Source organism: Neisseria sp. P0001.S007 (assembly GCF_051963655.1).
GTDB lineage: Bacteria > Pseudomonadota > Gammaproteobacteria > Burkholderiales > Neisseriaceae > Neisseria > Neisseria subflava_A.
This window is the reverse complement of sequence record NZ_JBQCUB010000001.1, coordinates 418,109-475,779: the sequence shown is the minus strand read 5'-3', so window position 1 is coordinate 475,779 and position 57,671 is coordinate 418,109. Positions and strand designations below refer to the sequence as shown.

The window sequence follows — 57,671 nt, the reverse complement described above, 5'->3', positions numbered from 1 at the left end:
GCGCCGGTAAACGTCATTGTCATGTTGTTGCGGTCAATGCCGAGCAGAATCAGGTTACCCAAGCCGCCTGCGCCAATTAGCGCCGCCAGAGTTGCCGTGCCGACAATCAGCACTGCCGCCGTGCGAATGCCCGAAATCATGGCAGGCAAAGCCATCGGCAGTTCAATCCGCCACAATGATTGCCAGCGCGATAGTCCGAATGCGGTGTACGCATCTTGAATCGATTGGTCAATTTGGGTCAGCCCCAAATAGGTATTTTGAAAAATAGGCAACAACGCGTATAGCGTGAGCGCAATCAAGACGGGCGGCGAACCGATACCGACAAACGGAATCAGCAAACCCAGCAACGCCAAAGACGGAATGGTTTGCAATATATTGGTAAACTGCAATACCGCTTCCGCTGCCCGCTGTCTGCGCGCAAACAACACGGCCGCAGGCACTGCAATCGCCACTGCCGCAAGCAAAGCCAGGCCGGAAAGCCATAAATGCGTAAGCAGCATTTGCCAGAGTTCTGCTGGGGTAACGTTTAGGGATGAGAACATAGTTTTAAATTTTATGTTTAGTACGTTGAATAATAGATGTTTATGTTTGCTTTACAGCAAGGTATTAGCGCCTTGAAAGAGGTTTCAGACGGCCTTCACCATCATAACACTGCCCTTCTCACAGCTTCCTGTCCCTGTTTATCCAACCGTAAGAATTGGTGGATGATGCGTTCGGCATCGGGTGCATCGGCGGTGGAAAACAGCGATTGCACATAATCATTTGCCGGCTGCTTTTTGATTTCTTCAGGTGTGCCGATTTGTACCAGTTTGCCATTATGCATTACACCGATACGGCAAGCGAGTTTGGCGGCTTCCTGCATATCATGGGTAACGAAAACGATAGTGGTGCCAAATTTTTGGTGAATCATAGCAATTTGGTCTTGCAGTACGGTGCGTACCAGCGGGTCAAGTGCTGAAAACGGTTCGTCCATCAGCAGAACTTGGGGCTTGGCTGCAATGGCTCGCAAAATACCGATGCGCTGCTGTTCACCGCCGGAAAGTTCATGCGGATAGCGGTCGCGGTAGTGCGCAGGGTCAAGTTCCACCAACTCCAATAATTCATTCACACGCGTTTTGCGTTCGGCTTTCGGCCAGCCCAGTACGTCAGGCATGAGTTCGATATTTTCCGCGACGGTCATGGTGGGAAAAAGCGCGATTTGCTGCAATACGTAACCAATTTGGTGGCGGAGCTGGCGGATGTCGTAGTCTTTAATCCGTTTGCCGTGCAGATAAACGTTGCCATCGGTCGGTTCAATTAGCGCGTTAATCATGCGTAAAGTGGTGGATTTGCCGCTACCCGAGCCACCCACCAACACGAAAAATTCACCCTGATAAATGGTCAAATCCAAATCGTGCACAGCATATTTGCCGTCATAATGCTTGCCTGTGCCACGAAACTCGATAAATGGGACAAGATTATTTTGCATATTGCGCCTTTACTACGTCTTCAAAATTAAGCGGCTCACGTCCCAACAACTGTGACAGGTCGTCTGAAACGGTAGCAAGCTCGCCTTTGGCAATGGCAGTGTAGGTAGAAACCCAGGCTTCAATCTGCCAATCGGGCGTGTCAGGATACTCAGCTTTGCGGCTGGCGAAGGCTTCTTCCACAGTTTCATTGTGGTAGCAGTGCGGTTTGCCGGTGATTTCGGTTAAGACGGCGGCTATTTCAACAAAACTTAATGATTGGGAACCGGTCAGTGTGTAGGTCTGATTATCGTAGTGGTGATTGTCGCAAGCGATGTCGGCGATGATGTTTGCCGTTGCTTGGGCGACATCGCGCTGCGAAACGCAAGCAACGCGCCCGTCGTCGGCTGGGCCTGCGATGATGCCGTCTGCATTAGCAATTGTTGCCATCATCTCACTGTAAAAAGTGTCGCGCAGAAAGATGTAGCGCATATTTGTTTGCCGGATTGCATTTTCGGTAACCGCATGAGTGCGCGCCAGCGTGAAGGTGCTGTCCAACGCCGCTTGAGCAAAAGAGAGATAGACAATACGCTTCACGCCCGCTTCCGAAGCAGCCTGCACCAAAGTCAAATGCTCCTGTTCGCGCATTGGACTTTCGGCGGCGGACACTATAAACAGCACGTCCACCCCATTTAAAGCCTGCTTGGCAAGCTCTAAATCACCATAGGCAAACCGTCGCACCTCGCAGTTCGGCAAATCGGTCGCTTTGGCAGGGTTGCGCAGCGGCAGAATAAGCGGCAGACCGCGTGTGCTCAGATGACGGGCGACCATACCGCCGATGTTGCCGCTGGAGCCAGTGATGGCTAGATTCATGTTGTTTTCCTTATGCGTTTTCTAAAGAGATAGCTTTGCTGTTTACAGGGTTTCTGTAAAACCATGTGCATGCTGCTTTTTGAGTTTCAGGTAGACTGAATAGATTCAAGGGATGGTTTATTGATGGTTATTATTGTAGCAGTTTTCCTACATACGATAAGCCGCGAAAGACTTACTTGATTATTAAGCTGAATAATACCGCAGGGCGATTTTTCAGGTATATTACGACCAAGCAGGTAATGGAAAACAGGCAGACCCCGACTATATGCGCTGGCAGCCTGTTGCAGTATGGGATGCCTACCTGCGCTACAAAATCGGCAAAAACCTGACTGCCGAGCTGGTGGGCAGCGACCTGACCAACCGCTACTATCTCGACCCGATGAGCCGCTCCTATCTGCCTGCACCAGGTAGGACAATCCGTATTGGGATAACTGGAAAATGGTAATGACCAATTAATCATTTTGAGAGTAAAAAGCCGTCTGAACATTGGATTTCAGACGGCTTTTTACATGATGGCTTAGTTATGCCCTACTCTTTCATGTTATATGAAAGTTGAAGCTAACCTGCATAATTTTTATATCTTCTGCTTTGGAATTAAAAAAGCTGTTTGAAAATGAAACGTCTATATTTCAGACGGCCTTTGCTTTATAGCAAACTCAAAATTTAAGCCACGAAATCCAACCCTATGTCCAACGAACGGCTGCTGTGGGTCAGATAGCCGAGGGCGATGCCGTCCACGCCGGTTTGTGCCACACGCTTCAGGCGGTTGAAGCCGATGCCGCCCGATGCTTCGCAATAGATAGTGTGTGTGTGGCAACGGTTTGCCGCTTCTTTCAAGGTTTCATCGTCCATGTTGTCCAGCAAAATCCGTTCCGCGCCCGCCGCGATGGCTTCGTCCAGTTGCGCCAATGTGTCCACTTCGATTTCCACGCAGGTCAACGGTCCGACCGCCTGTTTTGCCTGCTGCACAGCTTGGGCGATGCTGTCACAATAGGCAAGATGGTTGTCTTTGATGAGGATGGCGTCGTCCAAGCCCATGCGGTGGTTCACACCCCCACCTGCTCTGACGGCGTATTTTTGCAGGACGCGCAGCAGGGGGATGGTTTTGCGGCTGCACACGATGTCCACATTGTAACCGGCAACTTCGGCTACTGCGCGAGCGGTAGCGGTGGCGATGCCGCTTAAGTGCGTGAGGTAGTTGAGCGCGGTGCGTTCGGCGGCGAGCAGCGCGCGGGCGTTGCCTTCGACGGCGGCCAGCGTCTGACCTGCGCGGACGGCTTGTCCGTCTCGGATTTCGGCTTGGAAGCGGACGGACGGATCCATCGTCTGAAAGGCGAGGCGCGCCAAGTCCATGCCGGCGATAACGCCGTCTTCGCGGCTGACGAGGGAGAGTTTGGCGGTTTTATCGGGGGCGATAACGGCGGCGGACGTAATGTCGCTACGCCTACCCAAATCTTCGCTCAAGGCTTGTTCCACCATGGGGCGCAACAGGGTGTCGGGCAGGGGGAAGAGGGTGTTTTCAGACGACATGGGGTTTCCTTTGTTGAAAAAGATGGATGTTGCACCGATGGGGTAAAACTTCATTTTATAGTGGATTAACAAAAACCAGTACGGCGTTGCCTCGCCTTAGCTCAAAGAGAACAATTCTCTCCGGCGTCATCTGATTATTTTGAAATTGCCATTTCAATGACTTGCTCAACATAGTTGTTTTCCAAATCAATTACGTCTCCTTTTCTTTGTTTTGATATTTTTAATTCGTCATACGCGTAAAAAATAGCAATTTTTTTCCCTTCACAAAATAAATGTCTGTCGGATTTATTCATCATATACATACTTTCATTCCTTACGATGCCTTCACCATCTATAAAACTAAAACTATTCGGTATGTTTCTTCTTTCCATTCCTGCCTCATATATTGACGATATTACTCCGGAAACGCTTCTGGTGATAATCTGTCCGGAATCAATATTACTCCACCATTCCTCTGATGCAAATAAGCCTTTGTCTTTTTTGATGCCAAAGATACTTTCGTCATTTAATGATAATAATCTTGTCTTTTCAATAAATTCTTTTTCTCTTTTCATGACTTTTTTAAAATCATAGATTAAATACATATCATCATCCAAAATCAAATAACTCATTTTACGTCTCCAATTTTTTCAAAATAAATAATCTGTTTCTCAAAAGTTTCTTTACCGCCAGATTTCCCCAGCCCTGTATTGACTACCCCTTTTCCTTTATTCACATGTGGTTTTCCTTGGCCTTCAAGCTTGAATTGCACTTGTGTTTTTTCAGTCCATCCCTTATTTGTGCGAGGTAAATCTGGAAAAAGTTTGCCTGTGGCTGAGTTGCCTGTGGTGCCAATCTTTTTTAAAACTTCCATAGTTCCTGGTAAGGTGTTCAAGCACCAAGTGAATCGGTTCCGTACTATCTGTACTGTCTGCGGCTTCGTCGCCTTGTCCTGATTTTTGTTAATCCACTATAGGTCGTCTGAAAACGGGCTAACGGCTACCCAGCGGCAGTCCGATATCAGAAATCAGCTGATCGGGCAGGACATCGTCGCGGAATCGGTAAAGCTGTGCGGGACGGCCTTTACTGCCTGATACGCCGGTATCCGACGGCTCGATGAGGTTTTGCTGCTGAATCTGGCGGCGGAAGTTTTGCTTATGCAACAATCTGCCGCTGATGGCTTCGACGCTGTTTTGCAGTTGCAGCAGCGTGAATTCGGGCGGCATCAGTTCGAAAATCACGGGGCGGTATTTGATTTTGGCGCGCAGGCGGGACAGGGCGGTCGCCAGCACGCGGCGGTGGTCGTGGCGCATGGGCTGCCCCGTGAGCGCGAAGTCGAAGTTTGCCTGCGGCTCGGCGGCTTCCGCTATCAGGCCGCTTTCATACAACATTTCATAGCGTTGCAAAACGTATTCTTCCGACCAGTTTTCCGGTTCGACCCCCCAACACAAATGAATGCGCTTGAGCCGCTTTTGGCGGACTTCCTCCGTGTCCGCCGAGTTTGCCCAAATACGCAGGCGGCTGACAATGGTATCGCGCTGTCCGCCTTCGGTACGCAAATCTTCCCACGGAAAATAGCAGTAGCAGTCCTGCCATTTCGCATCGGGATGCAGGATGTTGTCGGCCACCTCGCGCACCAGTCCTAAATAGCTGACGTATAAGACAGGCAGGCCTTGTTCATTTTGGCGGCTCGTATCCACAAACGTGTAAAGCTGTTCTACATAGCCCATAGGCTGTGATGTCTGTTTGGCAACCCACATCCTGACCCCTGCTTGCAGGGAGTGGCGAAGCGGTGCAAGCAAGCCATTGGGTAATAGCTCTCCCTGGGCAACTGTCAAAACCCTCAAGCTGCCGTTTGTAATGGCGATTAGTACAGGAACAAGCTCGACGATACTTTGCGGATTGACCGCTGTTTCAGGATAGGCATCCATGCGTGGCTTTCATTCAAGAGAAAACCTTATTGTAAACCAAAGCGGTTTTCAGACGACCTTGCATATTATACTCAATTTGAGCATAATATAAAACTATTTCAAAATATAAACGGCAAACCTTTATGCCGTCTGAAAACCAGCTACAAGGAAACATCATGCAAACCGCCGCCCGCCGCTCGTTCGATTACGATATGCCACTCATCCAGACGCCGACTTCCGCCTGCCAAATCCGTCAGGCGTGGGCGAAGGTTGCCGACACACCCGACCGCGAGACGGCAGGCCGTCTGAAAGACGAAATCAAGGCTTTGCTGAAGGAAAAAAACGCGGTCTTGGTGGCGCATTATTATGTTGATCCGCTGATTCAGGATTTGGCTTTGGAGACGGGCGGATGCGTGGGCGATTCGTTGGAGATGGCACGCTTCGGCGCAGAACACGAAGCCGGTACATTGGTAGTGGCTGGCGTGCGCTTTATGGGCGAGAGCGCGAAAATCCTCTGCCCTGAAAAAACGGTGCTGATGCCTGATTTGGAAGCGGAATGTTCTTTGGATTTGGGTTGTCCCGAAGAAGCGTTTTCAGCGTTTTGCGACCAACACCCCGACCGCACGGTGGTAGTGTACGCCAACACTTCCGCCGCCGTGAAAGCGCGTGCCGATTGGGTGGTAACGTCTTCGGTGGCGTTGGAAATCGTGTCGTATCTGAAATCGCGCGGCGAGAAACTGATTTGGGGGCCCGACCGCCACCTCGGCGACTATATCCGCCGCGAAACGGGCGCGGATATGCTGTTGTGGCAGGGTTCGTGCATCGTCCATAACGAATTCAAAGGGCAGGAACTGGCGGCGTTGAAGGCGGAGCATCCCGACGCGGTGGTGCTGGTTCATCCTGAATCGCCGCAAAGCGTCATCGAACTGGGCGACGTGGTCGGCTCGACCAGCAAACTGCTCAAGGCCGCCGTATCGCGTCCTGAAAAAAAATTCATCGTGGCAACCGATTTAGGCATCCTGCACGAAATGCAAAAGCAGGCGCCCGACAAAGAATTTATTGCCGCACCGACGGCGGGCAACGGCGGAAGCTGCAAAAGCTGCGCGTTCTGCCCGTGGATGGCGATGAATTCGCTGGGCGGCATCAAACACGCCCTGACAAGTGGACACAACGAAATCCTGTTGGACAGAAAGCTGGGCGAAGCCGCCAAACTGCCTTTGCAGCGTATGCTCGACTTCGCGGCAGGACTCAAACGCGGGGATGTGTTCAACGGCATGGGCCCCGCCTGATTTGCCGTCAATATTGCTGTTTCAGACGACCTCTCAAACAAGGACAACACCATGCAAACCAATTGCGACGTATTGATTGCCGGAAACGGGCTGGCGGCACTGACGCTCGCCCTGTCGCTGCCTGAGTCGTTCCGCATCGTTATTTTGTGCAAAAACTGGCTGGACGACACTGCCAGCCGTCATGCCCAAGGTGGGATTGCGGCGGCGTGGTCGGGAGAGGACGATATCGAAAAACATGTTGCCGATACTTTGGAAGCGGGAGCAGGTTTGTGCAACGAAGCCGCCGTCCGCACCATCCTGTCGCAGGGCAAACCGGCAATCGAATGGCTGCTGGCGCAAGGCGTGGCGTTCGACCGGAATCATAACGACCTGCACCTGACGCGCGAAGGCGGGCATACCTGCCGCCGAATCGCCCACGTCGCCGACTACACGGGCAAGGCCGTCATGCAGAGCCTGATTGCCCAAATACGCCGCCGCCCGAACATCCGCGTTTGCGAGCGGCAGATGGCGTTGGACATCCAAACCGAATCAGGCGCGGCGTGCGGACTGACCGTCCTCAACCGCCAAACGCAAGAAATCTACCGCATCCGCGCCCGTCATACCGTACTCGCAGGCGGCGGCCTCGGGCAGATTTACGCCACCACCACTACACCGCCCGAATGCACGGGCGACGCCATCGCCATGGCGATACGCGCAGGCTGCGCAGTTGAAAACCTCGAATTTATCCAATTCCACCCCACAGGTTTGGCAAGGTCGTCTGAAAACGGACGCACCTTCCTGATTTCCGAAGCCGTGCGCGGCGAAGGCGGCATTCTGACCAACCAATCGGGCGAACGGTTTATGCCGCATTACGACCGCCGCGCTGAACTCGCGCCGCGCGACATCGTTGCCCGCGCCATCGCTGCCGAAATCGTCAAACAAACGCAAGACTTCGTCTCACTCGATATCAGCCATCAACCCGCAGAGTTCGTCCGTCAGCATTTCCCGTCCATCCATCGGCACTGCCTGTCCCAATGCGGCCTGGACATCACGCGCCAAGCTATCCCCGTCCGCCCCGTGCAGCACTACACCTGCGGCGGCATCCAAACCGACCCCAGCGGCAGAACCTCCCTGCCGCAGCTCTACGCCTTAGGCGAAACCGCCTGTACCGGACTGCACGGAGCCAACCGCCTCGCCAGCAACTCCCTGCTCGAATGCGTCGTGACAGCCAGGCTTGCCGCCCAAACCATCGCGGACGGACAAGCGTTCCAAACCGAACCATTCCAAAAGCCGTCTGAAAGCCTCTCCGCCGAAACAGACATCTTTTCAGAAGGCCTCCAAAACGCATTCAGCCGCCCCACCCTGCAAGCTTTCAACCAACGCCATCTGGGCATCATACGCAACGATACCGACCTGCGCCATGCTATCGCCCAACTTCGGCTTTGGAAGCAAAACCAAGCCGAGCCATACACCGCGTCCGAATACGAAAACCGCAACCTACTCGAATGCAGCCTCGCCGTCGCCCAAGCCGCATACGCTAGAAGGCAAAATATTGGCGCGCATTTTAATAGTGATTGTTAAGGCTGATAGAGACCTTTGCAAAATACCCCTCTTCCTTATTTCCCCCATATGGGAAAAACCACCCATCATCATTTTCTCGTACATGGGATTCAACTATTGACAATGAAATTCCCATTTCTTGCTCTATTTGACTGAAAAAAGATACTGCGATTTTCTTTGCTTCTTGATAATTAATTATCATGGCAATACTCCAAATTGAAAATGTTTGAAGGTAGTAAAATTGACTTCGCCTCCTTTTTGTATTTGCCTATTAATATACCTTTTTGGACAACTGCGCTTTATAGCCCGCGCAAGATCGGCACATTAAATAAAGGCCGTCTGAAACGGTTTTTCTGTTTTCAGACGGCCTCTTGGCTCAAACCGTGAGAACCGCATACGTGCGTTCCGCACACATCCTACTTGTTGAGTTTAGGTTTCATATGGGCCACGGCTTGCTTTCCAAATATGCTTTTATTTCATAAATTAGATTATTTATATTAGGGGAAACTACATTTCCTGTTTTTTGGATTACAAGTAGACAATTATATTTTATTGCCCAATCAATGGTTTTCTGAATAAATTTAGTATAATCAAATCTTAAATCAAGTTCACACTCTATATCATCTGGCCAAACGGTAAGACTATTACCAAAATTATCACAAAACATGATTGCGTCTTTATCCCAAGACTCTTTCAATTTAAGCTGTTTTTTTGCTTCATTTATTATTGATAATAATATAACATCATTATCAATAAAGTAATTTTCAAAACTTTTATTCTCATTAAAATTCTGAAAACCATTAGATCGATACTCATCAAGTATGATATCTTTATTTGCATTAAATTTATTTCTGATAGCAGCTGATGGGATAAGGTAGTACCGATAATTCCAAATTGCCATTTTTATTTACTCCTATACGAGGTCTATTAACATTACCTGATTCATTCAAGACATCAATAGAATTTTTCCAATTAGTATTAGGAACGGGAAAGTCAACTTTTTTAAATTTTAATTCACGTATCCTTCCAAGCAAGCCGTAGCCCGCATTAAACCTATGCAGGTAAGGTGTGTGCGGTACGCACGCTGGCCTTGAGTGTGATAAAAAAGATCGTCTGAAAAAAGTTTCCGGCTTTCAGACGACCTTTTGTAATATTATCGGCAGCGGCTCAATGCCAACCTTAAACCTGCTCCGATTTCTTCAGGACTGTTATCCAATGATAAAATTACATCGTCTGCATCAATGGCATCCCACGCTTCCAGCTTGACATGGCGGCTCGGGCTGATTTTCAGGCAGCCGTTGTGCAGCCAAATATCCACGCTCATCATGTTTTTAAATAGGGCGCGTCTGGTTTTATAGCCCAAGTTCCCGCATAGGTTGGCAACCCAATCCTCATAACGTGGTTTAAAACTTTCCTGTTTTAAAAAATCAATACGTTCAGCTTCGTTGTCTAACGTCCTGCTGTTCGCCAACGCTTGCAAGACCGTCGTGCCTAAAGTTTCATTGTCGGTATCCAATGGCAGGATATGGGGGGGATATAGGTGGTCTATTGCCGTTAACCCCAAACCTGAACATGTTTGAACAATCAGAGCTTCTTCATTAGCATAAAAAACTGCCCAATAATTTTGATCCTGTTTAAAAATCATTATTTGATCTCCGTAATTTTGACTGTAATGTTTCGATTTTTGCCATACTCTACCACACGTTGCAACTGCAATCTTTGCTCCTTATTAGTTTGTGCGGGTATGGCCAGATGGATTTCGCGCTGTTTGATCATGTCGGCCCCTAATGTCATACCCGAAAGGCTATGATGTTCAAAATTTGCCGTCTTAGAGTTGTGTCTACACCGCTTCGGATAATGGTTTTGCTAGCCGTGCTGCCGACATGGGTGTGGCGGTGGACTGCTTTTGTCTGATTGCTGTGGCGGCTTGTTGAAAGAAAGGCCGTCTGAAACCGTAGTTATTGTTTCAGACGGCCTCTTAGCTCAAACCCTGAGAACCGCATGCGTGCGTTCTGCACACATCCTTTTGTCAAGTAATATTAAGTGATAAAGCACATATGCCCAACCAGTCTTGTCAAGAGCTTCCGAAAAGTTGCTTGCGCAGAATGACAAGCTACGGCTCGTTTAATTGAAACTCTCCTGATCTAAGAATTCTAACTCTATTTCCCGGCAAACTATATCTATGCTAAAACCGGTCGGAAGATCATACCTACCGCCTATCAATTCCAGCGTACCTCCATAATCCCAGATTTCATCATCCTGCTTTAATTCTCCAAGCTCCAAGGTATTATCGATATTTATATCTTGGTTCTCCGTAGCGTATCCATAGATAAATTTCAGATAGCTGAACTGCTTGAATTTAATTTTTACCCAGTCTGTGTAATTTGGTGTAGGAATCTCTTGAGGAAAGTCCGGATAATCCACATCCTTAACGATGATATGGAATTCATCATTTTTCAAAGTATAGTTTAATAGAGACCCTTCAATTATATGCAGAGATTGATAATATTTTCTTGGAATAGTATAAGTTGTCATATTATTTTACCTTCAAAAGTCTGCTTGCGTAGCATGAAAGCTACGGCTCTGAAACTCTCCTGATCTAAGAATTCTAACTCTATTTCCCGGCAAACTATATCTATGATAAAACCGGTCGGAAGATCATACCTACCGCCTATCAATTCCAGCGTACCTCCATAATCCCAGATTTCATCATCCTGCTTTAATTTGCCAAGCTCCAATACATTTTTGATCTTTTTATCTTGGTTCTTCGTAGCGTATTCATATCTAAATTTTAGATAGCTGAACTGCTTGAATTTAATTTTTACCCAGTCTGAATAATTGGGCATAGGGATCTCTTGAGGAAAGTCCGGATAATCCACACAATTGACGATAATATGAAATTCATCGTTTTTCAAAGTATAGTTTAATAGAGTGCCCTCATATATATACAGAAATTGATAATCTTTTCTTGGAATAGTATAAGTTGTCATATTATTTTACCTTTTCAAAAACAATGGTTTTAAGGACTGTTGAGTTCAAGTCGCTTCCATCACTCTTCTGAAATTTCAGTTGTTTAAACTCCTCCTTTAACGGACCATTATATTTTAACCTTAATCCCATTCGGGCCAGTTCTGTTTCATTTGGAATTCCTCTTAGATATTTATTGGTTACTGTGCCATTAATCACAATTTCTCCCCCCTTTTTTGTAATACGTGCTGCTTCAGGAAGATAATCCATTATTGTAAATTTCCCTGCTGGTTTAGGGATATAAGGATTATTTGCGATAACTCTCGCCTGACTGCCTGTCGGTATATTGGGCATAAAGCGTGCATCTCTTGCAACAGCCATCGGATCTGATGGGCTAACTCCTACTGCTCCAGGTATTTGTACCCCTTTGCTGTCTGTAAACAGCTCTACTGTACCATTAGGTCTTATCTTCGGTACAGAGCTATCGGGCTTAGGCAACGCTTTTTGTTCGGTTACTCCGGCATATCTAACAGTTTTTCCATCCGGAAAAGTTGCTACTACACCGTTCTTATCTAATTTCGCAATTGTTCCTACAGGTAATATTTTTCCATTGGACAATACTTGCTGCTGCGTTAATTCGACTTTCTGATTGTTTATAAGAACGCTGCTTTTGAACGAGACCTCTTGACTAAGATCGTTAATCTGTTTGATACGTGGATTTTCTGGTGTGCTCGGATTGGTAATCTTTCCCAATTTGCGTGTAATCAGCGTTTCCAATCCCCATATAGCTAGATTTTTCGCATCAGATACTAACGGCGATTCGTATTCTATTGGTGTACCCAAAGATAGGACAACTTTTTTACCAAAATCGGACTGATAGGTTTCAAACAATTGCCGGCTTCCTTCTGAGGCCTGCGTATAACCACCGGTCATACCTGTCGCCGCAATAAGTCCACCGCCAACACAGCCAAGCCCGGTACTGCACAGACCTACGCCTGCAGCACCCGAACCGACAACAGTCGTTGCACCCAATCCCATATTGCCCGCCCCCTTAATTTTGGTGGCAGCCCGGTCGTAACTGCTGCGTATATCGTTCAGTCTATTCCAGTTTCCATATTCAAATGCACCCGTCCGCATCAATATATTTTTTTCCGCCACAAACTGTTTACCGGCATCTTGGAGGTTTTTCAGTCCCTTATAAAGAGGGTCGAAGTCAGGTACGCCTTCCGCGCACTGGGTTAATGCACATGCAGCGGCTTTTAGGCGGTACTGTTCTTCAGCCGATTTACCTTTTGACAGTTTGTTAAGGATTTGTGTTTCTTTCGGATGCAGCTGCCTATTGTTCCAATCGATATTCGCCCCTACTGCCGCCGTACCGATATTTCCGCCCGCCGCATAGCCGATTGCCGCCCCGCCCAGTGCGTTGACCGCCGCTTTGCCCGCCGGGCCGAGGTTTTCCGCCGCTTTGTCCAAATACGGTGCGGCAAGGGAAGTGCCGCCGCCGGCCAGTATGCCGCCGAGGTTGCCCGTCGTCAGTCCGCCTGCCGCTCCGTGCAGGATACTCCTGCCTATGCCGCCTTCTTTCCAGGTGTCGTAGCGGCTTTGGTTTTCGGCAAGGTAGGCGTTTACTTGACCGAGGGATGTGCGGATAGCGGCTTTTTCGGCTTCGCTGTCCGTATTTTGCAGTTTGGCCTCCAGCAGGGTTTTGGCTGCCTGATACCGTTCGTAACTTTGGGTATTGCCGAGTTTGTCGGAAACGGCTGCTGTGGTTTGGGCGGCGTTTTTGCCGAACTCCTGTGTTACTTCCCTTTGCAGGTTGATTTCTTTGGCCACCGCGTCTTTGTCGAAGCTGTTTTTCAGACGGCCTGAGTGTTGATCCGCAGTTTCGGTGTCGATGCCGGTGTAGATACGCGCTTCGGTTTCTTTGGTAGTCCTGCCTGTTCGGGCAAGTTGTCCCGCTTTGTCGGTGATGTGTATGTTGCGGGTGTTGATGCCGCTGCGGGTGGTGCTGTTTTTGCTGTCTCCGTCGCTGCCGTAGCCTACTGATGAACTTGCGCCGTTTTTATCGGCTACGCTTGTCAGGTGTTTGTCTTGAGGCTTATTTTGTGCGCTCTGCCCCAGTGTTTTGCCGCTTACGGCAACGTTGGCACCCAATCCAAAACTTTCGCCTTCGTATCGGCTGTAGTTTTGAATGTCGCTATGGGTGAGGGTGGCCGTCTGAAAGCGGTTTTTGCCTTCGTCTTCTGCGCTTTGGCCAGACGTGATGATGCCGCCTGTTAGCCGGGTGTGCCCGCCTACTTGCACATCAAAGCCATCATCACCCGCAAACAATCCGCTTTGTTCGCTCACGCTGCGGTGTTCGGCGTTGATTTTGCTTTGGCTGTAATCGCCTGAGGCGGATGCGCCATAGCCTACGGTTACTTGGGCGCTGATGTTTTGTTGGCGGCTGCGGTAGTCGGCGGTGTCTTGTAGGCTTTCTATATTGAAGTTGGTGGCGCGTACGGTGATGCCTTTGCCTGTTACTTGTGCGCCTTTGATGTTGGTGTCGCCACCGCTCACAATAACGGTGGGACTGCCTGCGCTGCCGACATGGCTGTGGCGGTAGGTGGTTTGTTCGGCACAGGTTAAAACCATATCGGCAGATTATTTCAGGCTGCGTAAACTGCTGGATAGACGCATTTATGAGCTATGTGCCAAACATTGCGGGAAGCAAAATGAATGGCACATTTCTCTGGAAATACTGCATAGAAAATCGGGCAGCATGGCAACGCTGCGCCGTTTTAGGCAGGCGATTAAGGAGTTGGTAGCCAGTAATGATTTGCCCGATTACCGACTGACTTATGATGATAAGAAAGATATGTTGAAAGTGCGAAATCGGGATTTGTCTAAATTTCTCAAAAAATCACCATAGGCAGCCTGAAAGCATAAATTAAGGTTTTTCAAGCTGCCTAAATGTGTTTTTAAAGCACCTATTTTTTATGGGTTGTAAATAATGCTGCACGTCCTTTATAAAAATCCAAGTTAAACAAATCAATATTAAAATGTTTGCAATATTCAGCAACCATATCAACCGTTAATCGCTCCTTTTTGATTCTTTTTTCATAACTAGCTAAGTTCTCAAATTCAAAAGGTTTTCCGCTTTGTTCAAAAGTTGTTTTACTGGTTTCTTTATGCACCATAATTGTTCTACTTTCTACTGCATATTCTGAAATTTTATTTGCACCATTTCGCCAATGAAACATTACCGCACCAAATTCATCTTTCTTAAAATCTGGAGAAAGATATAAGCTGATATTCTGAACTCCCAAAGTTTTGGATAGATAACTAGGTTGGCTAAATACGTCTGTACCACGATATCCATTTTCCATATATAAGCACCATTCAGAAGCAGTCTCTAAAATAATATATTTATTGGGGTATCTTTGCGCAAAAGGTTCCAACATTTTAATTTTATCTGACAAACTTAATTCATCAGATACTTTTTGATGATGTACTGTCCACTCCCATATTAGACCAAGCTCTTGCAATCTTTGCTCAAAATGTAACACCATTTCATTAAATGGTATTTTTAAAAAGCTCAAACGGGTGGTATGGGGTTTATGATCTTGTAAAAAAAACTGTGGGTTATTCATAATCAATCTAACGTCCTTAAAATAACAATAGCATCTTTATCATTACTGAATATTCGATCTGCATGTGGCATTCCGCGCGATGAAGTGCTTCGATCGTATTCAATATACACTCTTTTACCTGATGGAAGCGTTGCTTGCAAGTCTGGGCGGCATATTCCTACGCGACAAAAATTTCCATACTACTAATCTACGTCAGCCCCAAAAACAAAGATTTGTTTTTTTCATTCAACATATCTATCCTAAATATACCATCGCTCCATTTAAATCCATCTTCAAAAATCCATTCTAAATATACTCTTAAATTAGAACGTGCATTATCACTTTTGCATAATGGAAATAAACCATACAAAAAATCAAATGCCTCATTACATGATTTAATTGAAAAATATTGCGATTCATCCGAAAGCATGGAAACAAAAGATTCGCTTTCATATTCGACAATCATAATTTTTACTAGAGTAAAAAAATCATTCTTACTTATTATGTTATTAATAGAACAGATCCAATAATAATCGGTTAATGTTAAATCTAAATCCTCATAAGGATGTTCCCCAAAAGAACTGGTTTTTTGAAATTCGGCATATTTAAACCTGTTATATTCAACAATTTTTTCTCTATCAATTTCAATATCATAAGGAAAAACGAATATAAGCTCGGCAATGTAGCTGGTCATTTCTTCAATATCATTCATTGTGATCACTTGCTATCTCTCCTCCTGATTGCATCATTCAAAGCTGGCTCAATGTTTTGTCGGAATTGATTTATTCTATTTAATAACGCTTGCTTATCGTTATCGCTTAATGTTGAGTTTTTAATTTTCCTTTCTAATTTTTTTGCTTTTTTTAAAAGATTTTCTGTCTTTTGGATATGGTTTGACGGATGTTTAACACCCACTTCCTTACCAGTTCTTGCATATTCCTCAAGTGCACCTTTTAAGCCTCCTCGACTTTCAGCCTCTCTGCCTGTGTAATTTGCAATTCCTTCAATATCAGAAATTTCATTTTCGTACTGCTTTTTGATTTCATTAAGATCGCGTTTAGGTTTTTCAGGTTTATCCGCGTTATTAGATACTTTATCTGTATCATCAGGCGTTTTATTAAAATTAGATTTCCTACCATTATCAACTACTTTATTATTATCAGTATTTTTGCTTACATCAGACTTACGAGGTGCAGGCAACGCCCTTTGTTCAGTCACCCCTGCATAACTAACATTTTTACCATTGGGCAAAGTTGCCTCCACTCCCTTGCCTGTTAGTCGTGCAATTGTCCCTGCCGGCAGGGTTGTTCCATTGGACAGATTCTGTGCCTGTGTGAGCTTAACGGTTTGATTAGGTATCAATGTTCCACTGGTAAAATCAAATGCTTTTCCATTTGGAGCAATTGGTGCTTGTTTTTTTATTTCTGCTGCCAGTTGTGTAGCAGATAACTTACCTGCGCGGTACAGTTTATATTTGTTAGCCAATTTACTAGGGATACGTCCTGCTAGCTCCATTACTGGCAATTGATACCACATTAACCGTTGTTGGGTTGCATGGTTGTATTCATATATTCTACCTGCTTCAAAATCTCTCCCTTGTAAACGTAGCAGGGCTATACGGTTAGTCTCCATTTGTTGATCGTCTAGTGGGCCCACTTCATCACTGGCAGACGAATCATAGACGTATCTCGGCAAGGAAATTATGCCTTTCCCAATTATCTTTGGATCATTATGTGCATCGTTACTGCTATCTTTATAGCCTTGTTCCATTCCTCTTTTAAAATCCATTGAGGCATTACGGTTTTCAATCTGAATACTATGCAAGAATTTATTTATTTCGTTTTTGTTTTTATCGGTATAGGTACTAAATAATGTTTTTAAATTTCGGTCTTGATCTAAATATTCACGATTAGTAGCTGTAAAGAATTGATGACTTGCACCAAAATTATCTAGATAATGAAATCTAGATGTGTTTTGAGATAAAAACTGTTCTGCAAGTTCATTGCGTCCATGCAGTATTGCCCATTCGCTGTCCACCATCGCGGCAGCTGCGCGATCTAATTGGAGCTGTGCTTCTTGGGTGGTTAAATTTATACCCTTATTTTTTAAATAGTTAATATATTTTTGTAGCGTATCTTTACTGTGTAACCACTTCACTTCATCAGGATGCAACTGGCGATTAAACCAATCCGCATTCGCCCCCGCAACCGCCGCACCCGTGCTTCCACCCGTCAGCGCACCAATCGCTGCGCCACCAAATTTATCGCCTACTTGGTTTAAATAGGGTGCTGCTAGCGATGAGGTGCCTGCTCCTACTGCGCCTTGTGCATCACCTGTTAAGAGTGCTCCTACCCCTGCGTGGAGCGCAGCTCGCCCTAATCCGCCTTCCTTCCATGTGTTGTACTCTGTTTGATGGTCGGATAGGTATTGGTCTGCAAGGACGATTTGTTGTTGCAGTTGGGCAATTTGCTCAGGGTTTTGCGCGTCTTTTAATTGCTCTTGTAAATTTGCTTTGGCGATTTGAACGCGCTCGTAGTTCTGTATATTGCCCAGTTTATCTGCTGTCCATGCAACAGTTTGAACGGCAACGGGGGCAAATTGTTGTGAGACATTGCGCTGCAAATCCAGCTCGCTTTGCACTTTGTCCGCATCAAATCGGTTTTTCAGGCTGCCTGATTGTTGGCCGGCATCCTCGGTGCGGATGTCGGTGTACGCCAGTTGCGCGGCTTTGTCTGTGCCGTAGCCTGTTTTGGCGAGCTGTCCTGCCTCATCGGTGAGGATGATGTTGCGGGTGTTGATGCCGCTTTTTGTGATGCTGCTTTGACTGTCTCCATCGCTGCCGTAACCTACTGACGAACTTGCGCCATTTTTATCGGCTACGCTTGTCAGGTGTTTGTCTTGAGGCTTATTTTGTGCGCTCTGCCCCAGCGTTTTGTCGCTTACGGCAACGCTGGCACCCAATCCAAAACTTTCACCTTTGTATTGGCTGTGGTTTTTGATGTCGCCATGGGTGAGGGTGGCCGTCTGAAAAAGGTTTTTTCCTTTGTCTTCGGCACTCTTGCCGGAGGTGATGATGCCGCCCTTGAGGTCTGTGTTGTCTCTGACTTTGATTTGATAGCCGTCTTCTCCGGCATAAATACCACTTTACTCGGTTACGGAGGCATGGTCTGCTTTGACTTTGCTTTGGCTGTAACTGCCGCTTGCACTGAATCCGTAACCGACGGTAACTTGGACGTTGCCGTTTTGCTGTTTGCTCTGATAGGTTTCAGTATCTTGTACACTTTCTATATGCAGGTCACGCGTATCTGCCTGTATGCCTTTGCCGATGAGCTGCGCACCTTTGATGGTGGTGGTGCCGCTTTGGATAAGGGTTTGGCTGCCTTTGTCGCCAATATGGCTATGGCGCTGGGTTACACTATCGCCATTGCCGTAGCCTTTGCCGACATTGCCGCCTGCGGTAAAGCCTAATGACCAGCCCCCTTGTCCGAATGATACGGCAGCACCTGCGTTCCAGCCTGCTGATTTGTTTTGGCTGCATTCGGTGTTGCTTTGTTCGGCGGATTGCAGATGGATTTGCTTATCGGCAATCAGGCCGGTTCCTGCTTTACCTGAAACATCTGAGCCCGTGATGTTGATATTGGATTGTTCGCCTGCACCTTGTCATACAGGCTGGTTACGCTGGCTTTAAGCTTGTTTCATTTGTTCTTCGTAAATTTCTATTTTAGGCAATTGTGTCAGTTCAATAGGGCAAGTTGCTCTCCACCAAAAATGCTCTACATAAAACCAAGGATTATCTGGAAAATATAGCAACATCTCTTCCATATCTGGCCAAATTCTTCTTAATTCATCTACCTGTGTTTTTGGCGAACCAGTTAATATTTTTGGAGGATTTTCACGATAATCGCATAATTCAATAACACCATCTGATAAAAGTTCTTCCAAAAAATCAAAAAATTTAATTTTTAAATTTGGATCTTTGATATCCATATTTAAATAATTTTTATAAACACCAAAAATACCACCTAAATATTCACAATATTCTAAAAGATTATATTTTATCTTCGCATTCATAACGTAACCTTTATCTAAATTTTAACTCTAATCTTTGCCCACGTACTGAAGCAGGTTGATTCCTAAACTCAATTGTCCATTTTGCTCCAGTTTGTTCTCGGCTAGTTGAAAAATTTCTTAAAATGATGGTCGTTCCTTTCCAAGGTCCTGATGTAATAGTCGTAGAAGATAATTGCCCTTTATTCGGAATATTCCTAAAATCAAGCCTCTGACCTGAATATTTTTCATACAAATCAAATATTTCTCTTCTACTTACTTTAGAATATATCGGCATTCCATTTTTGCTGGCAGATGAATTTGGTCTGATCGTTTTCCTGAATGTCGTTCGGCGGTGTCTGTGGTTACGTTTGTATCAATTTCAGCTTTGGTTTGTGCCGCTGTTTTGCCTGTCAGCCGGATTTGTGCGGCTTCGTCTGTGATTTGAATGTTTTGGGTGTTGATGCCGCTTTTCGTGATGCTGCTTTGACTGTCGCTGCCATAACCCACTGATGAACTTGCGCTGTTTTTATCCGCTACGCTTGTCAGGTGTTTGTCTTGAGGTTTATTTTGTGCGCCCTGCCCCAGCGTTTTGCCGCTTACGGCAACGCTGGCACCTAAGCCGAAACTTTCGCCTTCGTAGCGGCTGTGGTTTTGAATGTTGCTATGGGTGAGGGTGGCCGTCTGAAAGCGGTTTTTGCCTTTGTCTTCTGCGCTTTGGCTAGACGTGATGATGCCGCCTTTGAGGTCGGTGTGGTTTCCGACCTTGATTTGATAGCCGTCTTCTCCGGCGGAAATACCGCTTTGTGCGCTGATGCTTCGGTGTTCGGCGTTGATTTTGCTTTGGCTGTAACTGCCGCTTGCACTGAATCCGTAGCCTACGGTCACTTGGGCACCGGCGTTTTGTTGTTTGCCCTGATAGGTTTCGCTATCTTGTACACTTTCTATATGCAGGTTACGCGTATCTGCCTGTACGCCTTTGCCGATGAGCTGCGCACCTTTGAGGGTGGTATCCCCGCCGCTTCGGATAATCGTTTTGCCGGCCGTGCTGCCGACATGGGTGTGGCGGCGGGTCGCTTTTGTCTGATTGCTGTGGTGGCTTGTTGAAAGAAAGGTCGTCTGAAACCGTATTTGTTGTTTCAGACAGCCTCTTGGCTCAAACCTTCTGTTGGCTTTATAGTCCTAACAGCTCTAGAAAATATTAAAGAACACATGTTTAATGCATCCTTAAACATAGATTTTATGTGAGATAAATTTCATTAATTATCATTTAAAATATAATCATATTTAATAATTATTTTTTCCATAATATTTTTTATATATCCTTTTTTAAACACTGATTCCTTAATAATATTATTATTTAAATATAACAATTTTTCATTATACTTATCGGACAAATACCAAATATTATCTTTTTCTTCAGGGTTATCAATATATTCTGTTATACAGTATTTCCAATATAAATAAGATTCTTCTTCTGATAATTTCATATTACGATAATGAACAGCATCGTTCAAAAAGATATATGCATTACAATAGTCTAAGTTAAATAAATTAGGACACTCTAGATTATCATTTATTGAAATAAACTGTTGTATGCTACGCAAAGAATTTGGTAAAAAAGTAGACGTATTTGGTAGTTCTTGAGGAATCATGTCTCCATTCACAAAAAATGTAAAAATCCCTTCGGAAAAATTTTCTGAACTCCATTCATCTATCTCCTCAATCCAAATTGCAAATTTATATGGATCCCCAAAAATCATTTAGAACACTCCTTGAATAAAATTTATTTTCCAGGAATACCCAATTTCCTACGCAGTTGGATATTAAGTTTATCAATTCTATTCCTGTTTAAGGTTCCTGCCCAGTGATACAAATTCCTGTTGTTATCAGCACCAACCAGTAAAGGATTGCTGCCGGTAACAGTCAACTTTATGTTTTTCAGATTGTGGACACCTGCAAAAAACGCGAAGAATTCGTGAAGGCTATAGTTTGCTAAAATATATTATAGATTCAATTGAAAAATAACAGATTCAACTGTACCTTTCTTATACCTGATTTCTTTAAAGTTTTTCCCATTATCAAAACTATAAAAAAGTCTCTCTTCCTCACCAGCATATCCCATTTCTAATACTAAACAATCTATTTCACAATTACTCCCTCCACTCATATATGCAGTATCAATAGAAAATATATTACATAATTCCAGAGAATTATATTTATCTATATCAAATATTTGCTCTCCAAAATCTAAACCATTGTTTCCACCTGCATAATACTTCTCTTCAAAGGATGATTTCAAACTATTAAAAACTGTATTTAGTGTAAAATATCCATATGGGCATATCTTAGGATATATATTCTCTCCTATTATTATCTGAATTTTTCCATAAATAAAACCATTACATTCAGAGTTTTTTTCCCATAAAATCCCAAATTTTCTTGTTGAATCCATAATAATATTCATATAAATCCTTATTTTAATAACTTATTCTTTTATTGCTCGGGGTATGCTTTTTTAATTCCTGCTTTTTGTTGACTTGTTAAGGACAAGGGATTCTTCTTATCGGATGTAGAACCAGCCCAATGCCAAGGTTCATTTTTCCTATCGCCCCCATATAACGATGAATATGTCCTTTATCATCAATTGCAAATCGCTGTTTACCAATTTGTACTGAACTTTCAATTAATTGAACTGAATTCTTTGGCTCAATACCAGCATCAAACTTAAACCCTAACTGACCAGGAGTATGTTTAGGATTAGATTTATAAGTAGTTTCACTAATCGTTTTATCTGGATTTTTAATTTTTATTGAGATAGCTTGAGGGACAGGTATAGAAGACCCTGCCCCCTGTCCTTTAGACGTACCAAAATCATTCTTTTGATGACTCTTCGACGCCAATGCCGTATCCGGAATCCTGTCCCCCTTCGCAACATTGCCATTTGCAGGAATACGGATATTCCCGCCCCCTGCCAATAAGGGATCGCTGCCGGTAACGGTCGGCTTGATGTTTTTCAGGTTGCCAACGCCCACAATAATCGGGGCTTTTATCCTCGGATTGGGGTTGACAAAGCTCATCAGCCAGTCGGCAACGTTCAGCGCAAGCTCTTCGTTTTTCCGCTCTTCCTGCCTGATTTTGGTGTCTTTCGTCCCGCTGTGCAACCAGGTCAGGTTGCGGTATTCGGGTTTGTCCTGTCGGCGGTATTCCTCAAACAGCTTCGGATCGTTGTAGGCTTGCGGATTTCTTGCGCCGTAGTTGCGGTAGTCCCAAGTATAACCCAAGGCTTTGTCTTCGCCTTTCATGCCGATTGTGGAAATAACCGTTTGGTCGGTATAGCCGTCTTGGGAACCTTTATCCACCCAGCGCAGTATCTGCCTGCGGATTCTCATTGCCGCTTCTTGACTGCTGATTTTTCTGCCTTCGCGTTTTTCGACTTCGCGCTTGAGATCATTGGCATATTTGTCGAACTGAGTTTGATTGGGCGGTTTCAGTACATAAGGTGATGCAGGCTACTTTTTCTGATTGCTGTGGCAACTTGTCGAAAGAAAGGCCGTCTGAAACCGTATTTATTGTTTCAGACGGCCTCTTAGCTCAAACCTTGAGAACCGCATACGTGCGTTTCTCACACATCCTTGTTGAGTTTAGGTTTCATATGGGCTACGGCTTGCTAGTGGTGGGAAAGCAAGGGCAGCAAAAAATGCGTTCTGCATAAATAACCCTTGGCAGGCAAGGCAAAAAGGTCGTCTGAAAACCTCCTAAATTGACGTTTTCAGACGACCTTTTTCATGAGTCGGCTTCCTTAAATTTTTAAGGTGTGAAAAACGGAAGTTTTCTATTTCAAATTATTATCCATTCCTAAAACGACAATATCGTTTGGAAAAAAATGAATTCGCTTTAACTTCATAGCCTTAAATTAATTACCCAAAGAAGGCTTGACCTGACGATTTAATGTGGCTATGGTTTAATAAAAAATAACAATATCCCACATGCACACCGCAATGCTTTTTTCCCTCCTCCTTATAGAAAGGATATTGCAATGCCCTGCTTGACCCGTACGTTGCCTCGTCTGACTGTCTTCCTGCTGTCCACCTTCGCGGCATTCTCCGCAGCTGCACACGGAAACCACACACATTGGGGTTACACCGGACACGACTCCCCCGAAAGCTGGGGTGAGCTTTCTGAAGAGTTCCGTTTATGCTCTACAGGCAAAAACCAATCCCCCGTCAACATTACCGAAACCGTCTCCGGCAGACTGCCCGCCATCAAAGTCGATTACAAGCCGAGCGCGGTTAACGTGGAAAACAACGGCCACACCATCCAAGTCAACTACCCGGAAGGCGGCAATACCCTCAGCGTGAACGGACGTACCTACACCCTGAAACAATTCCATTTCCACGTACCCAGTGAAAACCAAATCAAAGGCCGCACCTTCCCGATGGAAGCCCACTTCGTCCACTTAGACGAAAACCGCCAGCCTTTGGTATTGGCAGTATTGTACGAACCTGGCAAAACCAACGACCGCCTGGCTCCGATATGGAACGTGATGCCGATGAAGGAAGGAAAGGTAAACCTCGACAAAGCTTTCGACGCCAGCACCCTGCTGCCGAAACGACTGAAATACTACCGCTTTGCCGGTTCGCTGACCACGCCGCCGTGCAGCGAAGGCGTATCATGGCTGCTGTTGAAAACCTACGACCACATCGATCAGGCGCAGGCAGAAAAATTCACCCGCGCCATCGGCTCGCATAACAACCGCCCCATCCAGCCGCTTAACGCGCGCGTTGTCATCGAATAAACAGTAAAGCCGTAAATGAAAAGGTCGTCTGAAAACCTAAATTTGGTTTTTCAGACGACCTTTTTCGCTCTTCATCACAATATTTCTGGAACAAAGTCATCGGCTTGGGTTTCAACTCAAGCCGAGACCTTTGCAAAATCCCCTAAATTCCCATGAAGACATTTAGGGGATTTGGGGAATTTTGCAAAGGTCTCACAAAGTTCCTACAGAACTAAAATGTAAAGAGCAGCCTGCACTCGCATCTATCAATGTGAAGGCTGCTTTGTTTTCAGCCTGTCTGAAACGATCAAAAAACAGTATGATTTGTCTATTTTCTGTTTGGAGGAGTCATCCATGATCGCTGCTACCATCACGATCCAAGACCAAAACCTCGCCGGCAAAGTGCTGCACAAGCTGTTTTTAAAATTTAGAACCAATCACATCAGCGCGGCGGAGTTGATTGCCGAACGCGTGCGACAGGAAGTTGACGCCTACAACAACCGTGCCGCCGATGCCCTGCTGCGCCACAACCTCATTATCCCCACCGATCGCGGCGACATCGTGATTCGGGAAACGCACGGCAAAAAAGGCACGCACCCACAACCTGTGGACGTGGAAAAGCAAATCGCCGTCGCTTTGAAAGCTTTTGAGCAAAATTCGTTTTTCATCCTTGCCGACAATCGCCAACTGGAAACGCTGGACGATATGGTGTGCCTGCATGACGGGCTGGTCGTCAATTTCATCAAACTCACGCCGCTGGTGGGCGGATAAGCAGCCTGAAAACCGCCGCGCAACGCTACCTCACCTTTGTAGAAGATGCTCCATACAGCCTGAATAGTGCGGACAAGAAAACGCTTACCGACGTTATCCACCTTTGCAGCGAAATAACCAACACATTGATACGTAAAGAAAGTCCTATGACCCAAAACCAAACCATACAGATTTCCGACAGCCGCCGTGCCAAGTTCAATCAGCTTCTCAACGCACTGGAAAAGGAATGGCTCCAAAACCGTTCACACGAATACGACACGATAAGCCTGAAACTCTGTCCCAGTTTTGCCGAAGTGGAGAAAGCCGCGCCCGAATACCGTGTCGATTTCCTAATCCACTGCATTGATTTGATACGCGGCTGGGGACGGAATAAAATTTTTAAAAATATGGGCGAGGACAGGATACGCAATTACGGCACCATCCGTGTAGCGGTAGCGATGGCTCTGGCGCGTAAAACGCTGCCGATGACGGAGCAGGATGTGCAGCATATTTTTGCCGCCATGCTGGACGATAACGGGCTGTCCGAGCAGGAGGCAGATTACTATCCGCTCAAATATCTGATAAACCAAATCAAAAAACAGTTTCCCAATCCGAGCAAAACGCTTTCAGACGGCCTGAAAAACGCCTGCGACCGTTACCGCGTCTTTGCGGAAAACCTATGGGACAAGAAAGCCGCTACCGCCAACCTTGCCGCCCTGGCAGAACTGGCAGGCGGTTCCGCCGAAGCCTGTTTTCCCGCCCAAGACGACGAGTTTGCCCGATACGCCAATCCGCAACTTGCCGTGCTGCCACCGGAACAGCAGGACATATGGAGCAAAATCATTGCGCTTGCCCTATCCGCCAATGCAGGCAAGCCAAGCGAAAAATACCTGAAAGAATCCAAAACGCTGATCGACACATTGGGTGCGGACAGGTTCAAAAAAATGCTGCACGGCTGGATAGAATTTGTCCGCGGCAGCGAAGTGCAGATCGAAACCGTTACTCACGGAGCATACAGCTACGACACTCATGTCCTGCCCGTTTGCAGCATCAACCAGACCGCGCTCAAAGGGCTGGTGTGGATGTGCAGCCACTTCCACGACAGCGCCACCCTGTCCGCCCTTACCCAACTTGGGCTGCATTCATACGACAAAATCCCCAATCTCGGCGCGCGCTATGCTTCCGTGGGCAACGCCTGCTTCTATGCGCTGTTCCGCTCCAAAGGGCTGGACGGCATCGCCTGCCTTTCGCGCCTGCGCCTGCGGATTAAGTTCAGCAACGTGCAAAACTCGATTGCTAAATATCTGGACGAAGCCGCTGCGCAGCGAGGCGTATCCCGCAACGAAATCGAAGACATGGCGGTGGACGATTTTGGCTTGCAGGAAGGCTGCTGCGACTACGGCTTCGGCGGCTACACCTGCCGTCTGGCGGTTACGGGCGTAGGAAAATCCGAACTGCGCTGGTTCAAACCCGACGGTTCGCCGCAGAAAACCATGCCCGCCTTCGTGAAAACCGACTACGCCGACAAACTGAAAAAGATTAAAGCCGCACAAAAAAACCTCAACACCACGCTCACCGCCCAACGCGACCGCTTGGACCAGATGATGCGCTCCGAACACCGCGTGCCACGGGAACACGCCGAACAGTATTACTGGCAGCACGGACTGATGTCCTTCCTCACGCGCCCGCTAATATGGCAATTTTTCCGCGACGAAAACGACACACAGGGTCACGCTGCACTGTGGTTGGACGGAACATGGGGGGACGAAACGGGAGCGCAAACCGATGTTTCAGACTGCCTGCAAGTCTGCTTGTGGCATCCCGCGCTTGCCACTCAGCAAAGCATCGCCCGGTGGCGCAAACTGCTGCAGGACAAAGAAATCCGCCAGCCGCTGAAACAGGCATACCGTGAAATCTATCTGCTCACCGAAGCCGAAATCAACACCAAAACATACAGCAACCGTTTTGCCGCCCACATCCTGAAACAACACCAATATATGACGCTTGCCAAAGGACGCGGCTGGAGGGGCTCGCTGGCCGGTGCGTGGGACGGTAGCGACGACGCAACCGTATCGTTGGATTTGCCCGAATACAACCTACGCGCCGAATTTTGGACAAACGCGGTGGATAGCGAAGAAGCATGGACAGAAAGCGGTATCTGGCAGTATGTCGGTACCGACCAAGTGCGCTTTCACCGGTTGGACGACGATTACCATGCCACCGCGCTGGACTTAATTGATATTCCGCCGCGCGTGTTTTCCGAAGTGTTGCGCGACGTGGATTTGTTTGTCGGCGTGGCAAGCGTGGGCAACGACCCGACTTGGGAAGATAACGGCGGAGAGGCACGTTTTTACAGCTACTGGCAGAGCTATTCCTTCGGCGATTTGGGCGAAGTGGCCAAAACCCGCAAAGCCGTACTGGAAACCCTGCTGCCGCGCCTGAAAATCGCCAAGGTTGCCCACATAGACGGCAACTTCCTCATCGTACAGGGCAAGTTGCGTACCTACAAAATCCACATCGGCAGCAGCAACATCCTGATGCTGCCGGACGACCAATACCTCTGCATTGTACCCGACAGCCGCAAAAAAGACGCATCCGACAAACTGTTTATCCCGTTTGAGGGCGACAACACGCTCTCGGTCGTCCTCTCCAAAGCCATGCTGCTGGCGGAAGACGACAAGATTACCGACAGCACGATTACCTCGCAGATTCAGCGGTAAATTGGGACAGCCTGAAAAACGCAAATGCCTCCATCCTTGCGGTTTCAGGCTGTTTGGGAACACAAGACGCGTAGGCAGCACATGTCCTACCTACGGAAAGAACACAATACATATTTTTACCATAAATATATTGCTTTTCATCTGATTTAGATAACCGACAACATCATGAAACCTGCTTTTTACCTCCCAATATTGTTTTTACTTTCAGCGTGCCGTCCTGAAGCTGAAACAGCCGATACGGTTGCACCAACGGCACGTAAGCCTTCTTATTACGAGTCTGAAAAGCGTCAAACTGCAGTCACTCCAGTTAAAACACAAATTCCTGCATTATCTGTAATCAAAAGCCAAGCCGATTTTGACTTGCTTTCGCGTATTTATGAGCAAGGGAGCGAATATGAAATTCCTCACATCCTTTTCCTCATCGATCGCGAAGACGATGGCCGTACCGACTACATCAATACTCCCAAATTTCGGCTACATGAACGCTATTTAGCTACTATCTTGAAATCCATGCTGTCAAAAACTGAATTGAATCAACAATACCGTAGTCCCAACCGGCGTTATCTGTTTGGTACTATTAGTTGGCAGAATAGTACTCAGGAATATGTTTATGAGTTTTGGGAAGGAGACAAAATCACGCCTGAATTATTGAAATTGGCAGCAGGCCGTCTGAAAGACAGTTTCTACGCTCCGTTGCGTTATAAAACCAATTCTTTATGGCAGGAAACCGTTGCCGAGCAAAGTAAAGTTCCTTTTATTACCCAAGAAAGTTTGATTAAAAATTTTCCCTACCTGCCTCTAAACCAAGGTAAAGCGATAGGTACATTACGCGTTATTGCTAAAGAAGATGATCTTTATAATGTCGGCTCCGACGATATTATTATTTTGAAAGAGGTTCCCCTAGAGCTGCCACCTGTGGCGGGGATTATTAGTGAGAAACCATCCACTGCATTGTCCCATGTGAATGTATTGGCACGCGGCTGGGGGATTCCCAATATTTACCTTAAAGACGCAGAAAAAATCCTAGCCCCATATATTGGCCGTCGTATTGAATTTGAAGCGACTGCTAAGCAATACCGAATTGTCCAAACCAACCGGAACACTACCAGCAAAAGCTTTTCAGACGGCCTTACCCTGCCCCAACCTGATGTTTCCAATTACAACCTTCGGGCTTTGGCAAACCTGCGCCGTGATGACAGCTATTACTGCGGCAGTAAGGCTGCCAACCTCGGCCATATCCGCGCCCATATTGCAGGCAGTAATGTACCTGATGGATTCTGCATTCCGTTTGCCTACTATCAAGCCATGATGGATAGGCTGGGTATTAACGCGACAACACTGGCACAAATCGAAACACAAAGTGATGGGGACAACCGCAAGCGACGCACTGCCTTACTCACACTGCAGAAAAAAATTACCGATGCCGAAATCCCGTCAGAATGGAAACACAAATGGGTTGAACAATGGCGCAATCAATTAAACAGCAAAGGCGTGTTTGTCCGCAGCTCCTCTAATTCCGAAGACCTGCCCAATTTCAGCGGCGCAGGACTGTACACCACCGTGCCAAATGTTACCGATGAAAACGCGTTGGCCGAAGCAGTGAAGCAATCTTGGGCCTCCGTTTTCAATTACAGCGCATACGAAGCCCGCCGTATTGCCGGATTGCCTCACGATAGCGTGAAAATGAGTGTCTTTGTGCAACAAAGCATTAATGCAGATCTCTCCGGCGTACTGGTTACCATCAATCCTTATGATATTGCTCAGAAAAACAGCGCCTACATTGCCGCCAAACACGGGTTGGGTATTCGTGTCGTTGAGGGCAAACGGGTAGCCGAACAGGTAGTCTATAACCGTCGCAATGATTCTGTACAACGTCTCAGCTCCTCTAATGAAACCACAGCGCTGCAACTGGATAAAAACGGTGGAGTACGGGAAGTTCCTGTAACCAATGGCAATGTGATGAATCAAGAACAAATCCGTTGCCTTGACCAAACCGGCCAACAAATCAAACAGCTATTTGCTAATGGTGAGCAGGACATCGAATGGGCGTTTGACAATGGTAAGCTTGTTATCCTCCAGGCACGACCGTATCTAAACGGCACACGTTAAAGTAAAAAGGCCGTCTGAAATTATCGTTTCAGACGGCCTTTGCATCATAAGTTAGTTATACCCTATACTTCCAGGTCTCCAAGGAACTATGATGTCAAAACAACTCACTTTTTATTTTATTCGCCATGGCCGTACCCAATGGAACGAACAAGGGCTTTTGCAGGGATCCGGCAATTCACCACTGACCAAACAAGGGATTGCAGGAGCTCAGAAAACCGGGGCGGCGCTACAACAAGTAGAATTTACCGCTGCTTATTCCAGTATTTTACAACGCGCCATTGATACGGCTGGCCATATTATCGGTCAGCGTCCTATTCCTCTTTTTCAGCACTGTGGACTAAATGAGCAATCTTTTGGAAGTTGGGAAGGTATGCAGATCGCTGATCTGCGGAAGCTAACCGAATTCAAACAATTAACCAATGACCCGGCAGCTTATAAAGCATTAAGCAATGGTGGCGAAACCTTTGAACAATTAGCAGTACGTACAATGGCCGCCCTTTACGATATCATTAAAGTACATCAATCGGGAGCCAATATTTTAGTGGTATCGCATGGCCACACCTTGCGTCTCTTATTGTCCTTACTAGGCGGAGCGACTTGGGAAAACCATCGTGATGAGGGTAAATCCGTGTCATTGTTGAATACTTCGATCAGTATTGTGAAATACGATAGTGAAAGCGGTTTCCATATTGAGCAGCTTAACGATGTGGCTCATTTACAATGATCACAACTATTCATCAATAATAAAAAAGGTGGACATTTTTACCCACCTTTTTTGCCATTAACCAAATACTTTTTCCAAGTGTGCTTGGTAGTCTGCTAAGTATCGTGCTACTTGTGGATTTTTAATCACATCGTTACATAAGAATGTCGGCAGACGGGTCAAGCCGATGAATTCGTTGAGTTTGTGGAAGTGCATGTATAAAGCATCCACGCCTTTTCCTTCAAAGAAGTCTCCTTCACGAGTGAACGCTTCAATCGGGGCATTCCAAGTAAGCGAAAGCATGTGTTTTTTGCCTTGCAACAAGCCACCTGTGCCATAGCCTTCGCTTGGATTAACACGATGGCGACCATCACTGTGGTAAAGCTTGCCGTGTCCAGCGGTTAATACTTCGTCTATGTATTTTTTCACTGTCCAAGGTTCGTGCATCCACCAGCCTGGCATCTGCCAAATCACTGTATCCATCCATAAGAATTTTTCGATTTCTGCCTCAACATCATAGCCGGCATCAATCACGGTTTCTTTTACATCATGTCCAAGTGCGGTCAAAACTTCTTTCGCTTTTTTATGAAGCGTGTGGTTCAACTCGCCATGTGAATGTCCGAAATCTTTACCACCGTCTAATAATAAAATATTCATCTTCTGCTCCTACAACAAATAATTCTGAAAAATGAGGGCTTCAATTATGCCTTTTTACTGCATCTTTTAAAAGTGCATTCGCTTATACGCTATTTACAGACCATAAAGGGAAATTTCTCGTACCTATCATTAGCATTCATTATTCCTCTTCAATCAAACAAGCCTTTTCTATCAACTCTCTGATCCATTTATAAGCAGGATCTTTATGTGTCCGTTCGTGCCAAATCAGTGTTTTGGTAAAACCTTGAATTTTAAGAAGGGGTTCAAAGCGTTTGAGATTGGGCAAGTTGCCAATCAAACGTTCAGGCAGGACTGCCAATAAATCGCTTTGTTCTAGTAATTCAGGCAAAACAATAAAGTTTTGTACCGATAGGTTGACATTTCTTTGTAGCCCCATCGATTGCAGCGCTTGGTCGGTAACACCACTGAAGCTGCCGCCATGATAGGAAATTAAGGCTTGCTCTAACTGGCAAAATTGCTCAAGGGTAAGTTCTGTTTGTTGGGCTATTGGGTGATCGTGGCGAACGGCACAAATATAGCGTTCGTCATACAAATTTTTTGCGTGAATATCCTGTGCTTGGAAGTCTAGTGTAACCACCGCAAAGTCAATTTACTGCTGTTCAAGCTGATTTTGTACGATGCTTTCGTTAATCGCCAGCACCACCACTTTAATTTTCGGCGCTTGGATTTTAGAAAGCCTGCCTAACAACCGCGTGCGTGTATTAACCGAAGAAAGCCAAATCGGCAAACTCGCCAAAGGCTTGGCAGAAACTGTGCCAAATCCAATGGTAAACGGCCATTAAGCATGGTTAGACGGTTTAACAAAAGCTGCGAAAAAATAAAACAACCTGCACTTTTGAAAACAAGGTACAGGCTGCTTTAGGGTAATGAGCCGTTTATCAATCTAGCTTCACAATTTCTCCGTCTTCCGGAACGTTCACACGGCTTTCAATGCTTTGACCGCGTATAAATTTACGCATATCAGCGCGGCTGACGGCGGTATGATTCACGGTATCCATGTGTACGGTGATGATTTTGGCTTTAGGCATGACTTGGCTGGCTTTTAATACATCAGCCGTCCCCATAATAATGCCGTCTGAAATGCCTGAAATCAGCGCGTAGCCCGTGTTCATAATCAGATAATCGGGTTTGTAGCGGTTCAATGCTTTGTTTACATCTGCCGTCCACACAGTATCACCCATAATATAAGCGGTTTTATGTCCGCTGCTTTGGAATACCACACCCATTGCATCACCTAAGATTTCGGCTAGCTGAGGGTTGGCATACATGGCTTCTGTACCGTGTACGCCGCCGGTTTTGCTGATGGTTACGCCGTTGAAGACAGCGCTGCCGTTCAACACGCGTACATCAGTAAAACCTTGGCTGCGGATTTTTGCCGCGTCGGCTTGGTGCTGCACATATACGGGCAGTTTTTTCGGAATGGAACGTGCGGCGGTTTCGTCCCAATGGTCTTCGTGGGTATGGGTAACGATGACTGCATCCACACCGTCCAAAATTTTATTCACGCTCATCGGCAGCCCGACCAGCGGCATTTTGGCTTGGCTGTTGAACGTGCCGGCAAAGCCGTTCATGGAGTGCTTGGGTGCGAAAAACGGGTCAATCAAAAACGTCTGCCCCGCATATTCGACCTTGGCGGTAGCGTTACGGATATGTTGGTATGAATCGTCTGCCCAAGCGGAAAAGGCTGTCGCGCCCAAAACAGTGGCAAGAATAAATTGCTTGAATTTCATGATGTTGCTCCTTAAAAAATCATGGAGCGTATTTTAAGCAGCAGGTGCATCGGCTAAAATAGGCAATATTGCCAACAAACGCAAGGATAGTGCCAAAATGTCGTCTGAAAACGAGCGTAACGAGTTTCGCCAAAATCAAGCTGTTCCCAAAATCGTGCTATATGCTCAATCGGGCATGAATGATTTTGTCTTCAACATTCCCTTTTCTGTTTTTCAGACGACCTATCGGGACAATCCGCTCTTTGACCTGAAAATCTGTTCCGATGACAGCAAAGACGTCATCACGGCACTGGGCGCAAGTATTCCCGTACACGGCGGCTTGGATTTGACGGAAGAAGCCGACATCATCGTCATCGCAGGCTGGCGCAATATTGAAGAAACCCCGACGCCGGAACTGGCTGAGAATTTACAGCGGGCAGCGAAACGTGGTGCGCATATCACCGCCCTATGTTACGGCACTTACGCCCTTGCCTACACAGGACTTTTAGACGGCAGAACCGCCGCCACCCACTGGCTGGCAGAAGACGACTTTGTCCGCCGTTTCCCTAAAATTCATCTAGATACCAACCGCCTATATGCGGAAGACGGCAACTTTTTAACATCGGCAGGTGCGGCGGGCGGGCTGGATTGCTGTCTGTACCTCATCCGCAAAATCCACGGTGAAACCGTTGCCAACGACCTTGCTCGTACCTTGGTTGCGGCACCACACCGCGAAGGCGGGCAGGCACAGTTTATCCACCGCCCTGTCGAACGCCGTACCGCCGATGACAAAATCAATCACTTATTGGACGAACTGCGCCAAAACCTTGCCACCCCATACCGCTTGGACGATTTGGCAAAAAAATTAGCTGTTTCCCGCCGAACCTTTATCCGCCATTTTTCTCAAGCCACAGGCATGAATTTCGGTGAGTGGCTGACAACAGAGCGGCTATGGCAGGTACAGGATTTATTGGAAAATACGGATTTGCCGATAGAACGCATCGCCGAACAAAGCGGCTTCGGCAGCGCGGCAAACCTGCGTTTGCAGTTCAAAGCCAAATTTAAAATCAATCCGAATGCCTGGCGGAAAGTATTTGGCAGATAGCTCGCGTTAGTCAATCCAAAATACCTGAGCACAGGCTGCTTTGGAGGTCGTCTGAAAACCTAAAAAGCAGCCTGTACTTTTCAGACGGCCTTTTTTCTTTTTCAAAGAGTAGAGAAATTTCAAAGAGTTTTTATAAATCATCTTCAAAATCCAAACGCTTGTTCTATCCTAATCATTTATATTCAAAGATGACAAGTTCAATCTCATCCTTGCCAATAAAGATAGCGGCTCTTATATGGATACAAGATGCCGTCTGAAAGTTGAGTTTCAGACGGCCTTTGTGTAATGTGAGCTTTCCTACCATTTTGCATTGCATCGATGAATCATACTTCCTCTACGATGTAAATTATGTAAACACTGTGTTGATGGTTTATCATAGCTAGCCTGCACCAAGCAATCATAAATACCGCAATATGTATAAAATCAAAAACCAATAAGAGAAAAAATGAATAAACAACAACTTGCAGCCAAAATTTGGCAATCTGCGAATAAAATGCGTTCCAAAATTGAAGCGAACGAATACAAAGACTACATCTTAGGCTTTATTTTCTACAAATTTTTGTCCGACAAACTGGAGAAATTTGCCCTTGAACAAGGCTTAGAAAAATCAAATTTTGCCGATGAGCTTACCGAATCTAACGTGGATCTTGTCAACCATATCAAAAGAAACCTCGGTTATTTCATCAGCTACGAACACCTATTCTCAACTTGGTTAGCCCAAGGCTCGGATTTCAATATTGCCCACGTTCGTACGGCAATGAGCGCTTTCAGTCGCAATATTGCCGACAATTACACCACTGTTTTTGACGGTATTTTCAAGACCTTAGAATCCGGTTTGAGCAAATTGGGCGATGGCGCCACCAACCAAACCAATGCAGTGAAAGACCTTTTTGTACTAATTGCCGATATTCCGATGGACGGTAAACAGGGCTATGACGTATTGGGCTTTATTTATGAATACCTGATTAGTATGTTTGCTGCCAACGCAGGCAAAAAAGCGGGCGAATTTTATACGCCGCACGAAGTATCTTTGCTGATGTCTGAAATCATTGCCGACCATCTCAAAGATCGTGAAGAAATCAGCATTTACGACCCGACCAGCGGCTCAGGTTCATTGCTGATCAACATCGGCCATAGCGTTGCCAAACATCTCAAAAGCGCCGACAGCATCAAATATTACGCCCAAGAATTAAAAGAAAACACTTACAACCTCACGCGCATGAATTTGGTCATGCGCGGCATTTTGCCGAGCAATATTTTCACCCGCAATGCCGATACATTAGAAGACGACTGGCCGCTGGAAGGTGAACCGCTGTATCTGGATGCCGTAGTGTCCAATCCACCCTATTCCCAGCCGTGGAATCCCAAAGACAAAGAAGGCGACATCCGCTACAAACGTTTTGGCGTCGCCCCGCAGGCAAAAGCCGATTTTGCCTTTCTATTGCACGACCTCTTCCATTTAAAGCCCGACGGCATCATGACCATCGTCTTGCCGCATGGCGTGCTTTTTAGGGGCGGAGAAGAAGAGAAAATCCGAAAAAATCTGATTGAATACAATCATATTGATGCCATTATCGGTCTGCCTGCCAATATCTTTTTCGGCACTGGCATTCCCACCATCATTATCGTTTTACGCCAAGAGCGCGAACGTAACGACGTATTGATGATTGACGCCTCCAAGCATTTCATCAAAGTAGGAAAAAACAACCATTTGCAAGCAAGCGACATCAAGCGCATTGTCGATTGCGTGACCCATCGTCGGGAATTACCTAAATTCTCCCGCATTGTGCCGAAAGCCGAAATTGTGGCAAACGGCTACAACCTCAATATTCCGCGCTACGTCGATTCTGCGGAGCCGGCGGAGCAATGGGATATCTTCGCCACCATACACGGCGGCATTCCCAAAGCCGAGCTGGCACAATTTGCAGACTATTGGGCAGCCTTTGACGGTTTACAGACGGCCTTGTTTACCGATAACGGCACACCTTATGTGCAGCCGAAAACCGACAATCTCAAAGCCGCCATGCAAAGCCACGCCAGCGTGCTGCATTACCAAGCGCAATTTGCAGAAAACTTTGCCGATTTCACTGCCAGCTTGGGAACCCTGCTGATTGAGCCGATGGAAACGCTCAACATCTCCCAAACCCAGCAGCAACTCGCCGAACTCATTCGGGAAAAAGTGCAGGCAATGCCCTTATTGGATTTTTATACCGCCTATCAAAAACTCGATGACCTATGGCGCGCCGATGTGGCAGGCATTGCCGCCGATTTGGAGATGATTCAAACCGAAGGCAAACAAGCAATTAAGCAGGTTGATCCATTTATGGTGTTGAAAAAAGACAGCAAAACCAAAAAAGAAGCCGAAGTACAAGACGGCTGGGTAGGGCATATTCTGCCATTTGAATTGGTGCAAGCCGTCAAATTACCGCAGGAATTGACAAACCTGAAAGCCAAAGAAAATCGCTTAGAGGAAATCACCGCCGAACTACAGAGTATTTTAGATGATTTGAGCGAAGAAGAAAAAAGTGGACCTTATGTCAATGACGATAATGATGCATTTATTGCTAAAGAAATTGCTGCTTATTTCAAAGTAATTTATGCAAGCGTTACAACAGAAGAAACAATCGCATTGGAAAATTACCTAGAATTATTGTCAAACAAGGCTAAAAAAGCTGAAAAATTAGTGTTTATTCAAGAAAATACGGTTGTAAATTGGGAAAATATTGAAGCTTCAAAAGATGGCACTTATGCAAAAGCGAAAGTGAATGCATATTTAAAATCTTTGCGTAGCGGTTATGAATTTGACGAAGATAGCTTAGAGAACAAACTATTAACAGTTCAAGCATTATTGGAGGAAGAAAAAGAAATAAAAGCCCAGATTAAAACCGACTCAGCGAACCTCCACAGCAAAACCAAAGCCACCATTGAAGCCCTGGATGATGCCGAGGCCCTCGATTTGCTCCGCCAAAAATGGTTTGTTCCGCTTAATGAGGCGATGTGCAGGCTGCCTGAAAACATGCTGGCGCAATTCAGCCAAAAACTGACCGCACTTTGCGACAAATATGCCGACACCTATCAGCACATCAGCGAGCGTAAACAGGAAAGCGCCGCCGCACTGGCGCAAATGATGGACGAACTCACCGGCAGCGAGTTTGATTTGCAGGGCATTGCCGCATGGCAGGAGATTTTGAAAGGCTAAGGGGGAAAAATGAATAAGCAACAAGAGCCACGTTTGCGGTTTAAAGGGTTTTCAGGGGCGTGGGAAGAGAAAAAAATCGGCGAGATATTGAGTGAAGTACGCCGTTCTATTTATTTAGAAGATAGCGAAAAATACCAGCTTGTTACCGTAAAACGCCGCAACGAAGGTGTCGTTTCTCGTGGATATTTATTGGGGAAAGATATTTTAGTTAAAAATTATAGCCAATTAAAAACGAACGATTATTTAATTTCCAAGCGTCAGATTATTCATGGTGCCAATGGCATTGTTCCTTCTGAGTTAGATAATGCAATTGTATCGAATGAATATTTGGTTGTTGTCAGTAATAACGATGTAAGAACAGAATTTCTTACGCTTGTTTCTCGAACGCCAAGTATGTACCGCAAGTTTTTATTAAGCTCTTACGGTGTAGATATTGAAAAAATGGTTTTCAATGTTGAAGACTGGAAAAGCAGGGAAATCACTTTACCGTCTCTTCCCGAACAAACCCATCTCGGTTTGTTTTTCCGTCGCTTAGACAGCCAAATCGCCGAGAGCCGTGCAGTGTTGGAAAAAAGCCGTCAGCTTAAAAAGGCAATGCTGGCAAAAATGTTCCCCGCAAACGGTGAAAAAATACCGAAAATCCGCTTTAAAGGGTTTGAGGGGGAGTGGAAGACAAGAAGCTTGAGAGATGTATTAGAGATTGAGCGAAAAGGAAAAGCTCAGTATCAAAAATTACAAGCAGGAAATGTACCTTATTTAGATGCTGAATTTCTTAATGGGGGTGTGAAAATCTTGACTGATGCAGTGTCTGATGTAGATGTGAATGATATTTTAATTATTTGGGATGGCTCAAATGCAGGAAAAGTTTATACCGGATTTAATGGGGTTTTAGGATCAACATTAAAATCTTATCGTACTAATGCAGATTGTTCATCAATGTTTTTATATCAAGAATTGGTGCGTAATGCAGAGGTTATTTTTAGCCAATATAGAACGCCAAATATTCCGCACGTAATTAAAGATTTTTCTGATGAATATAATTTCTTAATGCCGTCGTACACGGAACAAACCGCCATCGGCAACTTCTTCCGCCAACTGGACGAAACCATTGCCTTACAGACGGCAGAAGTCGAAAAATTAAACCAACTCAAAAAAGGGCTGTTGGCGGCGATGTTGGTATAGGCTGGCGTTCCTGCCCATGATTGAGGCCGTCTGAAAAATTGTAGTAGCGCCCTTACGGAGAAAAAGAATGTTTAATAAAGAAGCTGATTTTGAAAAAGCACTGATAGCCTTGCTGGCCACCAAAAGCTGGGAAAAGAAAGTGTTGCGCCACCCCACTGAAGAAGAGTTGATTGCCAACTGGCAGGCTCATTTGAATAAAACCAACCAACATATCGACAAGCTCGATGTGCCGTTGCTTCGCACGGAAATGAACCAGATTTTGGAACAGGTACAGGCATTGAAAACGCCTTATGCTTTAAACGGCTTTATCAACGGCAAAACGGTGGCAATCAAGCGTGAAAATGAGAAAAGCCGTCATTTCGGCAAGGAAGTGTCGCTGGATATTTTTGACCGTGAGGAAATTTCTGCCGGCAAAAGCCGCTATCAAATTGCCCAGCAGCCCCAATTTACTCCTCGTTCGGATTTATACCCTAAGCAGCGAGGCGATTTGATGCTGTTAATTAATGGGATGCCGATGTTCCATATTGAGCTGAAACGCTCGGGCGTGCCCATCAGCCAAGCGACCAATCAAATTGAGCGATACCATAAGGCAGGCGCGTTTTCGGGCATTTTTAGCCTGGTGCAGGTGTTTGTGGCGATGACGCCGGAAGAATGCCGCTATTTTGCCAATACCGGCGGTCCATTAAATCCGGCGTTTTATTTCCGTTGGGCGGATTTCAATAATGTGTATATGAACGAATGGGATAAGGTGGCGACACATTTCCTCTCGATTCCAATGGCGCACCAGTTTATCGGCGATTACACCATTGCCGATGCGAAAGACGAGCAGCTGAAAGTATTGCGCAGCTATCAGTATTATGCGGTCAACAAGATTGCCGATACGGTGGCAAAGACAGATTGGACTTCGGGCAATCAGCGCGGTGGCTATATTTGGCATACCACAGGCTCGGGCAAAACGATGTCAAGTTTTAAATCGGCGCAGTTAATCAGCCGCCGCAAAGATGCGGATAAGGTGATTTTCTTACTCGACCGTATTGAGCTGGGCAAGCAATCTCTGGAGGAATATCAGAATTTTGCCGACAGCAAGGATGATGTGCAGGCAACGGAAAACACCGCCATTTTGCTCGCCAAGCTGAAAAGCAAACAAGACCGCGACCGCTTAATCGTTACCTCCATTCAAAAAATGAGTAATATCAAGGCGGAAGAAGGGGTAAATGAGGCTGATATCAAGCAAATCAGCGGCAAGCGGCTAGTGTTTATTATTGATGAAGCCCACCGCACTACTTTTGGCGATATGTTGCTCACCATTAAGCACACCTTCCCCAATGCGCTTTTCTTCGGCTTTACCGGCACGCCGATTGAAGAAGAAAACGCTAAGAAAAATTCAACCACTGCCACGGTTTTCGGTAATGAATTGCACCGCTATTCGATTGCAGACGGCATTCGCGATGAAAATGTGCTGGGCTTTCACCCCTTCCATATCCGTACCTTTAAAGACAGCGATTTACGCAGAACTATCGCTTTGCAAGAAGCCAAAGCAGCAGATGAAAGCGAAGTATTTGCCGATGACCAAAAGAAAAAAATCTACAATCAATTTATGAATGATGTGCCGATGGCGGGAGAATATACTTCAGACGGCAAATATCAAAAAGGCATTGAAGATTATGTACCCAATGTGCAATATCAAACGCCGGAACATGTGAATGCAGTGATCGACGACATGCTGGAAAATTGGCGACGCCTCAGCCAAGGCAAAAAATATCATGCCATTTTTGCCACCAGCTCTATTCCCGAAGCGTTCAATTATTATCGCTTAATTAAAGCCAAAATTGCTGAGAAAATCAGAATTGCTGAGGAAGTCGGAAATTCTGAGGAAGCTAAAAAATCCTTGCCGAAACTGACCGCCCTTTTCGATCCGAATATTCTTAACGATGGGCAAGGCAACGATAAGGAAATATGGATTGCCGAAATTTTGAAAGATTACAACGCCCAGTTCCACACAAATTTCGGCTACGCCACCTATTCCCGATTTAAAACAGATTTGTCGGATAGGTTGTCGCATATCAATGCGTATAAGAGAATCAAGCCCGACGAGCAGCTGGATTTGTTGATTGTGGTCGATCAGATGCTGACGGGCTTCGACAGCAAATGGCTCAATACGCTCTATCTAGACAAAATTTTGGATTACGCCAACTTGATTCAGGCGTTTTCCCGTACTAACCGCGTATGCGACAAAACGGATAAGCCTTTTGGTTTAATCCGCTATTACCGCAAGCCGCATACGATGCAACGCAATATTGAGCGAGCCGTAAAACTTTATTCGGGCGACCGTCCTATGGGGCTGTTTGTCGATAATTTAGATAAAGTTATCGACAAAATGAATGTCTGTTTTGCCGATATTGCCGATATTTTCAAATGGGCAGGATTAGAGGATTTTTCAAAAAACCCTGATGATACAACCTCATGCGCAAAGTTTGTCAAACTATTCAATCAGCTCAATGAGCACTTACAAGCTGCTCGGCTCTTGGGCTTTTCTTGGGAAAAATTAAGCTATGACGTGGTACAGGAAGACGACAGCGTGATCACTGCCACACTCAATTTCGATCAAGAGACTTACGATAAACTGCTGGCTCGTTATAAAGATTTGTTTAAAGAAAGTTCAGGCAATGGTGGCGGTAGCGATGATGTGCCGTTTGATTTGCGTTCGCACATCAACGAAATCGAAACCGACAAAATTGATCAAAATTATATGAATGCCCGTTTTGAAAAATGGCTTAAAACCATCGGTGGCATAGAAGAAGCTGCTGCACTTGAGGAGCTACACCACTCTTTTGCTACGCTTTCTAAAGAAGATCAAAAATTTGCTGAGTTGTTTTTACACGATGTGCAATCCGGCGATATCAAGCTTGATCCAAATTTAGCATTAAGTGATTACATCACCACGTACAAACAAAAAGATGCCGATGATAAAGTGCTAAAAGTAATTAAAGGTTTAGGGCTGGATGGAGATTTGCTACGTGCGCTGTTGGCAAGAAAATATACCAGCGAAAATTTGGACTTAGGCAGACTAAATGACCTAAAAGAAACAGTCGATAGGGAAAAAGCCAAAGCTTATTTTAACGAAGAACGTATATTTTATTTAAATATACGGATTGATGAATTTCTAAGGGAACTAATTACAAGATAGTTATTACCTATTGAAAGATACTAAATAATCATCAAGTTAGCCTATCTCTACCTGAACATTAGCCCCTCACCGACCCAACTACAAAGGCTGGGCCAAATCGTTTTCCGTATTGTAGCTGATAAAATCCTGCTCATGAGGGAAATGGACAACCCGCGCGCGCTGTTGCTGTAGCCAGCCGCGGATGCTGCGCATTCCTGAATAAAGGTATGGCACGGTACTTTGTAGGATTTGCGGTCGGATAAACATCACGCTGTAATGCGGCCTGGCAGAGGTCTCCACATAGAATGCATTACACAATGGCGTGCGCCGCGCGATGGTTTCAAATTGGGATACCAAATTTTCCGGCAAACGCGGCATATCGCAGGATACGATAAGCAGCCAATCGGCAGTGGCAATTTGCAAATCGTTGGCGGCAGTACACAAAGCGGCTAGAGGGCCGTAATGCTGCCACTGGCGCGAATCCGAGAAAACGTGCGCGCTGCGTTGGGCGTAGGATTCGAGATTGCGGTTGGCACTGATGGCGATATGGCTGACTTGCGGGCGGATTTTTTCGATAACATGATCTATCAAGGCTTTGTTGTGCCATTGTACCAACCCCTTATCGACACCTCCCATCCGGCTTCCCTGCCCACCGGCCAATATCAGTGCGAAAATTTTCATTTTGGTAGTCCTTTGCGAAGCAGAGTATGGAGTGTGGTTCAAGATGTTGTGTTTATTGGATAAGTTTCAAGGTTTCAGGCCGTCTGAAACCTTATTTTCATGATTTAATTCACTTGAGATGAATTTTATCATAACATGATTTTACATTAAACCCCTGTTTTTTCTTATCATAACCACACAATTATTTTAGACAGGTTGTTTATAGGCCGAAAGAATGATATTTTTATAAGATTATCGGATTAGTTCCCCTGCGTGCTTTATGCGTTTATTCTCCGGATCTTCAGACGGCCTGAGCCTGTCTTCGCGTTTAAAACTGCTGACTTTTTTATGGGTCAGTTCGGCGTTTTTGTCGATTGTCTTTACCCTGCTGCTTTCTTGGCGTTTGGAAAACGCAGCCAAAACGATTGAAGATGTAGGCAGTTTGAAAATGCAGGTGTACCGTTTGGCTTATATGGCAAGCGTCCGTACACCCAATGCGCAAATTGACAACCAAATCAAAGAATTTGAGCGTACGCTGGCCAATGTGACGCAAAGTGATGCCATTCATCCGCTGATTCCGTCTCAAATGCCGCTGGCTTACGACTTGATTCAATCGATGCTGTTGATTGATTGGGAATCCAACATCAAGCCGTCTTTGCAACATTACGAGCGTCCGACCCAAATCGGCCTGTACCGTTTTGCCGGCAACATCGAGCTATTTTTACAGGCGATGGAAAATGCCAACGAGCAAAATACCTTGTGGCTGCGCCGCTTCCAAATGGCCATGATGCTGATGATTGTTGTGGCCGCAGGCTTGATGATTGTTTGGCATTATTCATGGATTATCCGGCCCTTGGAAAAACTGCGTGATGGCGTAGAAACCATCAGCAAAGGGCATTTCGGCGTTCAAATCGAGACAGACCAGATCCGTGAGTTTGCCCAAGTAAGCAAGGGTTTTAACCAAATGAGCCGCCGTCTGCATACGCTTTATACAGACTTGGAAGGACAAGTTGCCAAACAAACCCAAGACTTGGCGCGGCAAAACCGTGATTTAACCCTGCTCTACCAAACCACGCGCAATCTGCACCAAACCTTTACGCCGCAACAGGCGGCAGAAGAATTTTTAACTCAGATTCTGCCTGCGTTTTCCGCCTTAGGTGGTACGGTATATCTTTCCGATGAGGAGCGGAAACGTTCTGATTTGGCGGCAAGCGTCGGTGAAACCGAAGAAGGAAATCGTGTAGAATTTCCGATCGTTTATCAAGATGAACAGCTTGGCGTACTAACCCTATATTTTTCAGACGGCCATATGCCTGATGAGCAAGACGAAAAACTGCTGCATACTTTAAGCGGACAGCTGGGCATTTCCATCGCCAACAACCGCATGGAACAAGAGCGCCGCCTGCTTGCAGTCTTGCAGGAGCGTAACTTGATTGCGCAAGGTTTGCATGACAGCATCGCGCAAGCTTTAACCTTTTTGAATTTGCAGGTACAAATGCTGGAAAGCGCGTTTGCCTCAGACCAACGCGAGCAGGCCGAAGAAAATATCGGCTTCATCAAAGACGGCGTGCAGGAATGCTACGAAGACGTACGCGAACTTTTGATGAATTTCCGCACCAAAATCAGTAATAAAGATTTTCCTGAAGCGGTAGAATCGCTGCTGGCGCGTTTTGAACGACAAACCGGTATTCCAGTTGATTTAAAATGGCAGGACGACGGGCAGGCTTTGAATTATGATGAGCATTTGCAGATCATCTTCATCTTGCAGGAAAGCCTGTCCAATATTCGGAAGCACGCGCGTGCGCAACATGTCAGCGTCGAAATTGCCAACCACGGCGATTTTGTCATGACGATTCGTGACGACGGCGCAGGCTTTAATAAAGAACACCTATCAAACCGGCCTTCAGGCGAACATGTCGGCTTGGGCATTATGCAAGAACGGGCCCAACGGATTAACGCAGAATTGGCCATTACATCACAGATTGGGCAAGGTACGGCGGTTATGCTGACTTTGCCGCAACAAATGAGAACAGCATCATGACGATTAAAATTACCCTTATTGACGACCACACCCTATTTCGCAGCGGTATCAAGGCCTTGCTTTCGCGCCAGCCTGATTTTGAAGTCGTCGGCGAAGCTTCAGACGGCCTGGCCGGCGTAAAAATGGTTGAGCAGCTCAAGCCTGATGTGGTCTTGCTGGACTTGGATATGCCGGTCATGAACGGCCGCGAAGCATTGGCCCAAATTTTAAGTATCAATCCGCAGCTGACCGTCATCATGCTGACTGTTTCTGAAGACAGCGATGATTTGACTGAATGTATGCGTATGGGTGCAAAAGGCTTTTTGCTGAAAAACATCAACGCCGACTTCCTGTTGGAAAGCATCCGCAAAGCTGTCGATGGCGACAATGTCTTCTCTCCGGAAATGACCAGCCGCTTGGTGCAATCGCTGATTTCCCCTTCTCCTTCACGCTCGGATCATCTGCTGGAGCAACTGACCCCGCGCGAGATGGAAATCTTGGGCTATCTTGCCGCCGGACACAGCAACAAAATTATTGCCCGTCATTTGAATCTGGCAGAGTCAACCGTCAAAGTGCATGTGCAAAACCTGTTGCGCAAGTTAAACCTAAGCAGCCGCGTCCAAGCAGCGGTTTATGCGGTGCAACACAAAGTACCGCAACCGGTATTGTCTTAAAAAGGCCGTCTGAAACCTTCTTTTTAAAAGGTTTCAGGAAAAGCGTTTATTCGCTATAATCACTCCGATTTATATGTAGGGTTGTCTGATTCTTTCAGACGGCCTTTTTATTTGATTTCTCACTGATTTAAAACAACATGTCCGAAAACATTCCAGAAAATACACCCGAAAATACCGTTCCTGAAGAACACAAACGCAGCATCCGCAGTTTTGTCTTGCGCCAAGGCCATATGACCGCGGCCCAACAGCGCGCCATTGATACGATGTGGCCGCAATTTGGTGTGGACTTCCAAGAAGCTCCTTTGGACTTGAACCGCACTTTTGGACGGGACAATCCTAAAGTATTGGAAATCGGTTTCGGTATGGGCGTCGCGACAGTGGAAATCGCCAAATGTCTGCCCGATACCGACTTTTTAGCGATTGATGTTCACGGCCCGGGCGTCGGCAATATCTTGAAGCTGATTGAGGAAGAACACATTTCCAATATCCGTGTGATGCGTCATGATGCGGTGGAAGTAGTGGAAAAGATGCTGGAAGACGGTTCTTTAGACGGCATTCATATTTTCTTCCCTGACCCTTGGCACAAAAAGCGCCATAACAAACGCCGCTTGGTACAAGTGCCATTTGTTGAAAAGCTGTTGCCCAAACTCAAAAGCGGCGGCTATGTCCATATGGCGACCGACTGGGAAGAATACGCCGTGCAAATGCTGGAGGTTTTGAGCAGTTTCGACTCTTTGCAAAACACGGCTGCCGATTATGCCCCTACGCCTGATTATCGTCCTGAAACCAAATTTGAAGCCCGAGGCAAACGATTGGGTCATGGCGTTTGGGACTTGGTGTTCCGTAAAAAATAAAGCCGAACATAAAACACAAGGCCGTCTGAAAAATTTCAGACGGCCTTTTATCTTACTGATTAAGCCAAGAAAAGTTTATAAGCCGGATTATCGGTTTCTTCTCTATAAACATAACCCAAGCTCTCCAAGAAGTCGGCAAAGGCTTCATTGTCGCTTTCTGGTACATCGATACCGACCAAAATACGGCCGTAGTCCGCACCATGATTGCGATAATGGAACAAGGTAATATTCCATTCGGCACGCATATGGTTCAAGAAGCGGGACAATGCGCCGGGACGCTCTGGGAATTCAAAGCTGACCAAGCGTTCGCTGGATACTTTTTCCGTACGTCCGCCGACCATGTAACGGATATGGATTTTGGCGATTTCGTCATTGGTCAGATCGACATTGGGCAAACCTGCGTCAGCCAGTTGTTTACTGATGACGGCCAAGTCTTGCGCACCGGCAGTTTGCAAACCGACAAAAATATGAGCATTGTTGTCGTTGCCGTAGCGGTAGTTGAACTCGGTAATGTTCCGGCTACCCAAGACATTGATAAACTTGAGGAAGCTGCCTTTTTCTTCAGGAATGGTAACGGCGAAAATACCTTCGTTGCCCTCGCCCAGCTCACTGCGTTCTGAAACATGGCGCAGGCGGTGGAAGTTCATGTTGGCGCCACTGGTAACGGCAACCAGGTTTTGACCTTGGATATTGTTTTTCGCAACGTAAGCCTTCAAGCCGGCAAGCGCCAATGCGCCTGCAGGTTCGGTAATGCTGCGCGTATCGTCAAAAATATCTTTAATTGCGCCGCACAACATATCCGTATTGACCGTAATAATCTCGTCCAGCAGCTCTTTACACAGGCGGAAGGTTTCATCACCGACAACCTTGACCGCCGTGCCGTCTGAAAACAGGCCTACATCTTTCAAATGTACGATTTCCCCTGCCTCAACCGATTGTTTCATACAGCAAGAATCATCGGTTTGCACTCCAATGACTTTAATTTTAGGGCAAACCTGTTTGATAAACGCCGCTACACCCGCTGCCAAACCGCCGCCGCCAATCGGGACAAAAATCGCATTGATATTGCGATGTTGTCGGAGAATTTCCATGCCGACAGTTCCCTGACCGGCAATCACATCAGGATCATCAAACGGCGCGATATAAGTCAGTTTTTCCTTTTCTGCCAACTCCATCGCATAATCATAGGCATCGTTGTAAGACACGCCTTTCAATACCACCTCGCCGCCACGGCTCTTGACCGCGTCAATTTTAATTTTGGGCGTTGTTTCCGGCATCACGATGACGGCGCGGCAACCCAAATATTGAGCCGACAAAGCCACACCCTGCGCATGGTTGCCCGCGCTTGCTGCAATCACGCCACAATCCAAGGCTTCTTTAGGCAGTTTCGCCATTTTGTTGTACGCGCCGCGAATTTTGAACGAAAACACCGGTTGCAAATCTTCGCGCTTGAGCAAAACCTGATTGTTCAGACGGCCTGACAAACTGCGCGCCAAATCTAAAGGCGTTTCTACGGCCACATCATAAACGGAAGCGGTCAAAATACGGGTTAGATAATCAGAAAGAGGAAGGGAATGGTTCATGGTATTTTAGTGTTCGGAAATAAATTGCAATTCGGTCAAATCGACCGGAGGAAAAAGTTAAAACCATACCCCTGAGGCCGTCTGAAGGCAAGAAAAATCTTAGCAAAGCCTAAATGAGACGGTATAATGTCCGCTTAATATCTATTTAATATGCCAAACTGTTTACTTTGAAAGAAACAGTGTCCACTGATATTCAAATCCACAAATAATGATGAAAAAAACGCTACTTAGCTTAATTTTTGCTGCCCTCCTGAATACTCCTGCCCTTGCTGCCGACCCGGTTGCTTCCGCACCTGCCGTACAAAGCGAGGCTCAAACGCAGCCGCTGCTGCACAGCATCAACAGCCCGACAACGCCGCCAGAAATTGCGGCGACCGCCTATATTGTTACCGATCTGCACAGCAAGCAAACCTTGGCATCCAACAATGCCGACACGCCTATCGAGCCTGCCGCGTTGACGCAAATGATGACCGCCTACCTTGCCTTTAAAGCACTGGAAAACGGTACGCTTCAAGCAGATCAGATGCTGACAGTTTCAAACGTCGGCTGGAAAGTCGAAGGTTCACGCATGTTCCTTGATCCGAAAGTTCCTGTCAGTGTCAGCGATTTGATTAAGGGTACAACCATCCAGTCGGCCAACGATGCCGCCATTACCCTTGCCGAAGCCATTGGCAACGGCTCTATCGACGAATTCGTCAAACAAATGAACGAAGAAGCCAAACGCTTGGGCATGAAGCATACCCACTTCAACAACCCGACCGGTGTTTCTTCTAACGGCCATGTTTCAACCGTTGGCGACCTTGCTATCTTGGCAGCCGCGCTCATTAATGACTATCCGAAATATTATCCTTTATTTGCAAATAAATCTTTCAAATACAATAACATTGAGCAGCCCAACCGCAACCTTCTGCTCTATCGCGACAGCAGTATCGATGGTTTGAAAACCGGCTATAGCGAAGGCGCAGGCTACCATCTCGCCGCTTCCAGCAAACGCAATAACCGCCGTATTGTTTCCATCCTTGCCGGTGCCGAGTCCACCGAAGCGCGCGCCAGCGAAAGCAGCAAACTGCTCAACTGGTCATTGCAGGCATTTGATACGCCCAAACTTTACAACGGCGGAGAAGTGATTTCCCAAGTCAAAGTTTACAAAGGCAGCACCAAAGCCGTAGATATCGGTTTCTTGGACGATGTTTACATTACCATTCCCCACGATACAGGCAAAAACGTCAAACCAATCTTAGAAACGCTTCAGCCCGTCCTCGCCCCGATTGAAAAAGGCCAAGTATTGGGCAAGCTGAAAGTCATGAAAGACGGCAAAATCATTGCCGAAAAAGACGTCGTCGCCCTGACCGGCGTGGAAGAAGGCAGCTGGTTGCGCCGTATGTGGGACGCGATTGTGTTGTGGTTTAAAGGTTTATTCAGTTAATCCTCTTTCTATCAAAACATAAATAAAGGCTGTCTGAAATTTTCAGACGGCCTTTTGTATATCTGTTTTTTATGGCTTTAATAAAAATTCCTAACAAGAAATTTATCCATTTTAATCTTAGCAGTTTCAGTGATTGACAATATGAAACGCTTCAAAAAATGCCGTCTGAAAACATAAAGATTTTCAGACGGCATTTCAATACCTTAATAGGTTATCAGTATAAGCTTAAACTAAGCCTTTTTTCTCCAGATAGCTTTCGTAATCGCCCAAGTAGTGTTCATATCCGCCTTTGCCATCCAATTCGATGATTTGGGTAGCCAATGAAGATACAAACTGACGGTCGTGCGAGACGAAAATCAGCGTGCCGTTGTATTTTTCCAGCGCCATGTTCAAGGATTCGATGCTTTCCATGTCCATGTGGTTGGTCGGTTCATCCATGACTAAGACATTGGGTTTCAACAGCAACAGTTTGCCGTAAAGCATACGGCCTTTTTCGCCACCGGAGAGAACCTTCACTTTTTTCACGACATCATTGCTGCCGAAGAGCAAGCGGCCCAAAGTGCCGCGGATGACTTGTTCGTCATCGCCTTCCTGACCCCATTGGCGCATCCATTCACTCAGATCCATATCGACGTCGAAGTCGTTTTCATGGTCTTGCGGATAGTAGCCGACGCTGGCTTTTTCCGCCCATTTGATGGTGCCTTCGTCCGGCAGCAGGCCGTCTGAATATTCGGGGTTGTATGCGCCTGCCAAGAGTTTCAGCAAAGTAGATTTACCTGCGCCGTTTGGGCCGATGATGGCGAGGCGCTGGCCTGCTTCAAGGATGAAGTTCAGGTTTTTAAACAACTGGGTTTCAAAACGTTTGGCCAGTTTTTCAACTTCCACAGCCTGACGGTGCAACTTGGCTTTTTCGTCGGCTTCAAAACGGATATACGGGTTTTGACGGGTAGAAGGTTTGACTTCGACCATCTCCGATTTGATTTTGTCGGCCTGTTTCAGACGGCTGGTTGCCTGACGGGCTTTGGATTTGTTTGCGGAGAAGCGTGCGACGAACTCCTGTAGCTCTTGCAGTTTCTCTTTTGCTTTGGCGTTGTCTTTCAGGGCGCGCTCACGCGATTGGGCGGAAGCGAGCATGTAGTCGTCGTAGTTGCCCGGATAAATGGTGATGGTGTTGTAGTCCAAATCCGCCATGTGTGTGCAGACTTCGTTCAAAAAGTGACGGTCGTGCGAGATGATAATCATGGTGGAGTCGTATTGGTTCAACACGCCTTCCAGCCAGCGGATAGTATTAATGTCCAAGTTATTGGTCGGTTCGTCCAAAAGCAATACATCTGGCTTGGAGAACAGGGCTTGCGCCAGCAATACGCGCAGTTTGAAGCCCGGTGCAACTTCTGCCATGGTCGCATTGTGCAAATCTTCGGAAATGCCCACGCCGCTCAACAATTCAGCAGCGCGTGCTTCGGCGGTATAACCGTCGTATTCGGCGAACTTGGCTTCCAGTTCGGCGGCTTTCATGTAGTCGTCTTCGGTGGCTTCGGGGTTGGCGTAAATTGCATCACGCTCGGTCATCGCCGCCCACATTTCTGTATGACCCATCATCACCACGTCCAGCACGCGCATGTCTTCGTAGGCAAACTGGTCTTGGCGCAATTTACCCAAACGCACGCCGTTTTCAATTGCTACTTCGCCGGCAGTCTGTTCCAAATCGCCGCCGAGGATTTTCATGAAGGTGGATTTGCCTGAACCGTTGGCGCCGATCAAGCCGTAACGGTTGCCTTCGCCGAATTTGACGGATACGTTTTCAAACAGCGGCTTTGCGCCGAACTGCATGGTGATGCCGTTGGTAGAAATCATTATTCGTAAAACCTTTATAAATAGAATGTTATAATCGGACGCGATTGTAGCATATTTTTGCAAAGACCTCAGGATTGAGGCCATGGCAAATGTGCCCAATTTCGATACAAGATGAAAATAGGCAGCGCTTCACACAAAAATGCGTTGTAGGTAGCATTTCAGGCCGTCTGAAACGGAGAAACGATATGGAGACGCACAAAATCTATTACGCCGTGATTATTTTGGTATGTGCCGCTTCCATGCTGCTCAGCCCATTTTTCTATATCCGCCGCACGCGCTCTGGAGCCGAATTGCGGCGCGCGCCCAGACAGTGGAAACCCATCCTCTTCGCCAACATCATCATGATTGTGGCTTTAATTGTTTGGTGGAAATGGTTTTAAGGAAAAATAAAAAATGAACAAAATCTGGATCAGCACATTACTGCTCACTTTGACAACTGCGGTTTCTGCCGCACCCATTTTTGAATGTACCGATTCTGCCGGCCGCAAAGTCTATACCCAAGCCGGCGGCAAAAACTGCAAAGCCAGCAATATCGGCAAACCGTCCGTATATACTTCTGCGCCTGTTTCAACACCGGCAACGCCGACTTCCCCAAGCAAAACCGAGCAGGCGGAAGAAGCTGTCGCCCCGGTCAATCCGGCTGACGTCGGCGCGGCCAAGCGTGCTTTGGATACCGCCAAGAAAAATTTGGAAGAAGGCAAAAAAGTGCGTTATGGCAATGAGCGTAACTACGCCCGCTATCTCGAACGGATCAACGGTTTGGAAAAAGCCGTCCGCTCGGCTCAGGAAAACTATGACGCGGCGCAACGCCAGCCTGCATCTCAAGATCCTGTGGCCTATTGATCCTTACCACACCAGCAAGGCCGTCTGAAATTTGATGTTCAGACGGCCTTTTCATCTTTTCAATATAACAAAATCGTCTTTATACCAAACAAAGCATTCTTTCCAGTTTTCAGATGGCCTTGTTAAAGTAAGCGTGTATTAAATTCTGACGGTTGCCATTATGTTGTTACTCAAAACGCCTTCTGTATTGCCGGGTTTCAAACTCAGCCTGGGTTTGACGGTTTTATGCCTGTCACTTTTGGTGGTTTTGCCGTTTGCGATGATGGCGGCCAAAGCAGCAGAAATCGGCTGGAGCGGATTTTGGAACACGATTACCGAACCCAATGTCTTGGCGGCCGTCTGGCTGAGTTTGCGGATGTCGTTTTATGCGATGTTGACCAATATCGTGTTCGGTACGTTGGTCGCTTGGGTATTGGTGCGCTACGAATTTCCGGGCAAAGGGTTGGTAAACGCCTTGGTCGATTTGCCGTTTGCGCTGCCGACGGCGGTAACAGGCATTGCGTTGGCCACCCTGTATGCGCCCAATGGTTGGATAGGCCGTTTTTTCGAGCCTTTGGGCATCAAAATCGCCTTTACGCCCATCGGCATTTGGATTGCGCTGATTGTCGTCAGCCTGCCCTTTATCGTTCGCGCCGTGCAGCCGGTATTGGAAGAATTGTCGGGCGAGTATGAAGAAGCGGCGGCGACTTTAGGCGCAAGCCGTTGGACTACGTTCCGCCGCGTCCTCTTGCCAGAAATTACACCAGCCCTGTTGACCGGCGCAGGCATGATGTTTGCCCGCTCTACCGGCGAATACGGCTCGGTCATTTTCATCGCAGGCAATATTCCGATGGTGTCTGAAATCCTGCCCTTGATTATTACCGGCAAACTGGAGCAATACGATGCTCAGGGTGCATCAGCCGTTGCTCTGTTTATGCTGATGATTTCGTTTGTCATTTTGCTGATTTTAAACATTATGCAATGGACTTTAAGCCGCCGCGCCGGAGCGAGGGTTTAACAAACAACAGGCCGTCTGAAACATTAAGTAAACATTTTTCAGACGGCCCAAACAGATACAAGAATAAATCGAGACTACCCTACCATGAAAACCCATTCCACCAATCCAAATTTGAGCGAACCGCGTTGGCTGCGCGTATTGCTGACCGCTACCGCCTTGGGCTTTCTGCTGCTGATGCTGGTCGTACCTTTGGTTGCCGTATTCTATGAAGCCTTAAAAGGCGGTTGGGATTTGTACCTGCAATCTCTGACCGATCCCGAGGCATGGTCTGCCATCAAATTGACGCTGATTACCGCGCTGATTGTCGTCCCCGTCAATGCCGTATTGGGCGTGGCGATGGCGTGGCTGCTGACCCGTTTTGATTTTCGCGGCAAGCAGTTGCTGACCACCCTGCTCGATTTGCCGTTTTCCGTGTCGCCCGTGGTGGCCGGTTTGATGTTCGTCTTATTGTTCGGCGCGCACACGGCGTTGGGCGGCTGGCTCGAAGCGCAAGGCATACAGATTATCTTCGCCATCCCCGGCATTATTTTGGCGACGCTGTTCGTTACCTTCCCCTTTGTCGCGCGCGAAATCATTCCTTTAATGCAGGCGCAGGGCGACAGCGAAGAACAAGCCGCGCTGATACTCGGCGCAAGCGGCTGGCAGATGTTTTGGCGCGTTACCCTGCCCAACATCAAATGGGCGCTGCTCTATGGCATCATCCTCACCAACGCCCGTGCGATGGGCGAGTTCGGCGCGGTCAGCGTGGTATCGGGGCATATCCGCGGCGAAACCAACACCATCCCGCTTTTGGTCGAAATCTTCTACAACGAATACAACTTTACCGGCGCATTCGCCCTCTCCGGCGTATTGGCACTTTTAGCCTTGGCCACCTTGCTGGTGCAAAACATCATCACCAAATTACAAGATAAAAAACTCGCCGCCGCCGAAAGGAACGCAGCATGAGCATTACTATTCAAAATCTAAACAAACACTTCGGAGCGTTCCACGTGCTGAAAAACATCAACCTCAATGTCCCCACCGGCAAACTCGTTTCCCTGCTCGGCCCTTCAGGCTGCGGCAAAACCACGCTCCTGCGCATTATCGCCGGACTGGAAAACGCCGACGGCGGCCAAATTCTCTTTGACGGGCAAGACGTAACCGCCAAGCATGTGCGCGAGCGCAAAGTCGGCTTTGTATTCCAACACTACGCCCTCTTCCGCCACATGAACGTGTTTGATAACGTCGCCTTCGGTTTGACCGTATTGCCCAAGTCCGAACGCCCGTCCAAAGAACAAATCCGCACCAAAGTCGAAGAATTGCTCAAACTCGTGCAGCTCTCCCACCTCGCCAAATCCTATCCGCACCAGCTCTCCGGCGGCCAACGCCAACGCATCGCCCTCGCCCGCGCCCTCGCCGTCGAACCCAAACTCCTGCTCTTGGACGAACCCTTCGGCGCACTGGATGCCAAAGTACGCAAAGAATTGCGCACTTGGCTGCGCGACATCCACCACAATCTAGGCGTAACCAGCATTCTGGTCACGCACGACCAAGAAGAAGCCCTTGAAGTTTCCGACGAAATCGTCGTCATGAACCACGGCAAAATCGAACAAACCGGCAGCGCCGAAGCCATTTACCGTAAACCAGAAAACGCCTTCGTTACCGAGTTCTTAGGCGAAACCGACGCTTTTGAAGGTCGCATCGAAAAAGGCATCTGGCACTACAACGGCTTCGCGTGGAAATTGGACGCGCACTACAAATGGCAAGAGCAAACCGCCATCGGCTATATCCGTCCGCACGAATGGCAGCTTGCCGCCGAAAACGAAACCCCGATGATTCGTGCCAAAATCGAAAAAATCCACGCCGTCGGCGCATTGACGCATATTGTGGTAAAACACGACAAACAGGACGTACATATCACGCTGGCAGGCAGCGATGCCGCGCGTTACCAAATCGCCGAAGGCAAAGAATTGAAGCTGATTCCGAAACAGGTTTATGTCTTTTCTCAAAACGAACTGATTGAATATTCGATTTGAGACTAAATCATAAGGCCGTCTGAAAATCTGCTTTCAGACGGCCTTTTATCTTATTAAACCTGCCAATCAATCGGCTCTAAACCATGCGCCTGCAAATAAGCGTTTGCCTGCGAAAAATGTTTGCAGCCGAAGAAGCCGCGATATGCAGACAAGGGCGAAGGATGTGGCGCGGTCAGCACCAAATGACGGTTGCGGTTGATAAACGCGCCTTTCTTCTGTGCATGGCTACCCCACAGCATAAAGACCAAATGCTCGCGCTCCTTATCCAATTGTCGGATGACTTCATCGGTAAACGCCTCCCAACCGAAGGTTGCATGGGAATGCGCCGCACCGGCACGGACAGTCAACACCGTGTTCAACAGCAACACGCCCTGTTCCGCCCAATGCTGCAAATAGCCGTGTTGCGGAATCCGAAAGCCCTCAATATCCGTCGCCAACTCTTTATAAATATTGACCAGTGATGGCGGTACCGCAATTTCAGGTTGCACGGAAAACGCCAAACCATGCGCCTGACCTGCGCCGTGATACGGGTCTTGCCCCAATATCACTACTTTCACATTTCCGAATTCAGTCGTCCGAAAGGCATTGAATACATCGCGCTCAGGCGGATAAACGGTTATCCCCGCCTGCCTTTCATGGCGAACCTTCTCCAAAATCGTTTGAAAATACGCCTTTTCTTTTTCTGCACCAATTGCCTCGTGCCAAGTCTGCATTATTTGCCGCTCCGTATTTGAATGGACTTAATTATAACTGAAATAATTTTCAGCCTTAGCCTTTTCATTTTAAGCCCTTGCCATTATGATAAGGATTATCAAAAGATTATTAAAAGGATATGCCGCATGACGATATGGTTTGTTGCCGCCGCCGTTGTTCTGATTGTCGAATTGTTTATCGGAACGGTTTATCTTTTGGTGGTCAGCGTAGCGCTGGCTGCCGCAGGAATCATGTACGGATTAAGCGGACACTTTTCTGCCGCCGTTTTGACCGCCGCCATCATCAGCGCACTCGGTATCTGGCTGGTACACGGCCGTCTGAAAAACCGCTTGGCTCCCCAAGCGCTCAACGATGATTTGGATATTGGGCAAAACGTCCGCATCCTACGCCACCTGCATGACAATATTTACGAAGTCGCCTACCGCGGTACACACTGGCAGGCACAAGCCGAACGACCTCAAGATACTTTTCAGACGGCCTCAAGTGCAGTCATTACTGCCAAAAATGGCAATCTTCTGATTATCCGCACACTATCCCAACCATCATCATAAGGAAACATTATGGAATTTCTGCTCAGTCTCCCCGTCCTCATCCTCATCGTCGTTGTTGTTTTTGGTTTCAAATCCTTTATCGTTGTGCCGCAGCAGGAAGTTTATGTGGTTGAACGATTAGGCCGTTTTCACAAAGCACTAACGGCAGGTCTGAACATCCTGATCCCATTTATCGACCGTGTCGCCTATCGTCACTCGCTGAAAGAAGTTCCTTTGGATGTTCCCAGCCAAGTCTGTATTACCCGCGACAACACTCAGCTGACTGTGGACGGCATCATCTACTTCCAAGTTACCGATCCTAAACTCGCTTCATATGGTTCCAGCAACTACATCATGGCGATTACCCAGCTTGCGCAGACAACTTTGCGATCTGTCATCGGCCGCATGGAATTGGATAAAACCTTTGAAGAACGCGACGAAATCAACAGCATTGTTGTTGCTGCTTTGGACGAAGCGGCAGGCGCTTGGGGTGTGAAAGTATTGCGTTACGAAATCAAAGACTTGGTTCCGCCGCAAGAAATTCTGCGCTCAATGCAGGCGCAAATTACCGCCGAACGTGAAAAACGTGCGCGCATTGCCGAATCCGAAGGCCGTAAAATCGAGCAGATTAACCTTGCCAGCGGTCAGCGCGAAGCAGAAATCCAACAATCCGAAGGTGAAGCGCAAGCCGCCATCAACGCGTCAAACGGTGAAAAAATCGCCCGCATCAACCGCGCACAAGGTGAAGCCGAAGCCCTACGTCTGGTGGCCGAAGCCAACGCCGACGCCATCCGTAAAATCGCCGAGGCGGTTCGCTCAGAGGGCGGTGCTGAAGCTGTTAACCTGAAAGTTGCCGAGCAATACGTTGCCGCCTTCAGCAATTTGGCTAAAGAAAGCAACACGCTGATTATGCCCGCCAACGTTGCCGACATTGGCAGCTTGGTCTCCGCCGGTTTGAAAATCATCGACGGCAACAAGCCTAAAGCCTCATAATAGCGTTCTGACTCAGGCCGTCTGAAAACCCAATACGGCTTTTCAGACGGCCTTTTTATATCGTTCGATTTTTATATGAATACACAAACCATCAAAACCTATCTTGTCGGCGGCGCTGTCCGTGACCATCTGTTAGGCCTGCCCGTCAAAGACCGCGACTGGGTAGTCGTCGGTGCAGATGCGCAAACCATGTTGGCTCAGGGTTATCAGCCGGTTGGCAAGGATTTCCCTGTCTTTCTCCATCCGGACAGCCATGAAGAATACGCCCTCGCCCGTACCGAGCGCAAAACCACCAAAGGTTATGCCGGATTCAGTTTTCATGCCGATAAAGACGTCACGCTGGAACAAGACCTGATGCGCCGCGACCTGACCATCAATGCCATGGCTCAGGATTCAGACGGCACGATCATCGATCCCTTTGGCGGACAACAAGACTTAGCGGCCGGCATCCTGCGCCACGTTTCGCCTGCCTTTGCCGAAGACCCCGTGCGTATTTTGCGTATTGCCCGTTTTGCCGCGCGTTATGGTTTTCAAATTGCCGATGAAACCATGTCGCTGATGCGGCAAATGGTAGAAAACGGCGAAGCGGATGCCTTGGTTGCCGAACGCGTCTGGCAAGAATTGGCTAAAGGCTTGATGGAAAAAAATCCGCGCCGAATGATTGAAGTTTTGCGCGAATGCGGCGCACTCAAAGTTTTGCTGCCCGAGCTTGATGCCCTTTTCGGCGTACCGCAACGCGCCGACTATCATCCCGAAATCGACAGCGGTATTCATACGCTGATGGTTATACAACGAGCTGCCGAGATGAATCTGTCCCTCGCCGAACGCTATGCCGCCTTATTGCACGACTTAGGCAAGGCAAAAACACCGGCCGATATCCTGCCGAAACACTACGGACATGATGTCAACGGCGTCGAACCCGTCCGCGAAGTCAATCAACGCCTGCGCGCACCCAAACACTGCGCCGAACTTGCCGAACTCGTCTGCCGTTGGCACATCATGCTCCATCAAGTCGGGCAGTTTAAAAGCAAAACCATTTTGAATGTTTTGAAAAAAACCGATGCATTCCGCCGCCCCGAACGTTTTCAGACGGCCTTAAACGTCTGCGTGGCCGATAAGCAAGGCCGTCTGAATCTTGAAAACACGCCTTATCCGCAGCGTGAACACTGGCTGGCCTTACTTGAGGCCGCCAACAAAGTAGATGCAGGCAAAATTGCCGC

The 57,671-nt window shown here is 46.9% G+C and carries 50 protein-coding genes and 5 pseudogenes (2 of these 55 running past the window's edge); 26 read left to right on the top strand and 29 right to left on the bottom strand.

Features of this window, described 5'->3' with window-relative positions; all coding sequences use genetic code 11:
- From ACTHRE_RS02310 to ACTHRE_RS02300, 3 genes are all read right to left on the bottom strand, one after another.
- Positions 1-542, bottom strand: partial view of an ABC transporter permease/substrate-binding protein gene (locus ACTHRE_RS02310; protein WP_377072760.1) — the beginning only. The gene continues 976 nt to the left of window position 1, outside the view; 542 of the gene's 1,518 nt are visible here — the first part of the coding sequence; its start codon is at positions 540-542; its stop codon lies beyond the left edge, outside the window.
- 101 nt (positions 543-643) lie between these two features.
- Positions 644-1,468 (bottom strand): ABC transporter ATP-binding protein, encoded by an 825-nt coding sequence (locus tag ACTHRE_RS02305; protein ID WP_377072762.1) that lies wholly within the window; start codon positions 1,466-1,468, stop codon positions 644-646.
- Positions 1,458-2,318, bottom strand: coding sequence for an SDR family oxidoreductase (locus tag ACTHRE_RS02300; RefSeq protein ID WP_377072764.1), 861 nt, complete (start codon positions 2,316-2,318; stop codon positions 1,458-1,460). Before ACTHRE_RS02300 ends, ACTHRE_RS02305 begins: the two co-directional genes overlap by 11 nt.
- Before the next feature lie 262 nt (positions 2,319-2,580).
- Here ACTHRE_RS02300 and ACTHRE_RS02295 point away from each other — a divergent pair.
- Positions 2,581-2,763, top strand: a pseudogene (locus ACTHRE_RS02295) (hypothetical protein); the annotation flags it as partial.
- Positions 2,764-2,981: 218 nt separating this feature from the next.
- On the opposite strand, the gene nadC reads toward ACTHRE_RS02295, so the two are convergent.
- From nadC to ACTHRE_RS02275, 4 genes are all read right to left on the bottom strand, one after another.
- On the bottom strand, positions 2,982-3,848 hold the full coding sequence (gene nadC, locus ACTHRE_RS02290; RefSeq protein ID WP_377072766.1) for a carboxylating nicotinate-nucleotide diphosphorylase: 867 nt from the start codon (positions 3,846-3,848) through the stop codon (positions 2,982-2,984).
- Between the two features lie 134 nt (positions 3,849-3,982).
- Positions 3,983-4,459, bottom strand: a complete 477-nt coding sequence (locus tag ACTHRE_RS02285) for a hypothetical protein (protein WP_070461574.1) — start codon at positions 4,457-4,459, stop codon at positions 3,983-3,985.
- Positions 4,456-4,701, bottom strand: a complete 246-nt coding sequence (locus ACTHRE_RS02280) for a hypothetical protein (protein WP_070461575.1) — start codon at positions 4,699-4,701, stop codon at positions 4,456-4,458. The genes ACTHRE_RS02285 and ACTHRE_RS02280 overlap by 4 nt, the downstream gene beginning before the upstream one ends.
- Positions 4,702-4,819: 118 nt before the next feature.
- Positions 4,820-5,758, bottom strand: coding sequence for an NUDIX hydrolase (locus ACTHRE_RS02275; RefSeq protein ID WP_314513084.1), 939 nt, complete (start codon positions 5,756-5,758; stop codon positions 4,820-4,822).
- A gap of 155 nt (positions 5,759-5,913) precedes the next feature.
- Here ACTHRE_RS02275 and nadA point away from each other — a divergent pair, with 155 nt between their 5' ends.
- Entirely contained in the window at positions 5,914-7,026 is a 1,113-nt protein-coding gene (nadA, locus tag ACTHRE_RS02270; RefSeq protein WP_250579970.1) for a quinolinate synthase NadA, read from the top strand.
- 51 nt (positions 7,027-7,077) lie between these two features.
- On the top strand, positions 7,078-8,586 hold the full coding sequence (gene nadB / locus ACTHRE_RS02265) for an L-aspartate oxidase (protein ID WP_440344751.1): 1,509 nt from the start codon (positions 7,078-7,080) through the stop codon (positions 8,584-8,586).
- 415 nt (positions 8,587-9,001) lie between these two features.
- Here the strand turns inward: nadB and ACTHRE_RS02260 are convergent, their stop codons facing one another.
- The 6 genes and pseudogenes from ACTHRE_RS02260 to ACTHRE_RS02235 form a co-directional block, all read right to left on the bottom strand.
- Positions 9,002-9,466 (bottom strand): hypothetical protein, encoded by a 465-nt coding sequence (locus ACTHRE_RS02260; protein ID WP_377072772.1) that lies wholly within the window; start codon positions 9,464-9,466, stop codon positions 9,002-9,004.
- A 252-nt stretch (positions 9,467-9,718) separates the two neighbouring features.
- The gene (locus ACTHRE_RS02255; protein WP_377072774.1) at positions 9,719-10,210 is read right to left on the bottom strand and encodes a contact-dependent growth inhibition system immunity protein; all 492 of its coding nucleotides are present in this window, start codon (positions 10,208-10,210) and stop codon (positions 9,719-9,721) included.
- The gene (locus ACTHRE_RS02250; protein WP_349267089.1) at positions 10,210-10,341 is read right to left on the bottom strand and encodes a hypothetical protein; all 132 of its coding nucleotides are present in this window, start codon (positions 10,339-10,341) and stop codon (positions 10,210-10,212) included. Before ACTHRE_RS02250 ends, ACTHRE_RS02255 begins: the two co-directional genes overlap by 1 nt.
- A gap of 348 nt (positions 10,342-10,689) precedes the next feature.
- The gene (locus tag ACTHRE_RS02245) at positions 10,690-11,100 is read right to left on the bottom strand and encodes a hypothetical protein (protein WP_377072778.1); all 411 of its coding nucleotides are present in this window, start codon (positions 11,098-11,100) and stop codon (positions 10,690-10,692) included.
- Positions 11,097-11,555, bottom strand: coding sequence for a hypothetical protein (locus ACTHRE_RS02240; RefSeq protein ID WP_377072779.1), 459 nt, complete (start codon positions 11,553-11,555; stop codon positions 11,097-11,099). Before ACTHRE_RS02240 ends, ACTHRE_RS02245 begins: the two co-directional genes overlap by 4 nt.
- Position 11,556: 1 nt before the next feature.
- Positions 11,557-14,142, bottom strand: a pseudogene (locus ACTHRE_RS02235) (hemagglutinin repeat-containing protein); the annotation flags it as partial.
- Between ACTHRE_RS02235 and ACTHRE_RS02230 the strand changes: the two are divergent.
- On the top strand, positions 14,138-14,443 hold the full coding sequence (locus ACTHRE_RS02230; protein ID WP_083309579.1) for a replication initiator protein A: 306 nt from the start codon (positions 14,138-14,140) through the stop codon (positions 14,441-14,443). The pseudogene ACTHRE_RS02235 and the gene ACTHRE_RS02230 sit on opposite strands and share 5 nt — an antisense overlap.
- 58 nt (positions 14,444-14,501) lie before the next feature.
- Here ACTHRE_RS02230 and ACTHRE_RS02225 read toward each other — a convergent pair whose 3' ends face one another.
- The 9 genes and pseudogenes from ACTHRE_RS02225 to ACTHRE_RS02185 form a co-directional block, all read right to left on the bottom strand.
- On the bottom strand, positions 14,502-15,164 hold the full coding sequence (locus ACTHRE_RS02225) for a hypothetical protein (protein ID WP_377072781.1): 663 nt from the start codon (positions 15,162-15,164) through the stop codon (positions 14,502-14,504).
- 187 nt (positions 15,165-15,351) lie between these two features.
- Complete coding sequence (locus ACTHRE_RS02220) at positions 15,352-15,855, bottom strand: hypothetical protein (RefSeq protein WP_070460987.1); 504 nt, start codon at positions 15,853-15,855, stop codon at positions 15,352-15,354.
- Positions 15,856-17,294: 1,439 nt separating this feature from the next.
- Positions 17,295-18,800, bottom strand: a pseudogene (locus tag ACTHRE_RS02215) (hemagglutinin repeat-containing protein); the annotation flags it as partial.
- A 27-nt stretch (positions 18,801-18,827) separates the two neighbouring features.
- Entirely contained in the window at positions 18,828-19,214 is a 387-nt protein-coding gene (locus ACTHRE_RS02210; protein WP_377072783.1) for a DUF596 domain-containing protein, read from the bottom strand.
- Between the two features lie 10 nt (positions 19,215-19,224).
- Positions 19,225-19,488, bottom strand: coding sequence for a hypothetical protein (locus ACTHRE_RS02205; protein ID WP_141743131.1), 264 nt, complete (start codon positions 19,486-19,488; stop codon positions 19,225-19,227).
- Positions 19,489-19,526: 38 nt separating this feature from the next.
- Positions 19,527-20,264, bottom strand: a pseudogene (locus ACTHRE_RS02200) (hemagglutinin repeat-containing protein); the annotation flags it as partial.
- A 185-nt stretch (positions 20,265-20,449) separates the two neighbouring features.
- Complete coding sequence (locus tag ACTHRE_RS02195; RefSeq protein WP_070460644.1) at positions 20,450-20,953, bottom strand: immunity 42 family protein; 504 nt, start codon at positions 20,951-20,953, stop codon at positions 20,450-20,452.
- 242 nt (positions 20,954-21,195) lie between these two features.
- Positions 21,196-21,657 (bottom strand): hypothetical protein, encoded by a 462-nt coding sequence (locus ACTHRE_RS02190; protein WP_070460646.1) that lies wholly within the window; start codon positions 21,655-21,657, stop codon positions 21,196-21,198.
- Positions 21,658-21,686: 29 nt separating this feature from the next.
- Positions 21,687-22,660, bottom strand: a pseudogene (locus ACTHRE_RS02185) (hemagglutinin repeat-containing protein); the annotation flags it as partial.
- A gap of 569 nt (positions 22,661-23,229) precedes the next feature.
- Here ACTHRE_RS02185 and cah point away from each other — a divergent pair.
- The 5 genes from cah (at position 23,230) to ACTHRE_RS02160 (ending at position 30,270) form a co-directional block, all read left to right on the top strand.
- On the top strand, positions 23,230-23,988 hold the full coding sequence (cah, locus tag ACTHRE_RS02180; protein WP_107867362.1) for a carbonic anhydrase: 759 nt from the start codon (positions 23,230-23,232) through the stop codon (positions 23,986-23,988).
- Between the two features lie 333 nt (positions 23,989-24,321).
- Complete coding sequence (locus tag ACTHRE_RS02175; protein WP_234395444.1) at positions 24,322-24,738, top strand: hypothetical protein; 417 nt, start codon at positions 24,322-24,324, stop codon at positions 24,736-24,738.
- A 146-nt stretch (positions 24,739-24,884) separates the two neighbouring features.
- Positions 24,885-27,437, top strand: coding sequence for a DUF4132 domain-containing protein (locus tag ACTHRE_RS02170; protein WP_107867364.1), 2,553 nt, complete (start codon positions 24,885-24,887; stop codon positions 27,435-27,437).
- A 165-nt stretch (positions 27,438-27,602) separates the two neighbouring features.
- The gene (locus tag ACTHRE_RS02165; protein WP_293206411.1) at positions 27,603-29,546 is read left to right on the top strand and encodes a PEP/pyruvate-binding domain-containing protein; all 1,944 of its coding nucleotides are present in this window, start codon (positions 27,603-27,605) and stop codon (positions 29,544-29,546) included.
- Between the two features lie 91 nt (positions 29,547-29,637).
- Positions 29,638-30,270, top strand: a complete 633-nt coding sequence (locus ACTHRE_RS02160; protein WP_107867366.1) for a histidine phosphatase family protein — start codon at positions 29,638-29,640, stop codon at positions 30,268-30,270.
- A 57-nt stretch (positions 30,271-30,327) separates the two neighbouring features.
- Here ACTHRE_RS02160 and ACTHRE_RS02155 read toward each other — a convergent pair whose 3' ends face one another.
- Positions 30,328-30,906, bottom strand: a complete 579-nt coding sequence (locus tag ACTHRE_RS02155; RefSeq protein ID WP_101755434.1) for an NAD(P)H-dependent oxidoreductase — start codon at positions 30,904-30,906, stop codon at positions 30,328-30,330.
- 139 nt (positions 30,907-31,045) lie between these two features.
- Positions 31,046-31,504, bottom strand: coding sequence for a LysR substrate-binding domain-containing protein (locus tag ACTHRE_RS02150; RefSeq protein WP_101755435.1), 459 nt, complete (start codon positions 31,502-31,504; stop codon positions 31,046-31,048).
- Positions 31,505-31,544: 40 nt separating this feature from the next.
- Between ACTHRE_RS02150 and ACTHRE_RS02145 the strand changes: the two genes are divergently transcribed.
- Entirely contained in the window at positions 31,545-31,709 is a 165-nt protein-coding gene (locus ACTHRE_RS02145) for a hypothetical protein (RefSeq protein WP_199900775.1), read from the top strand.
- A 96-nt stretch (positions 31,710-31,805) separates the two neighbouring features.
- Here ACTHRE_RS02145 and ACTHRE_RS02140 read toward each other — a convergent pair whose 3' ends face one another.
- Positions 31,806-32,657, bottom strand: a complete 852-nt coding sequence (locus ACTHRE_RS02140) for an MBL fold metallo-hydrolase (protein ID WP_440344752.1) — start codon at positions 32,655-32,657, stop codon at positions 31,806-31,808.
- Between the two features lie 97 nt (positions 32,658-32,754).
- Between ACTHRE_RS02140 and ACTHRE_RS02135 the strand changes: the two genes are divergently transcribed.
- From ACTHRE_RS02135 to ACTHRE_RS02120, 4 genes are all read left to right on the top strand, one after another.
- Positions 32,755-33,741 (top strand): GlxA family transcriptional regulator, encoded by a 987-nt coding sequence (locus tag ACTHRE_RS02135; protein WP_293206426.1) that lies wholly within the window; start codon positions 32,755-32,757, stop codon positions 33,739-33,741.
- A gap of 445 nt (positions 33,742-34,186) precedes the next feature.
- Entirely contained in the window at positions 34,187-36,940 is a 2,754-nt protein-coding gene (locus ACTHRE_RS02130; protein WP_293206429.1) for a type I restriction-modification system subunit M, read from the top strand.
- Between the two features lie 9 nt (positions 36,941-36,949).
- A complete protein-coding gene (locus tag ACTHRE_RS02125) occupies positions 36,950-38,122 on the top strand; it encodes a restriction endonuclease subunit S (protein ID WP_293206431.1) in 1,173 nt (390 codons plus the stop codon).
- Positions 38,123-38,189: 67 nt separating this feature from the next.
- Complete coding sequence (locus ACTHRE_RS02120) at positions 38,190-41,309, top strand: type I restriction endonuclease subunit R (RefSeq protein WP_440344753.1); 3,120 nt, start codon at positions 38,190-38,192, stop codon at positions 41,307-41,309.
- A gap of 78 nt (positions 41,310-41,387) precedes the next feature.
- Here ACTHRE_RS02120 and mobA read toward each other — a convergent pair whose 3' ends face one another.
- Positions 41,388-41,969 (bottom strand): molybdenum cofactor guanylyltransferase MobA, encoded by a 582-nt coding sequence (gene mobA, locus ACTHRE_RS02115; protein WP_377072799.1) that lies wholly within the window; start codon positions 41,967-41,969, stop codon positions 41,388-41,390.
- Positions 41,970-42,228: 259 nt separating this feature from the next.
- Here mobA and ACTHRE_RS02110 point away from each other — a divergent pair, with 259 nt between their 5' ends.
- From ACTHRE_RS02110 to trmB, 3 genes are all read left to right on the top strand, one after another.
- Positions 42,229-43,989 carry a histidine kinase gene (locus ACTHRE_RS02110; protein ID WP_377072801.1) on the top strand — a complete coding sequence of 587 codons (1,761 nt, stop codon included), beginning with the start codon at positions 42,229-42,231 and terminating at the stop codon, positions 43,987-43,989.
- Positions 43,986-44,642, top strand: coding sequence for a response regulator (locus ACTHRE_RS02105; protein WP_003680203.1), 657 nt, complete (start codon positions 43,986-43,988; stop codon positions 44,640-44,642). The genes ACTHRE_RS02110 and ACTHRE_RS02105 overlap by 4 nt, the downstream gene beginning before the upstream one ends.
- A 137-nt stretch (positions 44,643-44,779) precedes the next feature.
- A complete protein-coding gene (gene trmB, locus ACTHRE_RS02100; protein ID WP_315039590.1) occupies positions 44,780-45,496 on the top strand; it encodes a tRNA (guanosine(46)-N7)-methyltransferase TrmB in 717 nt (238 codons plus the stop codon).
- 59 nt (positions 45,497-45,555) lie between these two features.
- Here the strand turns inward: trmB and ilvA are convergent, their stop codons facing one another.
- Positions 45,556-47,079 (bottom strand): threonine ammonia-lyase, biosynthetic, encoded by a 1,524-nt coding sequence (gene ilvA / locus ACTHRE_RS02095; RefSeq protein ID WP_377072804.1) that lies wholly within the window; start codon positions 47,077-47,079, stop codon positions 45,556-45,558.
- Positions 47,080-47,287: 208 nt separating this feature from the next.
- Between ilvA and ACTHRE_RS02090 the strand changes: the two genes are divergently transcribed.
- The gene (locus ACTHRE_RS02090; RefSeq protein ID WP_377072806.1) at positions 47,288-48,505 is read left to right on the top strand and encodes a D-alanyl-D-alanine carboxypeptidase family protein; all 1,218 of its coding nucleotides are present in this window, start codon (positions 47,288-47,290) and stop codon (positions 48,503-48,505) included.
- A 225-nt stretch (positions 48,506-48,730) separates the two neighbouring features.
- On the opposite strand, the gene ACTHRE_RS02085 is transcribed toward ACTHRE_RS02090, so the two are convergent.
- On the bottom strand, positions 48,731-50,359 hold the full coding sequence (locus tag ACTHRE_RS02085; protein WP_003683571.1) for an ABC-F family ATPase: 1,629 nt from the start codon (positions 50,357-50,359) through the stop codon (positions 48,731-48,733).
- A gap of 185 nt (positions 50,360-50,544) precedes the next feature.
- On the opposite strand from ACTHRE_RS02085, the gene ACTHRE_RS02080 reads away from it, so the two are divergent.
- The 5 genes from ACTHRE_RS02080 (at position 50,545) to ACTHRE_RS02060 (ending at position 54,214) form a co-directional block, all read left to right on the top strand.
- Positions 50,545-50,739 (top strand): hypothetical protein, encoded by a 195-nt coding sequence (locus ACTHRE_RS02080; RefSeq protein ID WP_315039582.1) that lies wholly within the window; start codon positions 50,545-50,547, stop codon positions 50,737-50,739.
- 13 nt (positions 50,740-50,752) lie between these two features.
- Complete coding sequence (locus ACTHRE_RS02075; RefSeq protein WP_315039580.1) at positions 50,753-51,202, top strand: DUF4124 domain-containing protein; 450 nt, start codon at positions 50,753-50,755, stop codon at positions 51,200-51,202.
- A gap of 160 nt (positions 51,203-51,362) precedes the next feature.
- Complete coding sequence (gene cysT / locus ACTHRE_RS02070; RefSeq protein WP_063069002.1) at positions 51,363-52,199, top strand: sulfate ABC transporter permease subunit CysT; 837 nt, start codon at positions 51,363-51,365, stop codon at positions 52,197-52,199.
- 84 nt (positions 52,200-52,283) lie between these two features.
- On the top strand, positions 52,284-53,144 hold the full coding sequence (gene cysW, locus ACTHRE_RS02065) for a sulfate ABC transporter permease subunit CysW (RefSeq protein WP_049328527.1): 861 nt from the start codon (positions 52,284-52,286) through the stop codon (positions 53,142-53,144).
- Positions 53,141-54,214, top strand: a complete 1,074-nt coding sequence (locus tag ACTHRE_RS02060) for a sulfate/molybdate ABC transporter ATP-binding protein (RefSeq protein ID WP_107697042.1) — start codon at positions 53,141-53,143, stop codon at positions 54,212-54,214. The genes cysW and ACTHRE_RS02060 overlap by 4 nt, the downstream gene beginning before the upstream one ends.
- Before the next feature lie 53 nt (positions 54,215-54,267).
- Here ACTHRE_RS02060 and ung read toward each other — a convergent pair whose 3' ends face one another.
- A complete protein-coding gene (gene ung, locus ACTHRE_RS02055; RefSeq protein ID WP_440344754.1) occupies positions 54,268-54,927 on the bottom strand; it encodes a uracil-DNA glycosylase in 660 nt (219 codons plus the stop codon).
- Between the two features lie 126 nt (positions 54,928-55,053).
- On the opposite strand from ung, the gene ACTHRE_RS02050 reads away from it, so the two are divergent.
- The 3 genes from ACTHRE_RS02050 to ACTHRE_RS02040 all read left to right on the top strand — a co-directional run.
- Positions 55,054-55,479: an NfeD family protein gene (locus ACTHRE_RS02050; protein ID WP_039863785.1), complete on the top strand. Its 426-nt coding sequence runs from the start codon at positions 55,054-55,056 to the stop codon at positions 55,477-55,479.
- A gap of 9 nt (positions 55,480-55,488) precedes the next feature.
- A complete protein-coding gene (locus ACTHRE_RS02045; protein WP_039863787.1) occupies positions 55,489-56,451 on the top strand; it encodes an SPFH domain-containing protein in 963 nt (320 codons plus the stop codon).
- A gap of 75 nt (positions 56,452-56,526) precedes the next feature.
- Positions 56,527-57,671, top strand: partial view of a multifunctional CCA addition/repair protein gene (locus ACTHRE_RS02040; RefSeq protein ID WP_377072812.1) — the 5' portion only. Its footprint extends 118 nt past the window's final position; 1,145 of the gene's 1,263 nt are visible here — the first part of the coding sequence; the start codon lies at positions 56,527-56,529; the stop codon falls past the right edge of the window.

Bases quoted from the DNA above. Each gene is read 5' to 3' on its own strand.
- ACTHRE_RS02275 (WP_314513084.1), bottom strand. From the start codon at position 5,758: ATGGATGCCTATCCTGAAACAGCGGTCAATCCGCAAAGTATCGTCGAG.
- mobA (WP_377072799.1), bottom strand. From the start codon at position 41,969: ATGAAAATTTTCGCACTGATATTGGCCGGTGGGCAGGGAAGCCGGATG.
- cah (WP_107867362.1), top strand. From the start codon at position 23,230: ATGCCCTGCTTGACCCGTACGTTGCCTCGTCTGACTGTCTTCCTGCTG.
- ACTHRE_RS02250 (WP_349267089.1), bottom strand. From the start codon at position 10,341: ATGATCAAACAGCGCGAAATCCATCTGGCCATACCCGCACAAACTAAT.
- ACTHRE_RS02060 (WP_107697042.1), top strand. From the start codon at position 53,141: ATGAGCATTACTATTCAAAATCTAAACAAACACTTCGGAGCGTTCCAC.
- cysW (WP_049328527.1), top strand. From the start codon at position 52,284: ATGAAAACCCATTCCACCAATCCAAATTTGAGCGAACCGCGTTGGCTG.
- ACTHRE_RS02255 (WP_377072774.1), bottom strand. From the start codon at position 10,210: ATGATTTTTAAACAGGATCAAAATTATTGGGCAGTTTTTTATGCTAAT.
- nadA (WP_250579970.1), top strand. From the start codon at position 5,914: ATGCAAACCGCCGCCCGCCGCTCGTTCGATTACGATATGCCACTCATC.
- ACTHRE_RS02160 (WP_107867366.1), top strand. From the start codon at position 29,638: ATGTCAAAACAACTCACTTTTTATTTTATTCGCCATGGCCGTACCCAA.
- nadB (WP_440344751.1), top strand. From the start codon at position 7,078: ATGCAAACCAATTGCGACGTATTGATTGCCGGAAACGGGCTGGCGGCA.
- ACTHRE_RS02045 (WP_039863787.1), top strand. From the start codon at position 55,489: ATGGAATTTCTGCTCAGTCTCCCCGTCCTCATCCTCATCGTCGTTGTT.
- ACTHRE_RS02120 (WP_440344753.1), top strand. From the start codon at position 38,190: ATGTTTAATAAAGAAGCTGATTTTGAAAAAGCACTGATAGCCTTGCTG.
- ACTHRE_RS02260 (WP_377072772.1), bottom strand. From the start codon at position 9,466: ATGGCAATTTGGAATTATCGGTACTACCTTATCCCATCAGCTGCTATC.
- ACTHRE_RS02155 (WP_101755434.1), bottom strand. From the start codon at position 30,906: ATGAATATTTTATTATTAGACGGTGGTAAAGATTTCGGACATTCACAT.
- ACTHRE_RS02090 (WP_377072806.1), top strand. From the start codon at position 47,288: ATGATGAAAAAAACGCTACTTAGCTTAATTTTTGCTGCCCTCCTGAAT.
- ung (WP_440344754.1), bottom strand. From the start codon at position 54,927: ATGCAGACTTGGCACGAGGCAATTGGTGCAGAAAAAGAAAAGGCGTAT.
- ACTHRE_RS02225 (WP_377072781.1), bottom strand. From the start codon at position 15,164: ATGAATAACCCACAGTTTTTTTTACAAGATCATAAACCCCATACCACC.
- ACTHRE_RS02075 (WP_315039580.1), top strand. From the start codon at position 50,753: ATGAACAAAATCTGGATCAGCACATTACTGCTCACTTTGACAACTGCG.
- ACTHRE_RS02240 (WP_377072779.1), bottom strand. From the start codon at position 11,555: ATGACAACTTATACTATTCCAAGAAAAGATTATCAATTTCTGTATATA.
- ACTHRE_RS02050 (WP_039863785.1), top strand. From the start codon at position 55,054: ATGACGATATGGTTTGTTGCCGCCGCCGTTGTTCTGATTGTCGAATTG.
- ACTHRE_RS02080 (WP_315039582.1), top strand. From the start codon at position 50,545: ATGGAGACGCACAAAATCTATTACGCCGTGATTATTTTGGTATGTGCC.
- ACTHRE_RS02300 (WP_377072764.1), bottom strand. From the start codon at position 2,318: ATGAATCTAGCCATCACTGGCTCCAGCGGCAACATCGGCGGTATGGTC.
- ACTHRE_RS02145 (WP_199900775.1), top strand. From the start codon at position 31,545: ATGCTTTCGTTAATCGCCAGCACCACCACTTTAATTTTCGGCGCTTGG.
- ilvA (WP_377072804.1), bottom strand. From the start codon at position 47,079: ATGAACCATTCCCTTCCTCTTTCTGATTATCTAACCCGTATTTTGACC.
- ACTHRE_RS02245 (WP_377072778.1), bottom strand. From the start codon at position 11,100: ATGACAACTTATACTATTCCAAGAAAATATTATCAATCTCTGCATATA.
- ACTHRE_RS02105 (WP_003680203.1), top strand. From the start codon at position 43,986: ATGACGATTAAAATTACCCTTATTGACGACCACACCCTATTTCGCAGC.
- ACTHRE_RS02305 (WP_377072762.1), bottom strand. From the start codon at position 1,468: ATGCAAAATAATCTTGTCCCATTTATCGAGTTTCGTGGCACAGGCAAG.
- ACTHRE_RS02205 (WP_141743131.1), bottom strand. From the start codon at position 19,488: ATGCCGATATATTCTAAAGTAAGTAGAAGAGAAATATTTGATTTGTAT.
- ACTHRE_RS02195 (WP_070460644.1), bottom strand. From the start codon at position 20,953: ATGATTTTTGGGGATCCATATAAATTTGCAATTTGGATTGAGGAGATA.
- ACTHRE_RS02210 (WP_377072783.1), bottom strand. From the start codon at position 19,214: ATGAATGCGAAGATAAAATATAATCTTTTAGAATATTGTGAATATTTA.
- ACTHRE_RS02140 (WP_440344752.1), bottom strand. From the start codon at position 32,657: ATGAAATTCAAGCAATTTATTCTTGCCACTGTTTTGGGCGCGACAGCC.
- ACTHRE_RS02125 (WP_293206431.1), top strand. From the start codon at position 36,950: ATGAATAAGCAACAAGAGCCACGTTTGCGGTTTAAAGGGTTTTCAGGG.
- ACTHRE_RS02280 (WP_070461575.1), bottom strand. From the start codon at position 4,701: ATGGAAGTTTTAAAAAAGATTGGCACCACAGGCAACTCAGCCACAGGC.
- ACTHRE_RS02085 (WP_003683571.1), bottom strand. From the start codon at position 50,359: ATGATTTCTACCAACGGCATCACCATGCAGTTCGGCGCAAAGCCGCTG.
- ACTHRE_RS02130 (WP_293206429.1), top strand. From the start codon at position 34,187: ATGAATAAACAACAACTTGCAGCCAAAATTTGGCAATCTGCGAATAAA.
- ACTHRE_RS02135 (WP_293206426.1), top strand. From the start codon at position 32,755: ATGTCGTCTGAAAACGAGCGTAACGAGTTTCGCCAAAATCAAGCTGTT.
- ACTHRE_RS02285 (WP_070461574.1), bottom strand. From the start codon at position 4,459: ATGAGTTATTTGATTTTGGATGATGATATGTATTTAATCTATGATTTT.
- ACTHRE_RS02165 (WP_293206411.1), top strand. From the start codon at position 27,603: ATGAAACCTGCTTTTTACCTCCCAATATTGTTTTTACTTTCAGCGTGC.
- trmB (WP_315039590.1), top strand. From the start codon at position 44,780: ATGTCCGAAAACATTCCAGAAAATACACCCGAAAATACCGTTCCTGAA.
- ACTHRE_RS02190 (WP_070460646.1), bottom strand. From the start codon at position 21,657: ATGAATATTATTATGGATTCAACAAGAAAATTTGGGATTTTATGGGAA.
- cysT (WP_063069002.1), top strand. From the start codon at position 51,363: ATGTTGTTACTCAAAACGCCTTCTGTATTGCCGGGTTTCAAACTCAGC.
- nadC (WP_377072766.1), bottom strand. From the start codon at position 3,848: ATGTCGTCTGAAAACACCCTCTTCCCCCTGCCCGACACCCTGTTGCGC.
- ACTHRE_RS02110 (WP_377072801.1), top strand. From the start codon at position 42,229: ATGCGTTTATTCTCCGGATCTTCAGACGGCCTGAGCCTGTCTTCGCGT.
- ACTHRE_RS02175 (WP_234395444.1), top strand. From the start codon at position 24,322: ATGATCGCTGCTACCATCACGATCCAAGACCAAAACCTCGCCGGCAAA.
- ACTHRE_RS02220 (WP_070460987.1), bottom strand. From the start codon at position 15,855: ATGAATGATATTGAAGAAATGACCAGCTACATTGCCGAGCTTATATTC.
- ACTHRE_RS02170 (WP_107867364.1), top strand. From the start codon at position 24,885: ATGACCCAAAACCAAACCATACAGATTTCCGACAGCCGCCGTGCCAAG.